General features: G+C 60.4%; 42 protein-coding genes (2 of these 42 cut by a window edge). 19 read left to right on the forward strand and 23 right to left on the reverse strand.

Annotated elements, in window-relative coordinates; genetic code table 11:
• The 5 genes in view from ACR0NJ_RS12080 to ACR0NJ_RS12100 are tightly spaced (at most 39 nt apart) and all read right to left on the reverse strand, a layout consistent with a single transcriptional unit that may run on beyond the window.
• Positions 1 to 1789, reverse strand: partial view of a caspase family protein gene (locus ACR0NJ_RS12080; RefSeq protein WP_480817383.1) — the 5' portion only. The gene continues 353 nt to the left of window position 1, outside the view; only the first 1789 of its 2142 coding nucleotides appear in the window; the start codon lies at positions 1787 to 1789; its stop codon lies beyond the left edge, outside the window.
• A complete protein-coding gene (locus ACR0NJ_RS12085) occupies positions 1753 to 2319 on the reverse strand; it encodes a hypothetical protein (RefSeq protein ID WP_480817384.1) in 567 nt (188 codons plus the stop codon). Before ACR0NJ_RS12085 ends, ACR0NJ_RS12080 begins: the two co-directional genes overlap by 37 nt.
• Positions 2312 to 3727: a sensor histidine kinase gene (locus tag ACR0NJ_RS12090; protein WP_480817385.1), complete on the reverse strand. Its 1416-nt coding sequence runs from the start codon at positions 3725 to 3727 to the stop codon at positions 2312 to 2314. Before ACR0NJ_RS12090 ends, ACR0NJ_RS12085 begins: the two co-directional genes overlap by 8 nt.
• Complete coding sequence (locus ACR0NJ_RS12095; RefSeq protein WP_480817386.1) at positions 3724 to 4794, reverse strand: response regulator transcription factor; 1071 nt, start codon at positions 4792 to 4794, stop codon at positions 3724 to 3726. The genes ACR0NJ_RS12090 and ACR0NJ_RS12095 overlap by 4 nt, the downstream gene beginning before the upstream one ends.
• Before the next feature lie 39 nt (positions 4795 to 4833).
• The gene (locus tag ACR0NJ_RS12100) at positions 4834 to 5898 is read right to left on the reverse strand and encodes a patatin-like phospholipase family protein (RefSeq protein ID WP_480817387.1); all 1065 of its coding nucleotides are present in this window, start codon (positions 5896 to 5898) and stop codon (positions 4834 to 4836) included.
• A gap of 224 nt (positions 5899 to 6122) precedes the next feature.
• Between ACR0NJ_RS12100 and ACR0NJ_RS12105 the strand changes: the two genes are divergently transcribed.
• Genes ACR0NJ_RS12105 through ACR0NJ_RS12145 form a run of 9 tightly spaced genes read left to right on the forward strand, consistent with a single transcriptional unit; the run spans position 6123 to position 20714 of the window.
• On the forward strand, positions 6123 to 6782 hold the full coding sequence (locus ACR0NJ_RS12105) for a hypothetical protein (protein WP_480817388.1): 660 nt from the start codon (positions 6123 to 6125) through the stop codon (positions 6780 to 6782).
• On the forward strand, positions 6782 to 8602 hold the full coding sequence (locus ACR0NJ_RS12110) for a S1C family serine protease (RefSeq protein ID WP_480817389.1): 1821 nt from the start codon (positions 6782 to 6784) through the stop codon (positions 8600 to 8602). The genes ACR0NJ_RS12105 and ACR0NJ_RS12110 overlap by 1 nt, the downstream gene beginning before the upstream one ends.
• 9 nt (positions 8603 to 8611) lie before the next feature.
• Positions 8612 to 9898, forward strand: a complete 1287-nt coding sequence (locus ACR0NJ_RS12115) for a hypothetical protein (protein ID WP_480817390.1) — start codon at positions 8612 to 8614, stop codon at positions 9896 to 9898.
• A complete protein-coding gene (locus ACR0NJ_RS12120; protein WP_480817391.1) occupies positions 9898 to 13035 on the forward strand; it encodes a virulence factor SrfB in 3138 nt (1045 codons plus the stop codon). The genes ACR0NJ_RS12115 and ACR0NJ_RS12120 overlap by 1 nt, the downstream gene beginning before the upstream one ends.
• 26 nt (positions 13036 to 13061) lie before the next feature.
• Positions 13062 to 15782: a virulence factor SrfC family protein gene (locus tag ACR0NJ_RS12125; protein WP_480817392.1), complete on the forward strand. Its 2721-nt coding sequence runs from the start codon at positions 13062 to 13064 to the stop codon at positions 15780 to 15782.
• Positions 15779 to 16807, forward strand: coding sequence for a hypothetical protein (locus ACR0NJ_RS12130; RefSeq protein ID WP_480817393.1), 1029 nt, complete (start codon positions 15779 to 15781; stop codon positions 16805 to 16807). The genes ACR0NJ_RS12125 and ACR0NJ_RS12130 overlap by 4 nt, the downstream gene beginning before the upstream one ends.
• Before the next feature lie 20 nt (positions 16808 to 16827).
• Complete coding sequence (locus ACR0NJ_RS12135; RefSeq protein ID WP_480817394.1) at positions 16828 to 18759, forward strand: vWA domain-containing protein; 1932 nt, start codon at positions 16828 to 16830, stop codon at positions 18757 to 18759.
• 3 nt (positions 18760 to 18762) lie between these two features.
• Positions 18763 to 19515: an ABC transporter ATP-binding protein gene (locus ACR0NJ_RS12140; protein WP_480817395.1), complete on the forward strand. Its 753-nt coding sequence runs from the start codon at positions 18763 to 18765 to the stop codon at positions 19513 to 19515.
• On the forward strand, positions 19512 to 20714 hold the full coding sequence (locus ACR0NJ_RS12145) for an ABC transporter permease (protein ID WP_480817396.1): 1203 nt from the start codon (positions 19512 to 19514) through the stop codon (positions 20712 to 20714). The genes ACR0NJ_RS12140 and ACR0NJ_RS12145 overlap by 4 nt, the downstream gene beginning before the upstream one ends.
• Position 20715: 1 nt before the next feature.
• On the opposite strand, the gene ACR0NJ_RS12150 is transcribed toward ACR0NJ_RS12145, so the two are convergent.
• Positions 20716 to 21624: a hypothetical protein gene (locus ACR0NJ_RS12150; RefSeq protein ID WP_480817397.1), complete on the reverse strand. Its 909-nt coding sequence runs from the start codon at positions 21622 to 21624 to the stop codon at positions 20716 to 20718.
• Positions 21625 to 21779: 155 nt separating this feature from the next.
• Between ACR0NJ_RS12150 and ACR0NJ_RS12155 the strand changes: the two genes are divergently transcribed.
• From ACR0NJ_RS12155 to ACR0NJ_RS12165, 3 genes are all read left to right on the forward strand, one after another.
• Complete coding sequence (locus ACR0NJ_RS12155) at positions 21780 to 22439, forward strand: hypothetical protein (RefSeq protein WP_480817398.1); 660 nt, start codon at positions 21780 to 21782, stop codon at positions 22437 to 22439.
• Positions 22440 to 22608: 169 nt separating this feature from the next.
• Positions 22609 to 24093, forward strand: coding sequence for a hypothetical protein (locus ACR0NJ_RS12160; RefSeq protein WP_480817399.1), 1485 nt, complete (start codon positions 22609 to 22611; stop codon positions 24091 to 24093).
• Positions 24094 to 24172: 79 nt separating this feature from the next.
• Positions 24173 to 25726 (forward strand): acetolactate synthase large subunit, encoded by a 1554-nt coding sequence (locus ACR0NJ_RS12165; RefSeq protein WP_480817400.1) that lies wholly within the window; start codon positions 24173 to 24175, stop codon positions 25724 to 25726.
• An 8-nt stretch (positions 25727 to 25734) separates the two neighbouring features.
• Here the strand turns inward: ACR0NJ_RS12165 and ACR0NJ_RS12170 are convergent, their stop codons facing one another.
• From ACR0NJ_RS12170 to ACR0NJ_RS12200, 7 genes are all read right to left on the reverse strand, one after another.
• Entirely contained in the window at positions 25735 to 30384 is a 4650-nt protein-coding gene (locus ACR0NJ_RS12170; RefSeq protein WP_480817401.1) for a hypothetical protein, read from the reverse strand.
• A 153-nt stretch (positions 30385 to 30537) separates the two neighbouring features.
• Positions 30538 to 32130 (reverse strand): GMC family oxidoreductase, encoded by a 1593-nt coding sequence (locus ACR0NJ_RS12175; RefSeq protein ID WP_480817402.1) that lies wholly within the window; start codon positions 32128 to 32130, stop codon positions 30538 to 30540.
• Positions 32131 to 32171: 41 nt separating this feature from the next.
• On the reverse strand, positions 32172 to 33284 hold the full coding sequence (locus tag ACR0NJ_RS12180; protein ID WP_480817403.1) for an ABC transporter ATP-binding protein: 1113 nt from the start codon (positions 33282 to 33284) through the stop codon (positions 32172 to 32174).
• Between the two features lie 6 nt (positions 33285 to 33290).
• A complete protein-coding gene (locus ACR0NJ_RS12185) occupies positions 33291 to 34172 on the reverse strand; it encodes a carbohydrate ABC transporter permease (RefSeq protein WP_480817404.1) in 882 nt (293 codons plus the stop codon).
• A complete protein-coding gene (locus ACR0NJ_RS12190; protein ID WP_480817405.1) occupies positions 34172 to 35065 on the reverse strand; it encodes a carbohydrate ABC transporter permease in 894 nt (297 codons plus the stop codon). The genes ACR0NJ_RS12185 and ACR0NJ_RS12190 overlap by 1 nt, the downstream gene beginning before the upstream one ends.
• Positions 35066 to 35167: 102 nt before the next feature.
• The gene (locus ACR0NJ_RS12195) at positions 35168 to 36418 is read right to left on the reverse strand and encodes an ABC transporter substrate-binding protein (RefSeq protein ID WP_480817406.1); all 1251 of its coding nucleotides are present in this window, start codon (positions 36416 to 36418) and stop codon (positions 35168 to 35170) included.
• A gap of 550 nt (positions 36419 to 36968) precedes the next feature.
• The gene (locus ACR0NJ_RS12200; protein WP_480817407.1) at positions 36969 to 37937 is read right to left on the reverse strand and encodes a homocysteine S-methyltransferase family protein; all 969 of its coding nucleotides are present in this window, start codon (positions 37935 to 37937) and stop codon (positions 36969 to 36971) included.
• 150 nt (positions 37938 to 38087) lie between these two features.
• Between ACR0NJ_RS12200 and ACR0NJ_RS12205 the strand changes: the two genes are divergently transcribed.
• Positions 38088 to 39650 (forward strand): winged helix-turn-helix domain-containing tetratricopeptide repeat protein, encoded by a 1563-nt coding sequence (locus ACR0NJ_RS12205; RefSeq protein WP_480817408.1) that lies wholly within the window; start codon positions 38088 to 38090, stop codon positions 39648 to 39650.
• 71 nt (positions 39651 to 39721) lie between these two features.
• Here the strand turns inward: ACR0NJ_RS12205 and ACR0NJ_RS12210 are convergent, their stop codons facing one another.
• The 3 genes from ACR0NJ_RS12210 to ACR0NJ_RS12220 form a co-directional block, all read right to left on the reverse strand.
• Complete coding sequence (locus ACR0NJ_RS12210; RefSeq protein WP_480817409.1) at positions 39722 to 41941, reverse strand: CHASE2 domain-containing protein; 2220 nt, start codon at positions 41939 to 41941, stop codon at positions 39722 to 39724.
• A gap of 74 nt (positions 41942 to 42015) precedes the next feature.
• Positions 42016 to 42909, reverse strand: a complete 894-nt coding sequence (locus ACR0NJ_RS12215) for a FecR family protein (RefSeq protein ID WP_480817537.1) — start codon at positions 42907 to 42909, stop codon at positions 42016 to 42018.
• Positions 42910 to 43329: 420 nt separating this feature from the next.
• Positions 43330 to 44016 (reverse strand): Crp/Fnr family transcriptional regulator, encoded by a 687-nt coding sequence (locus ACR0NJ_RS12220; protein ID WP_480817410.1) that lies wholly within the window; start codon positions 44014 to 44016, stop codon positions 43330 to 43332.
• A gap of 179 nt (positions 44017 to 44195) precedes the next feature.
• On the opposite strand from ACR0NJ_RS12220, the gene hemA reads away from it, so the two are divergent.
• Positions 44196 to 45419 carry a 5-aminolevulinate synthase gene (gene hemA / locus ACR0NJ_RS12225; protein ID WP_480817411.1) on the forward strand — a complete coding sequence of 408 codons (1224 nt, stop codon included), beginning with the start codon at positions 44196 to 44198 and terminating at the stop codon, positions 45417 to 45419.
• Positions 45420 to 45478: 59 nt separating this feature from the next.
• On the opposite strand, the gene ACR0NJ_RS12230 is transcribed toward hemA, so the two are convergent.
• The 7 genes from ACR0NJ_RS12230 to ACR0NJ_RS12260 form a co-directional block, all read right to left on the reverse strand.
• Entirely contained in the window at positions 45479 to 45766 is a 288-nt protein-coding gene (locus ACR0NJ_RS12230; protein ID WP_480817412.1) for a cytochrome C oxidase subunit IV family protein, read from the reverse strand.
• A gap of 5 nt (positions 45767 to 45771) precedes the next feature.
• Positions 45772 to 46320 carry a cytochrome c oxidase subunit 3 gene (locus tag ACR0NJ_RS12235; RefSeq protein ID WP_480817413.1) on the reverse strand — a complete coding sequence of 183 codons (549 nt, stop codon included), beginning with the start codon at positions 46318 to 46320 and terminating at the stop codon, positions 45772 to 45774.
• The gene (locus tag ACR0NJ_RS12240) at positions 46317 to 48239 is read right to left on the reverse strand and encodes a nitric oxide reductase activation protein NorD (RefSeq protein ID WP_480817414.1); all 1923 of its coding nucleotides are present in this window, start codon (positions 48237 to 48239) and stop codon (positions 46317 to 46319) included. Before ACR0NJ_RS12240 ends, ACR0NJ_RS12235 begins: the two co-directional genes overlap by 4 nt.
• Before the next feature lie 9 nt (positions 48240 to 48248).
• Complete coding sequence (locus tag ACR0NJ_RS12245; protein WP_480817415.1) at positions 48249 to 49058, reverse strand: AAA family ATPase; 810 nt, start codon at positions 49056 to 49058, stop codon at positions 48249 to 48251.
• Between the two features lie 5 nt (positions 49059 to 49063).
• Positions 49064 to 50431 carry a cbb3-type cytochrome c oxidase subunit I gene (locus ACR0NJ_RS12250; protein ID WP_480817416.1) on the reverse strand — a complete coding sequence of 456 codons (1368 nt, stop codon included), beginning with the start codon at positions 50429 to 50431 and terminating at the stop codon, positions 49064 to 49066.
• A gap of 16 nt (positions 50432 to 50447) precedes the next feature.
• Complete coding sequence (locus ACR0NJ_RS12255) at positions 50448 to 50897, reverse strand: c-type cytochrome (protein ID WP_480817417.1); 450 nt, start codon at positions 50895 to 50897, stop codon at positions 50448 to 50450.
• 99 nt (positions 50898 to 50996) lie between these two features.
• Positions 50997 to 52178 carry an NnrS family protein gene (locus ACR0NJ_RS12260; protein ID WP_480817418.1) on the reverse strand — a complete coding sequence of 394 codons (1182 nt, stop codon included), beginning with the start codon at positions 52176 to 52178 and terminating at the stop codon, positions 50997 to 50999.
• 223 nt (positions 52179 to 52401) lie between these two features.
• On the opposite strand from ACR0NJ_RS12260, the gene ACR0NJ_RS12265 reads away from it, so the two are divergent.
• The 5 genes from ACR0NJ_RS12265 to ACR0NJ_RS12285 form a co-directional block, all read left to right on the forward strand.
• Entirely contained in the window at positions 52402 to 54078 is a 1677-nt protein-coding gene (locus ACR0NJ_RS12265; RefSeq protein ID WP_480817419.1) for a cytochrome D1 domain-containing protein, read from the forward strand.
• A 124-nt stretch (positions 54079 to 54202) separates the two neighbouring features.
• Positions 54203 to 55987, forward strand: a complete 1785-nt coding sequence (locus ACR0NJ_RS12270; RefSeq protein WP_480817420.1) for a NapC/NirT family cytochrome c — start codon at positions 54203 to 54205, stop codon at positions 55985 to 55987.
• A 50-nt stretch (positions 55988 to 56037) separates the two neighbouring features.
• On the forward strand, positions 56038 to 56445 hold the full coding sequence (locus ACR0NJ_RS12275; protein WP_480817421.1) for a cupredoxin domain-containing protein: 408 nt from the start codon (positions 56038 to 56040) through the stop codon (positions 56443 to 56445).
• 188 nt (positions 56446 to 56633) lie between these two features.
• Positions 56634 to 57395 (forward strand): uroporphyrinogen-III C-methyltransferase, encoded by a 762-nt coding sequence (cobA, locus tag ACR0NJ_RS12280; protein WP_480817422.1) that lies wholly within the window; start codon positions 56634 to 56636, stop codon positions 57393 to 57395.
• Positions 57388 to 57671: the 5' portion of a c-type cytochrome gene (locus ACR0NJ_RS12285; protein ID WP_480817423.1), read on the forward strand. The gene runs 85 nt beyond the window's last position; the window shows 284 of its 369 coding nt (coding positions 1-284); it begins with the start codon at positions 57388 to 57390; the stop codon falls past the right edge of the window. Before cobA ends, ACR0NJ_RS12285 begins: the two co-directional genes overlap by 8 nt.

A 57671-nucleotide genomic window follows, 5' to 3' on the forward strand; every position in this document is an offset into this window, starting at 1 on the left:
CAGCATCACGGTATCCGGACAGGAAATACACCTGGTTGTCGGGCGCAACATAAAGCGGTGTCAGATCGACCGGCCATGGGTTGCGGTTTTGAACGGTGACGGAAACCGAGTCGCAATGGGAAATATGCAGGATACCTTGGGACGGGGCCTGCGAAGCGGTGGGTGTGGTCGTGCATCCCCCGCCCTCACCCGCCTGCCCGGCGCGCAGATGCAGGCTGACAATCAGGTTTTGGGCAAGCTCCGTTGTCTGCAGAGACCGCGCTACCGAAACCAATGATCGCGATTTCGCATAGTGTTGCAGCATGTTCTGCAACCGCGGCAATTGCATCGGATCAACCGGAACTGTCAGCGCCTGCCGCGCTCCGGGAGCAGCTGGTTGCAGGGCAAGTAGATCATCTTTGGCGACGATACGCAGGTCTGCACGCTCCTGCTCCAGACGCAGGCGGGGGGCCAAATCCGCGACCATCCGCGCGATGTCCTCTGACATCTCGGCATCGACGCCGGACAACGAAAGCGCCACCGCGTACGACAAATCCGCTGGCCGCGACTTTACTTCAGCCGCAAGTACAGGCGCGCGGTCTTGCAACCAGCGCAGGCGAAAACGGGTCGGATCCAACCCTTCGGATGACAGTTTGTCGTCCAGTTCCGGCAGCGCCCCGGCGGGAACCGAACCGGTGCTGTGCGTCAGGGACACATCGTTGACTGTCACCTCGAACAAGGGCGTTTCCGTCTGGTCTAGTACGGAAATTACTGTGCCAGGGACTACGCCATCAATTCGGCCAGCCGCGACGATGATCATTTGGTCAATGGAAACAGCAAAACGGGCCGTACTTTCAGCCGGTTCCGCAAATGCTTGCGCAGCGCCCATAGCCCCTTCGAATTGCGGATCGGCCCACCCATTTCCAATCGTCCAGATGGTGGACGTCATATGCCGTGCAAGGTCCGAGAAGGTGGTGGCCCGCCCCTCTCGGATCGCTTTGGCCAGTGCCCATGTCAGCAGCCCGTGAGGCGTTTCGGACCCTGCGATCTTAGCCTCATAGGCCAGCGCCCCCGCAGCCGCTCCATAGAACCCTATGAATTGCCCCGTGCTCTGCGCGCCGTGTGGCGAAATGTCGGCCAGCGTCTCCTCCCTGGCCACGGGCGTCGTGTCCGGCGTCAGGTTGACGAACCTTGCCACCAGATCAGTCCCGGCGTCGCGCCGAAAACTGCCCGAATGGCAGGTATCGGCAATCAGCCAGACATGCGCCCCGGCCGCGATCATCTGGTCGATCTTGCCCCCGATTTCATCATCCAGAATAACGTTCACTGGCACACCATCCGCGCCAAGGCTGAAATCCGCAGGCAGGAACACCTCGTCAAAGCCATCGATTTCACCAGACGCCGCGCCTGCGGGTATCTGCGCCCCGTGCCCTGCCAGATAGACGGTAATCCGATCACCGGGCTTCGCGCCTTCAGCAAGCCGGTTCAGCGCGGCAAGTATGTTGGCGCGATCCGGAAGACCTGGCGTGATCCCATCGGCGGTAAGGAACTCGGGCGCGTCGGTCAGAACGGTGATCTGTTCCGCCTCCACCCCCATATCGACAAAAACCTGCGTCATCAGGGCCACGTCCGGTCCCGGTCCACCCAGCGTGCCGAAATCCCGCGTCTGATCGCCGGCATAGTTCATGACGCCGATCATCAACGCCTTATGCTCTGCATGGACAGCCTGCGCGAAAACGCAAGCCAAGGCGGTGAAAAAAAGCGCCAGCCTCCTCATTGCGCTGCTGGGTGGGTCTGGATCACAACCCATGTTTCTGAGGGGATCGTCACCTGTCCCTGCACGAGCGGCGGATCACACAGCCACACAAAGCCATCGCGGTGGCAGGCAACCCCCTGATCCAGTGACCCGCCAGACTGCGAGGCGAAAGCGGAAATCCCTTGCGCGTCAGGCACCTCGAATTTGCTGCCATCCAAAATCCATATCATGCCCTGTTGCGACGGAGCCGGTCTTTCGCCTGCTATCTTATCGTAGCGGGCGATCAGAGCCGGATCGCCAAGGGCGAGAAACCGGGCCTCGGCCTGATACTGCTCCAGCAGTCCCTCCGCAGCCTTGCCTTGCGGAGCATAGGCCGAGATCATTTCCAACGCTGATATCAGCAGAGGCGCGTTTTCATCCTCTACCGCAGTTTCCGCCAGAACCAGACCCGCCGCGACGCGGGCGACAGGGTGATCGGGAACCAGACCCGCCGCGACGCGGGCGACAGGGTGATCGGATTGCGCGAAAGCTGCTGTGCAGAGGAAGAGGCCAAGGACGGTCGAAACGATGTGCTTGCTAGTCATCACCGTCCTCCGCAGGTTGGGGCAGCGCCGCGCCGTGCACATATGCGGTGACGCGGGTTCCGTCTTCGCCTGCGGCCAATTCTGCCTTAAACCCATGCTTTTGCGCAATAGCCTTAACCAGCCCAAGGCCTAGCCCATAGCCCGGATTTTCGGCGCTTTGGGCGTAGCGGTCGAATGCGTTTTCGGTGAACCCCTCCGGTAACGAACCGTCATTGGATATCCTCAACTCGAATTGTTTGGCCCGCCGTTGCAGATCTACAGAGATACCCGAATTGGCGGGCGCGTATTTCACAGCGTTGGACAGGAGGTTGGCCAGCAGCAACTCCAGCAGATGCGTATTGCCGGTCACGCGCAGCGATTTGTCGATCTGCACAGTCAGATCGCGGCCCTGCGAGGACAGGTCTTCCTCGAAGTCATAAACCAGGTCTTCGAGGATATCACCCAAGGCGACCTCTGGCTCGAACTGGATATCCGCATCCGCCTGCAAGCGAAACAGTTGCATGATCGACTGCAGGCGTGCGTCGGCGGCGTCGATGCCCATGTCGATACGCTGGGCCTGAGCGCGTCTTTCCTCATTGGTTTCCGCACGCACGATCTTGCGCAGGCCACTGCGGATATTCTGCAACGGGGTTCGCATTTCATGCGCCAGATGCGCCGACAAGGCGCGCAGATCGGCAAAAAGCTCATCGATCTTGGGCAGCGCCGTGTTCAATTGCCGCGCCAGTTCGCGCAGCTCAGGCGCGGGGTTTTCATCTTCGAACCGAATGCGGGTCTCGCCCGAGGAATAGCGATCGAGCAAAGTGTTGATGCGCTGCAGGTTGCGGCGATAGCGTTGCCAGTGCGCGACCTGCAGCAGAACCATCAGCCCGCAGACAAACAGCGAGATAAAGCCGGTGGCCAAGGCAAGCCGCCGGGCGCGTTTGGCCTCGGCACTGGGGGCCTCGATGCCGAACACCAGCGCGACATCCCCCATGGGCAAGGCCCAGTCACTGGACGCCGCAGCCACATCGACCGAGCGCAGGTCCAGATTGATCCCGTCAACCGTGGCCTGCATCGCTTCTTGATCAAGTTTCGCCGCTGCCCCGGGCGTGGTTTCAAGCAACACGCGCCGCCTGCCGCCCCCAATCTGCCAGAGCGCCAGTTCCAACCGGTCCGTTCCCGGCAGAACGATGTTGCGCGACCGGTCAAATGCGGTGGCCAGCCCGCTGACCCCGGTGTCTTCGAGGATACGCAACATCTGCGCCTCGACGCTTTGCAGCGCCCTCTGATCCGCCCTGTCGGCGGCCGTAAACACCGAAACGCAGAAGACCGCAGCCAACATCAGGTACACACCAAGCGCGGCGTAAAACAGGCCCTGCCCTGTCACCATGCGCAAGGGCTGCGGAAAAGCTGCGGCCCGTTTGTTCACGGTCCCGATCCTATGGCCGGAGGAATGCGCAACAGTTCTTCGGACAGAAACACATAGGCGTCGCCATCGGTTGCCAGAAACTCTGGATAATCTTCGCCGCGCTCACCAAGTGCTGACTTGAAATCGCGCACCAACCGGTGCCGCGCGGCTGTCACCGGGTTCGAGCCCACATCCATGAACGTCTTCTGCCAGACATCCAGATAGATCATCCGCTTGGGGATCGGTAGGCCTTCGCGTTCGGCCAGATAGATCAGCATCTCGCATTCTTTTGGCCGAAGCTCGACCCGCGTGCCGCGCCAGCGCACTATTCTGTCCTTACGATTGATCTCGAGCGGGCCGAAAACCATCGTTTCCTCAGAGATCAAAGGGCGCAGCAAAACCTGAACACGGGCGCGCAATTCGCCCTCGTGCACCGGTTTGCAGATGTAGTCGTCTGCACGGGCCGTTTCGAGACCGCGGATTCTGTCCTCGATGGAATCCAGCGCAGTGAACAACAGCGCCGGAATGCGGATACCGAGGTCGCGCAACCGGCTGATGAAGGTCAAACCGTCCCCATCCGGCAGGCCACGATCAACGATCAGGGCATCGACCGGCCCGGCCTCGAACCGATCCTGCGCCTCTTTCAGGGTGCGGACGCGGGTTGCGTCCATTCCGGCGTCGCGCAGCACGTCGATGGCCCAGTCGCCGATTTCCTCCTCATCCTCGACGATCAGAATGCGCGGAGACTGGGCCTGCAGTTTCAGCGCCTGAACACGGGTCAGAAACTCTTCATCCGTTCCGTCGGCGGACATGACGTCGCTTGCGCCAAAGGCAAGCAGCGTGTCGCGCCGGTTGCGGAAGCTGATTCCGTGCGACAAGGAGAATAAAACCAACACCCGAGAAGCGGTTTTCGATACCTCTGCAAGCCGGGCATCCACCTCTTCATCCGACAGCGTTTCGGCATCCAGAACAGTCACAGTCCCTTTGCCGTCATTGGCGACAGACAGCTTCTGCGCGTTCAGTATTTCGACACGCGCGGATTTCTTTTCAGGAATGCCACCCAGATATGAGACATCAATTGTGTTCATGCTTAAATTCCCAACTGCCCAAATGGTGCGGAAATGGAATTATCTGTCAACCGTTTCAGGGGCTAACGCGCCGCCGGTCAGCGGCAGTGGCTGTGAAATCAGCCGTTCAGCCAAAAGGCCAGCGGCTTCGAACAGCCGCTCTTTGCCCGCGAAATCCGCGAATTTCCGCATGTCGCTCAATTCACCGGGTTTCAGGGAAAAGGACAGCGCGTCGAACGTGTCGCGGGTTAGGCTCATGTCATAAGGATCGTGCTGCAAGGACGGGCCGAACATCCGCGCCATGTCGCGCATCAGTTCCTGCGACAGAGCCTCGGCATCCTTGATCAGGCCGAACAGACCGCGAAAGGCGCGCAGGACCGAGACCCGGTCCACAAGGTCTTTACCCGAATAGGTCGGCCGCGAACTGCCGGTCCCGAGCGAGATCAGAGCCGCCCGGCGCGCACCCGCTTCGCGGGTCAGTCGGGTCAGCAGATAGGACGGGTCGTTGAACAGGCTGAAACCGCCATCCACCAGCCGGGTCTTACCCAAGCCCCGCAGGTCCAGCGTGATCGGAGAAAACAGCCCCGGCGCGGCAGTGCTGGCACGCAAAAGATCAGACAGGGGCTGCATTTCACGGCGAATTTCTGCGGACAAGATCGCATCGGCATCGCTGTCAACTGTCGTAAAAACAACGGCTTTTCCGCGTTGAAGGTCTTTGGTCAGTACTGTCAGATCGCATTCCAGTTGGTTGCGGTCCAACAGACGTCCCTGGGTGCGTTGTTCAAAGAAACTGTGCAGCAATTCGCTGTCAAAAACGTCGTGCAACAGGGGAACGGCACGCTTGCGCCGCTTGAACCCACGGGGCACGTCGCGCAGGTAAAAGTCGGCGATATCCTGGGCAGACAGGCCAAGGGCGACCCCGGCGGCAATGACCGCCCCGGTCGATGTGCCTGCGACGGAATCGAAGCTGTCGCACAGCCGGTAGGCAGGGCCGTAGGCGTGTTTTCCAAGCGCCTCGAACCGCATCAGCATGGCGGCTGGGATAACCCCAAGCAGGCCGCCTCCGGAAACCGACAAAAGCGTCTTTTGAGTTTCGTTTCTTTCTGCTGTTTCAAAGTCGAACATGACCCAAATCCCTTACGAGTTTACCAATTGATAATTTCGTAGCGGGTACGGTTAGCCGTTTGAAATGACAGCTTTTGTAATCGGGTGGGCATGACATTTTTTGTAACTGATCGCAGTCGCAAAATTGCGTTGACCAATAGGGATGAGTCACGTTTACTGACTTTCGATTTGTAGGGGGTGTTTTCGTTTTGCTCCGAATTGTATCGGTCTTTTTTGGTACTGCATTGCTAGTCGCAATTGTCGCCTGGTCCGCCGCCGCGCTGGTACCGGCATGTGGTGCCGGGGATCGCGTTGCAGCCACATGGTTCGACTGGTGCCCCGTGAACAAGGCAGAACAGACCGAAGCGCGCTTGGCCGTTCTGGAAGGTCAAAACAAGATTTTGCTTGATCGTATTCTGCAGCGCGAACGTGAGCTGGCCCTAATACAATGCCAGCCCGAGGAGCCGCAACAGGCGGCCCTACCGGAACCGGCCCCGCTGCCCGAGAAGATTGATCGTGGGGATTGGGAAGGTCGGCGTATCGGGTTGCTTGAAGGGTGTTGGGAACTGGATTCCAGTTTCGTAACAACCAACCGCACCACCGGCGTTGAAACGACATACAACCAATGGATCATGTGTTTCGACGCAAACGGTGTTGGCCGTGAAGAGATGCGCGCCGCCAACGGCAATAGCTGCGAGGGCCCTGTTACGGGCGCATTTGACGGCAGCGGTGCGCTGATCATTGAAGAACCCGGCGATCTGGCCTGCAGCGATGGCGGCTATATCTACCGCCTGCGCAGCAGTTGCGAGTTGAACGAGGCCGGCACGGCAAACTGTGTCGTGACACAACCCGAGGTCGGAAGTTCCGCAACCGTAGAATTCCGCCGATCCACAAGAGGCAACTGATGGCCGAACATTTTTTGACCAAAACACAGATTGAACTGAAACAATGCCTCGAGGTTGATGGCGAACTGGCGATTGAGGCATTCCCGGCCCTGCAGGACGCCCTGAAAGCTAACGGCGGGGATGAGGCCGCCCAGCTTTTTGCCGAGCCTTTGCTGAGCCGCGGCAACGATCAGGTTGCGCCGTCTGTTTCGTGGTACACAAACGTTCAGGGCAACGCGACGCCATTCGGGCGGCTGGATGATGCCTCGCAAAAGGCACTTTCGGCAGAACTGACGCGCAGACTGGAACCGCTTCGGTCCGCTTTGGGAGATGAAAACAGCGGCCTGCTGGGCAGTGCGTTGCATATTTCCGATCTGAACGATGTGTGGTCCGTGGATGGCACGCCGGTTATTATCAACTGGGGCATGATGCCCGCGGGCTCCAAGCACGATGCGGAGACGCGCAAGGCGCATTATGCCCAGACCCTCGGGCGTTTTCTGCCGCTGGCGGCCCCCGTGGCTGCGGCGGCGAGTGAACCGCCTGAGGTGGCCGCGTCGTCTCAACCTTCGCAGGCCCCCAGCCCTGCCTCGGCGGCACCGCCGGTTGGCGCAACGGGAAGCGCTGCCCCTCCACCACCGCCCCAGACACCGCAGCCCGTGGCCGCAGCACCGCAGAGGGTGCCTTTGTGGGCCTGGCTGCCGCTGTTGCTTCTGGTCCTGATTGCGGGTGTCGTGTTGATCTGGCTGCTGATCCCCGGCAACCGCATCTTTCCCGAACAGGCAGGCGACAAGGCCATCACCGATGAGGCCGCGCTGGCCGCCGTGGCAAGCGCCAACAAGTCGCTGGAAGAACGGCTGGCCACGTTGCAAACCGCCATCGACGGTGCGGTGTGCGAGGCGGACGGCACGCTGGTGATGCCCAACGGGCGCACAATCGAAGGGTTGCTGCCCCCGAACCCCAATGATCGCACCGACATCCCCGGCGCGGTCCGGCCCGCCGAGCGGACAGCCATTCTGCCCCCCGATCCCGAACGCGTGCAGGTTCCGGACTCGGACGGCCCGAAAGACACCAAATCGCTGCTGGCCTATATCGAGGAACGCACCGCAATTGTGCTGGCCCCGTCCCCGGCGGGTCTGGGCAGCGGCTCTGGGTTCTTTGTCGGCCCCGATCTGCTGGTCACAAATTACCATGTCATCGCGGCCCCTGGCTCGACGATCTATGTCACCAACAATGCGCTGGGGTCTCTGCGCGAGGCGCAGGTTCTGAAAACACTGGGCCCGCTGGAAGCGACCGGAGGGGATTTTGCCCTGTTACGGGTCGAAGGGGCGCAGCAGCCATCCTTCAACGTACTGGATTCAAACGAATCCCTACGCCTGCAATCTGTCATCGCAGCCGGGTATCCCGGTGATCTGCTGCAAAGCGACGCGCGGTTTCAGCAATTACGGGCGGGCGACCGGACAGCGGTTCCGGAACTGGCCGTCACCGACGGAACGGTTTCCACCGAACAGCAGATCAACCCGCAGTACAAGGTCGTGGTTCACTCTGCGCCGATCTCGCGGGGCAACTCGGGCGGGCCGCTTGTCGACATGTGCGGCCGTCTTGTCGGTGTGAATACGTTTGTCAAAGTCGGACCGATGCGCAGCCTGAACTTTGCGCTGTCCACCCCCGACCTGATGCGATTTCTGACCGATACCGGCGCGCTGCCGACAGTTGTGACCCAGAACTGTGCGCCACAGATTCAGCGCCCGCTGCCGCCGGACAGCGCGCAGGCTTCGGGAACGCCGGAAGGCACCGCCGAGCCTCTGCCCAAACTTCCAGCGCTGACGCCGCAAAGCGAGTGAGTTGGCGTAATGTTTGAAGCTTTCCTCGCAAACACATCGACGCAAGGCCTGTCGCCGCTTGGAACCGCACCGCAACGGTCGTTCGAGCTGATCACCGGCACCGTGCGCGACAAGCTGGGCGAGCGGCACGCTGCCCTGTTCGCCGAACCGGTGGCGACACAATATGGCGACCGGTTCGACTGGTACGCGACCACCGCTGGTGCACCGCGCCAGTTGGACAGTTTCGACGAAGATGCACGCGCCGAAATAGAAACCGATTTTCAAACGCTCCTGTCCGATATCACCGAATACGGCCAGTCGCTGCTGGACAGCAAGGACCCAGACCAGCAGCGTCTGGGTGAGGCTTTGTGCAACGCCGTGCAGCATCCCGGACCGGACTGCGTTTATGTGCTGGAGGACGGCGACGCCAAACAGCCGGTCATGCTGAACTGGGCCTGGGTGTCCGACAATCAGGCCGCCGTGACCGGTGACCTGAGCGGGGCCGAAGGGGCTGCGCGGGCGCAGAAGAAAGCGGCGGCGCAAGCCGCGGCGACGGCCGCCTCAGCCGCCCAGCCAACCGGTCAGGATACCGCACCTGCAGCCGTTGCTACCGCTGACCGAGGTCCCCTCAACCTGTGGTGGCTGATGTGGTTTGGCTGGCTGCTGTTGCTGCCAATGATCGCCGCGATATGGTATCTGATGGTTGAAACCTGCGCCCTGCACCTTCCGGGTGTTGAAAACTATTGCCCGCCTCCGGCTGCGGAGGCTTCGGAAGAGGAGCGCCGAACCCTTTGGCTGCGCGACCGGATCGCCAGTCTGGAACGGCAAATCGGCATTGCCGACCGGGCCTGCCAACCTGAAAAGGTGCTGGCCCCGATCCCGGACCCGAAAGACCGGACCGAGGCCACCCCCGATGTCGATAGCAACAGGCTGACCGAACGCGGCGCGCGCGAGGGGAAGCTGACGATTTCGCTGCTTTGGGACTCGATTGCCGATCTGCACATGGACGTGCGATGCCCAAGCAGCCAGATCATCAATTACGACAACCGGTCTGCCTGCGGCGGAACGCTCGATATCGGCGGCAACCACGATATTACCACTGCTCTGCCCAACGCAATCGAAAGCATGTATTTCGACGCGCCAGCGGACGGGACCTATTTCATATCAATCTCTCTTTACAATCCACATGGCCAAAGCACGACGCAACCGTTTCGCCTGCGGGTCAAAGAGGGCAGCAAGATCAAAACATTCACAGGCTCGGTGTCGCAGAACCAACCGGCCTGGACCGCGATATACGAAGTCGGAAAGGGTAACTGATGCTCAGAGATCGCAAGCCACAAATTCGTAAACTCGCGAATTTGCGCGATGAAATCACTCTGATCCCATTCTCGGGCACGCAGATGCTGGATTTCGGCTTTGACATTGCCAAGCTGGAAATGCGCCCGCTGCGGTATATCGAACGTGTGACCGGCGAGCAGGATGGTGAGAAGATCCTGACCCTGTTCCCTCTGTCCGGCGACGATACCCGCGATGCCGAAGTGCTGGATGCGCGGCAGGACGATGATGATGAGTATTCCGTCCGCGTCACCGCTGCGCTTGATCCGTTTCTGGACAAGTGGGTGCCCATTCCCTTCCTGCGGCAGAAAAGCCAGCGCGGCCATGCGGGTGAGTTGCAATTTGATCCCGGCCCGACAAGCTGGGCGCGTATGCGCACGGTTGAACTGGCTGAACCCGACCCGGAAACCGGGCATACTCACCGGATTCAGATTGCGCTGGACACCGCTTTGGTCGATCTGCAGCAGGATGTGAACTATGTCGCGCCCGAAAAATCGGACGCCGAAAAGGCCCGCGATTTCCGGCTGGTCTCTGAACCCAACGACATGCGCTGGTTCCTTCGCCGCCCGGAGACGGATGAAAACGGCAACATGCTGGATCATCAGCGCTGGGTCTCGGACTGGCTGAAAGAGCTGTTTCTGGATTTCAAACGGGCCGAACGCCCCGGTCGCCGGTTCGCCGAGGAAGACCTGCCCCACCGGTTCGAACACTGGGCGCGCTACCTGGCTTATCTGCATGTGGTGCAAAAGGCCGCGAAACCGCCCACAGTGCGCTTTGCCAATACCGTCAGCCCGCGCGATGCGGTGACGCCAGTCAATGTCGATCTGGTGCTCGACGTGGGCAACAGCCGCACCTGCGGTATCCTGATCGAACAGTTTCCGGGCGAAACGCGGGTCGATCTGGCGCGGTCCTTCCCGCTGGAAATCCGCGACCTGAGCCGCCCCGAGTTCCACTATAGCGGCCTGTTCCCCAGCCGGGTCGAGTTTTCGGACGTTCGGTTCGGCGATGATCGCTATGCCAGCCGGTCGGGTCGGCGCAACGCATTTCTGTGGCCCAGCTTCGTCCGCATCGGCCCCGAGGCCGTGAGGTTGGTACAAGGCGAAGAGGGCACGGAAACGCTGTCGGGCCTGTCCTCGCCCAAACGCTATCTCTGGGACAGCGCCGCCGTGCAGCAGGACTGGCGGTTCCACAACCATATGGACCCCAACAACCTGCCCAAGGCGGTGCGATCTGCCATGCGCCACCTGAACGAGGCGGGCGATGTGATGAAGCAGGTCCGGTATGAGGAAGAACAGCGCCTGCGTCGTCGCGGAGAAACCCCGACGACACCCGCGATACGCCCGCGTTTCTCGCGCAGTTCGCTGTTTGGCTTTATGATGGGCGAGATCATCGCGCATGCTCTGATCCAGATAAACGATCCTGCGGGCCGGTCTCGCCGGGCGCAATCGGACCTGCCCCGACGCCTGAACCGCATCATTCTCAGCCTGCCGACCGCGACGCCGATCAAGGAACAAGCGATCATCCGATCGCGCACCCAAGGCGCGCTGAGCCTGATCTGGCACCAATTGGGTCTGGACAACGCACAGAAACCCTATTCGACCAAGCCCGAGGTCAAGGTCGATTGGGACGAGGCCTCGTGCACGCAACTGGTCTACCTTTACAGTGAGTTGACGCAGAAGTTCGACGGGCGACTGGACACGTTCATCGACCTCAAAGGCAAGCCAAGAATGGCTCCGTCGGGGGCCGATGAACCCTCGCTGCGGCTGGCCAGCATTGACGTGGGCGGCGGCACGACCGACCTGATGATCACCACATACCGGAATGAGGCCAACCGCGTACTGCACCCCGAACAGACCTTCCGCGAGGGGTTTCGGGTTGCAGGCGATGATTTGGTCCACCGGGTGGTCAGTGCCATTGTCATTCCGCGCATTCAGGAATCCATCGAAGCCGCTGGCGGCGTCTATGTCGCCGAGAAACTGCGCGAGTTGTTCGGCGGCGATATTGGCGGACAGGACCAGCAGGCTGTTCAGCGACGACGGCAATTTTCGCTCAGGGTGCTTGTGCCATTGGCCGAGGCCACGCTGGCCCATTGCGAAACCTCGGAAGAGTTCGAACGTTTCGACCTGCCGGTCGCCCGCATTCTGGGAATGCCGGAACCAGTCGAGCCTGAAGAACAGACGGACGAGGAGGAAACCGCCCCCGACGCCGCGCCCGAGGTCGACAGCAGCGGCGAGGTGGGATCGGAAATCCTGTCCTATGTCGAGGACGCCGCCGCTGCCTTGGGTGCGCGGGACTGGAAACTTGCGGATCTGATCCTGACCTCCTCGCGCGAGGATGTGGATGCGATCAGCCGCGAGGTGTTCCAGCGTGTCTTAGGCAATATGTGCGAGGTGATCGACCATTTGGGTGTCGATGTGGTTTTGCTGACCGGGCGGCCCTCGCGCCTGCCCGCCATCCGCTCGATTGTTGAGGAAATGCTGGTGGTTCCGCCGCATCGTCTGATCTCGATGCATCAATACAAGACCGGCCGCTGGTATCCGTTCCGCGACCCGGTTTCGCAGAAGATCGGCGACCCGAAATCGACGGTGGCTGTGGGGGGCATGCTTATTGCGTTGTCGGAAAACCGCATCCCCAACTTCAAGGTCACGACAGGCGCGTTCCAGATGCAATCCACTGCGCGCTATGTCGGGGAAATGGACATCAACGGTCAAATCCCCGATGCGCGCATTCTGTTCAGCGATGTCGATCTGGATTCCGATGGGTCCAGCAACGACACGGCGATGGTGAACCTGTACTCTCCGGTCTATATAGGCTCACGCCAACTCCCGCTGGACCGCTGGACCACGACGCCGCTGTTCCGGCTGGACTTTGCGGACACCGGCAACCAGACGCGACCCCTGCCGATCAAGGTCGAGCTGCGCAAGACCGATTTCGACGACGGCGATGGTGAGACCAGCGAAGACAAGCTGCGGCGCGAATCCATGCGCGAGGCGTTTGAGATTGATCAGGTCGAGGATGGCGAAGGCGGCGCGATGAAATCCAGCGAGGTTATCCTGCGCCTGCACACCCTTGGTTTTGAAGATGAATACTGGATCGACACTGGCGTGTTCCAGGTCTGACCCGCAAGAACAGATGAGACGATGATATGAGCCAACAAGACGCCCTGTCCACCCGCTGCACCGACGTTGCCCGCCTGTCGCGTGCCGCGCTGGAATGGATCAACGATCCCGAAAACGAGAAAACCGTCGAAGGCCGGGTCGCCCATCTGCCCAAAGTTCTGCGCAAAAGCGCCCGGCGTGCAGAACGGCTGAGCCGCGCGGCGCAAACCAAGATGAGCGTCAGTGTTTTTGGCCCATCGCAAGCCGGTAAGTCTTTTCTGGTCTCGGTTCTGGCGCGTCCAAACGAAGGGCGACTGGTGGCGGATTTCAACGGACCGGGCGGAAAGCTGGACTACATCAGTCAGGTGAACCCGGCGGGCGATGGCGAATCCACCGGTCTCGTGACTCGCTTTACGATGACCAAGGCCCCGACCCCGGATGGCTTTCCAATCCAGTTGAACCTGCTGACCGAGGCGGACATTGCCCGCACCCTGATCAACAGTTTTTACGAAGACGGCGACCTGAGCGAGGAACCCCCGACGCCCGAAGCGCTTGAGGCGCATTTCAAAGCGCATTCCGGCAAGGCGCAGGGCGCGCCCACCGGCGGGCTGGACTATGAAGAAGTCTATGAGATCGCCGATTATGTGCAGAAATGGGTCAGCAAGTCGTCTTATGCCTTTAACCTCGGCGGGTTCTGGGACGAGGCGGCGGAACTCGCCCCCCGGCTGTCACCCGAGGATCGCGGTCAGTTTCTTGCGATCCTTTGGGGCGGCTATGAACCTCTGACCAACCTCTACATCAAACTGTCCAAAGCGCTGGCGAGCATCAACCATGCCGAGGTGATCTACGCCTCGCTCGACTCGCTGCAACCGCGCGAGACTTCGATTATCGACGTGAACACCCTGTCGGGCCTGTTCGGCCCTGAAAACGAGGACATGCTGTCGATCCAGACCGCTGCCGGTCAGAACGGTCAGTTGAACCGGGCAGTAACAACGGCGCTGGCGGCTGAACTGGTCTTTCCGATGGACGAACAGCCCTCGCCCCTGTTTGCCGAAACCGATCTGCTGGACTTCCCCGGTGCCCGTAACCGGTTCGAAGCGCCATTGTCGGTGACCCTTCGCAACCCCGAGGAAGCCGTTACCAATATGCTTCTGCGCGGCAAGGTGGCCTATCTGTTCGACCGATATGTGTCGAACCAGGAAATCACCTCGATGCTGCTTTGTGTGCCGGACAGCAACATGGAAACGCTCAGCCTGCCGGGGCTGGTGGAACAGTGGATCGAACTGACCCATGGCGCGACCCCGGATGAGCGGGCCAAGAACGACTGTATCCTGTTCTTCGTGATGACCAAGTTCGACAAACACCTTATCGACAGCGCCTCGGGCGCGGAAGATTATGAGCGGTTCGAACGGCGCATGGATGCCTCGCTGCTCAAGGGGTTTGGCAAGGTACCGACGTCGTGGGTACATAAATGGGCCGGGTCGGAACCCTTTACGAACTGCTACTGGCTGCGAAACCCCTATTATCCCATTGAGGCGTTGATCCGATATGAGGACGACCGCGAGGTCGAAATCATCCCCGAAAAGGTGGAACGGGTCTCGCAGCTCAAGGCCGGATGTCTGCAGGCAGAGCCGGTGCAGAAGCACTTCAAGGACCCCGACCGCGCGTGGGAGGCCGCCCTGGGTCTGAACGATGGCGGCGTCAGCTATCTGATTGATGAACTGACCAAGGTCTGCAAACCGGAAAGCAAGCTGCGCCAGATCAGCACTCAGGTGGAGGCGGTCGCTGCATCGTTGCATCAGGAACTGGCCCAGTTCTACGTCTCGGACGACGTCGAACAGCGGATTGAAGAGAAACGGGTGGCGGCTGCGGGGATCATCGACAGCCTGGAACTGACCCTATCGAACCACCGGTTCGGAGCTTTCCTCAAGGCACTTTCGGTGGATCAGGACGCGGTGCAGGATCGGATTTCGCGAGTGCCATCCTCAATCCGTATCACCAACGCGGTAGCGAACGAGGCCCCGAAGCCCGCTGCGGCAGCGGCCCCGGCCGCCACCACCGCGCGCCCTACCCGCCCCGGTGCACCGCTGCGCCCCGGCGCGCCAGCCCGTCCGGCTGCGCCTGCGGCAGAGGCACCGGCAGCACAACAGGCCCCCGCCGAGGAAGAAGTCGCCAAGCCAAAGGCAAACACGATCCGGACCATGACACCGGAGTCCTTTCAGGCATCGACGGCGGTTTCCGTTTGGATTGAAGAGCTTAACAGGTTCAAGGAAGACGAAGAACGCCTTGCCGTCTACCAGTTGAATCAGGAAAAAGCGGGCGATCTGGTCAACGAAATGATCCATGGGCTGTCGCGCACCAATGTTCAGGACGACATCATGGGGATGCTGCGCGCGATCTCCTACGGGCTAACGGTGGACAAGCAGGCACCCTCGGCGGCGATCGTCTGCTCGGAACGCATCAACAGTTTCGTCACCACTCTTGGCGCGCGGGATGTGCAGGATGGCAAGGGGCTGGACATTGATCTGGGCGATGGAAACAGCCGAAAGGCCTTTGCGCCGCGCATCGGGGCCGACAGTGCGGAAAGCCTGCCCGAGACGCCTCGCGCGGCAGCAACCGACACCTGGACCGACTGGGTCTTTGCGCTGGACTCGCTGTTCGTTGAGAATGCCAAAGACAGCGACGCGGGCACGGTGAATATCGAACAGAACATCAAACTTGGCAGCGTCCTGACCGAGCTGTCATCAGGAACGGAGCAGCCCTCGTGATCGAGATCAGGCCAGATCCCAAGCATCCGCATGGCGGCTTTGCCGAACTCACCATCTCTGGCGCTGTGGCCGAGGGTGACCCGGTGACGGTTGCGGTGTTCAACAGCTACCAGCAAAAGTGGCTCAGCCCCGAGGGGTGGCAGGCGAACAAGGCCGTCATTCCCGCCCGGTCTGCCACGCAAGACGGCGATGTGCTGCGGCTGATTGTCGGCCCCGAGATCGTCAATCAGATCGAAGAGGACACGCCCATAAGGGTCGAGGTCGGCGCGGGCAGTTGGGATACGTATTGGCCGGATGACATCAACGCCGGACCGGATGAGGCCATCATTGGCGGCATTGGTGGCACTGGCGCAACCCCGGAGGCCAAAGCGCCCACGGTGATGGTCGCCACGCCCGAGGCGGAGAGTTCGGAGTCCGAGCTTTCAGCAATGGAGACGCTTGACGAGGATCTGGAAGCCGAGGCGGAAGAAAAAAGCGCGACCGAGGAAGGCAGTGATGACGGTAAATCTCGCTCATTCGGCCTTTTTGCGGGCCTTGCGGCGCTGGTTTTGCTGCTCGTCGGCGGCGCATATTTCTTCCTAAGCGCATCAGACAACGCAGAGCCCGAGACCGCCGTCGTTGAGCCTGAACAGAATGCCCCCACAAATAACCCGTGCGAACAATCGCAGTTTGCGGAACTGTCGTCGCAGGGCTTCACCGCACTGGCGGGAAAGATACGCGAGTGCGGCAGCGCAATATCCCCTGACAACGCACTTGGCTTTGTCGAAAAAGCCGCCAATTCCGGCGATGCGGATGCGCTTGCGCTGTTCGGAACGCTCTACGACGCCACCGTGACCGACGACGTGATCGAGGGGCAGATCGGCCTGACCTTCCCCGATGAACCCTCGCGCGCGGCGGAGTATTATAGCCGAGCCGCCAGCGCAGGCTCGGAACAGGCGGCGACAAACCTGAATGCGGTCTGCAACCGGCTTCGGCTGAAATCCGACACCCTGTCCCAAAGCGCGCTTGAGGATTATTGCCAGTGAACCTGAGGAGCCCAAATATCATGCAACTCGCTTTGACATTCCGGCTTGCCTGCCTGACGGCGCTTCTCTGGGCCTTTGTTCCGGCGGATGCAGTGGCGCAGCAGCGTAAACCGCTGCTGCTGGAGGGCACTCAGACCATCTATCAACGCGTCCTGACCCGCCCCGGAACCACCGGGCATACGGCGGTGAACGGGCCCGTGCAGGTCACCTACCCCGCGTTCCAGCCGCTCTATGTGTTTGCGCGCGAAGGTGATTGGCTGGAGGTCGGACCAAGCCCCAACGCCGCGCCGGAAGGCTGGGTACAGGAAAATGGAACCGTCCCGTGGAAACAGAACATCGTCGGGGCGTTTACCAATTCAGCCGGGCGCAGCCGCCAGTTGCTGTTTGATACGCAGGGCGATCTGGACTGGCTGATGAATCACGAGGCACTGCGGGACATTCAGGAACGTCTGGTCGCCGAAGCCTCGGCCGGGGTCATCAACGGGGAAAACGGTGTGGTTTCGGTCGAACCGCAGGAATTCGTCAACATCAAGGATGAGCTGTATCTGATGCCGATCCTCGATTTCACCGAGGCGCTGCACCCGCTGACCTATGACGAAATCCTGATGATGCAGGTCGCGTCGGTCCCGAAACAGAAAGATACCTCGGGTGCGCAGGAACTGCAGGGCGGAACCTCGGCCTTCGACGTTGGCATCGTCTTTGTTCTGGACACCACGCAGTCGATGGAACCCTATATCGCCGCCACGCAGCGCGTGCTGCAAAACACCGTGCGCCAGATCGAAGGTACGGAAATCGGCGAGTTGGTAAATTTCGGCGTGATCGGCTTTCGCGACAACACCGAAGCGGTACCGGAACTGGAATACCGCACCAAAACCCTGATGGATGTCGACCGCCGCAGCGATCAAACGCCGATTCTCGCTGCAATCGGTCAGGCGACCAATGTGGCGCGGGCCAACTCTCCGGGCTTTAACGAGGACAGTCTGGCGGGGGTTGAGGACGCAATCGACAAGATCGACTGGGATCTGACCAAGGCGGATGGCGACAAGATTGATGCCCGCTACGTGATCCTTGTCACCGATGCCGGGCCGAAAGACCCGCGTGATCCGAACGCGCGGTCGGAAATCGGCACCGTTGAGCTGCAGAAAGACGCCGAGGGCCGGAACATCGTCATCATGACGCTGCATCTGAAAACCCCGAACGGGTCGGGCAACCACGCCTATGCCGCCGGAAAGTACCGCGAGTTGTCGCGCTTTGCCGGACGGGAATATTATTTCCCGATTGAGGGCGGTTCCGAAGAAGCCTTCGAAGGCGTGGTCAGCCGCGTTGTCACCGCCCTGACCGACCATGTGCGACTGGTGCGCGGCGAGAAAACCGTTCTGAACCCCGAAGAGGCCGGAGAAGGTCTGGTCGAACTGGGTCGCGCCATGCAGCTTGCTTGGCTGGGCGAGCAGAAGGGAACGCAAGCCCCCAGCGTGATCAAAGGCTGGCTGTCGAACCGCGCGGTCGAGGCCCCGGACCGTCTGGCCATCGAACCCCGCCTGCTTGTGACCAAGAACGAGATGGCTAGCATGGCAGAGTTTCTGGATAACCTTGTGCGCTTTGGCGAGACCGCGCAAAGCTCGGAACAATCGCTGGATTTCTTCTCGCAGGTGCGCGGACTGATCGCGGATATGGCGCAAAACCCCGACCTGCTGGTCAACGCTGATGCCGATACGCTGGGCGGCGCGATGGAATTCCTCGACCGCTTGCCCTATCAAAGCCAGGTTCTGGGCATGAGCGAGCAACGCTGGGCCGAAAGCGCCATGTTCCGCCGCAGCGTCATCGACGGCATGCGCCAGAAGCTGGCGCAGTACCGCAAATGGCTGTTCGACAGTTCGGTCTGGACACCGCTCTATGACGGAGCTCCGGATGGTGAACATGTCTTTGCCATGCCCTTCGATGTGCTGCCCTAGCTGATGGCTAAGACGCTGTTTCTGAGGGACGTTTCGGTCAGTCTGGCCGATCAGGACCGACGCTTTACGCTAAGCGTGCCTGCTTTTGATCTGACCTCGGGCGAGGCGGTCGGGCTGACCGGTCCAAGCGGTACTGGGAAGACTCTGCTACTGGAAACACTTGGGCTGCTGCGCAGACCGCTAGCCGTGGATCGGTTTCAGATCGCGTCACAGGAAGGTACGATTGATCTGGCCGGGGTCTGGGCCTCGGCGCAGATGCCCCCTGCCCTTGTGCGCGGAACGCAGTTTGGATTTGTGCCGCAAAGTGGCGGGCTGCTGCCCTTCCTGACCGTGACTGAAAATGTCGCTCTGTCCCAGAAAATTGCTGGAAAACCCGACCCGGAATGGTGTGGCACCCTATTGGATCGCCTTGGCATCGGCGACATTTCCGGGCTCTACCCCGGCGCGCTGTCCATCGGACAACGCCAGCGCGTCGCGATCTGCCGAGCGCTGGCGCATCGCCCCTCTTTCGTGATCGCGGATGAACCCACTGCGGCGCTGGACCCGGATGCCGCCGCGTCCGCTATGGGGCTGCTTATTGATATGGCCGCGTCGGACGGGGCTGGCGTGATCATCTCGTCCCATGATCTTGGCTTGCTGGACCAGTTCGACCTGCGGCGCGTGACATTGAATCTGATCAGCGAGCCCGGAGCCTCGACCGTTGTCAGCCAGTTGCAGGGCGAGACCCACGCCCTGCAAACACGAGACGCGTCATGAAGCTGATGTTCGACCTGGCCCTGCGCGACCTGCTGCGCCAGCGCACGCATCTGATCTGCAATGTCGCCATTTTGGCGGGCGTGCTGGTGCCGCTGATGGTGATTTTCGGGGCCAAGAACGGGATCTACGATGCCCTGATCGGCAGGCTTCTGAACGACCCAGCGACTCTGCGTATCGAAACCACTGGTAACAGCGCGTTTGTCGACAGCGACGTGGCCGAGGTCGCGGGCTGGGACCAAACCGCCTTTGCCACCGCCAAAACACGGTCGGTTTTCGATTTCGTCAACGTCCGCAAGCAGGGCGAGATTGCCAAGCGCGACGCAGTGCTTGTTCCGTCGGGAACCGGCGATCCGACCCTGCCGAAGGGCATGGAACTGGCGGCTGATCAGGCCGTCCTCAGCGCCAGCCTTGCACGCCAGTTGGATTTCACAGTGGGCGACACCGTGCAAATTTTCACGCAAGCCAGCGAGCGGAAACGGCAATTGATGCTGCCCCTGAACCTCGTGGCCATTCTGCCGGATTCCGCCCTGTCTGGCCGAACCATTCTGGCCGACATCGCCGTGCTCGATCTGGTCGAGGCGTTTTATGACGAATACGCCCTGCCCGATCACGGCATCACCGAAGGGCGGGATCTGAGCCTGCGTGTCCCGGAATTCGAAGGCATGCGTGTCTTCGCCCGCGACATCACCGAACTGGCCGAGCTTCAGTCAAAGATCGAGCAACGCTTCGGCGTCCAGACCGAGGCGCGCACGGCCGAGGTCAGCGGCGTCCTCAGCCTTGGGCGCAACCTGAATCTGGCGCTGATCCTGATCGCGGTTGTGGCCAGCCTCGGGCTGGCGGCGGCGCTGGTGTTCGGTTTTTGGGGCGAGGTCGCGCGTAAACGTCAAACTCTTGCGGCGCTGGCGCTGCTGGGCATCAGCCCGCGCCGCCTTTGGCTTTTCCCTGTCATTCAGGCGCTAGTCAGCGGCCTGCTAGGACTTGTTGTCAGCTTTGCCTTGTATCGGATCGCTGGGGCCGTTGCGGAAACACTGTTTGATAACGGGTTGACCGGGGAAAGCGGCCTGGTCGTTCTCAGCTTCGCGCAGACCGTCGCAATCATCGGGCTGACCTTGCTGTTTGTCGGCACATCCGCCTTTTTCGCCGCCCGCAGCGCCGCCCGGGTGGACCCGGCGGAGGTTCTGCGCGAAGGCGCGACCTGAATCAGCCCCCGCTTTTATGGGTGGGAAGGTTGTCGAAAATCTCTTCTTCGCTGTCGATCGGAATGCGGTTGTCACCCGGGAAATAGCTGGCCGAAATATAAGGCCGCTTGCGCCCGCCACCCGGTTTGTCCGCCGTTTCGACAAGCGAATACAGCACCACCTGCTGGCCGGTAAAATCTTGAAACGTCCCGACCGGAGCCTCGCCTTGATTTGGAACCGACTCCCAATGCCTCAGCAGATCAATCGCCTTAATGGATTCCCGACCGCCGATCAGGGTCACCCCGATGAAATCGCCGTCGGTTGAGGGGTTCGTCGTCCCACGGAACTGCGCACCAGGCAGCAGCGCGGAGAGGGCGGCATTTGCGTTAACCTGCCAAATGTCATGATCCGTCCCGATCAGAATGCCTCCGCCTCGCTGCGCCATGGCCGTTAATTGGTTGACAAGGATCGCCGCGCTCGACCCATTGCGGCCCGGAAAATTGGTCGTGGGATTGTGGCTGAAACTGCGAATTGCGAATGAGCCGTCCAGCATCAGGGTGCGATTTCCGGCCTGATAGAATTGTTGCAGGGCCTGCAGATCAGCCGAATTCATGCGTTTGCGCCGGTTCGCCACGTCGAGGATCACAATATCATACTGCCCGCCGCGCATGGCGGCTGCCAGACCACCCCCCGAAAGGTTCCTTGTATAGGTGACAGCGAAGACCTTGCCATCCCCGTACTGCCCCAGATAATCGGCCATTTTCTGACGGTGCCGGGAAGTGAAATCCCGGCCAATATCCGGCATTCCGCTGAACCACAGCACACGGGTGGTCTGGTTCGGGCTCTGGTGCTGGGCAAAGGCCGCCGCTCCCAAGGCAAAAAACAGAAGGACGGCAAACAGGGACCTGAAGGATTGGCTGAACCGCGACACGAACGTACTCCACACTCAATATCCGGTCACTATAGCGCAATTGAAGGCCCCGCAAAGTGACGAAAACTATCACCCCGAACGGATTGACCAGCGCCTGATAATCCGCAACTCTGACAGGATGTATTGCAGGTATCTGGCGGTTATTGTGAGCGTTTATGTCTTTTAAATCCGTAATTTCCGTCGCTCTGGCCAGTGCCGGTCTGATCGGGCTGGCCGGTGTGGGAACGGCCCTTATCCTGCAGGCCTGCGCGTTGGACATTCCGCTGCTGCGGCACCTGTCCCAGTGCCCCAAGCCCGAGGAATTGGCGACGGTCGAACGCCTTGCCACCTCGGGCGCGTATAACGAGGAACTGCACCGCCGGATATTTCAGTTGGAACGCGAATTGGCCGCCCTGCAATGCGTCAAGGCCCCGCCGGATGCGACTGGACCGTTGAATGACGAAGGCTGGGACAACGCTGATCTCACGATGCTCTACGGCTGCTGGGCGCTGGATACGACCTATCGCACCCGCGATGTCGATACCGGAGACATCCGCACCTATCGCGACTGGCAAATGTGTTTCGATACAGAAGGCAACGGCAAACAGATCATGCGGTCCGACGATGGGATCACCTGCGAAGGGCCCGTGCAGGCGCAGTTTTCCGAGGGTCGGCTTGACCTGCTGGAGCCGGGAAATCTGCCGTGTCAGGACAACGGGTATATTCACCAGCGCCAAATCTCGTGCGTCCCCGCACCCGGCGGCAAAGCCACCTGTGACGCGGTGCAGCCGGAAACCCGTGGTGAGGCCACGGTCGGGTTTCAGCGCGCGCTTTAGGTCCGAAGGCCCACTCCAAGCGGCGCTTTGCCGGATTGGTCATATGGCATAGAATTGCATCACGTATTTGGGTGGCGAAAGGCCTTTGAGCCTGCCCTGGCGTCTCTCTGCAGGTGGGTGCGGCACGTGTCCCCATGCAACGCCGCCAACGGACGTGACCGGAGCTGACATGGTTAACGCATACAACTTCAGCGGATTTCTAGCTTTCGTGTTTTTGCTTGCGGTTCCGGTGGCTGCAATCCTGGGGGTGATTGTCAAAGCGCGTTATCGAAAGGCGATCAAACGAGAGATGATGGCCCGATCAGGCGCGCCGGAATCTGCGTTCGACGTCCCACAAGCGATACGCCCGAACAGGTCGACTCTTGAGTTCGACGTCTCTCCAGCGGTTCAGCGCCTGCCTTTCAGGTTTGGGCTTGCGTGTCGCTATCTGGTGTCCGGCGTGGTGTTTGCCATCGTGATGGTAGTGATCCTTTTCGTCCTCGACGGGATCGCGTTTCTTCCGTTCCGCTTTACCGTAGTAGTCGTGTCATTTTCGTTTCCGGTGTTGATCATGGCGCTCTACGTGGCTGGCCTGCGGTGGTACTGGGTCTTCCTGTTCGGCGTGTTCTGGATGTTTGTGCTCAACCTAATCGCTCCCCAGAGCACAGGTTTGATAGGCATGTTTGTCGGACCAGCCGTTATCATGTCGCTGATTGTTGGCAATCCGCACCTAAGAACAACAGCAATTCCACTTTTTGTGGTCGCCGTTTTTCTTGTTGTACCATTCGTTTTTTCACTGAATGTACTTTACGTCCTGATGATCAGCGGAGTTTTGGATTTTCTGCTTTTATTCGTTCCAGTACAACTCGTAACCGTTTTCTACGGCCTCATCGCTTTGGGAGTTTCACTTGCCGTTGGAATCGGATGCGCGTTGATAGCCGTGCGATTTGTTGCCCGGGCATCAGTTGGATCAAGCGAATTGACCATGCAACTTGATCTTCTTTGGTTGTTCCAGACAATCTGGATGATCGGGCTGGCGTGGAATACAAGCGGTCTATTGGCTCTTTCCTTTATCCTCGCCTTCGTGGCTTACCGGGTAACGCTGCGCCTTCTACGCCCAACCTCCGGTGCAACAGATGTAAACTTGCTCCTCCGTGTTTTCGGACAACGGCGGCTGCAAACCTCGCTCGCCCGTGGGCTGCTTCTGGATTGGCGTAGGACGGGCCCGATACTGTTGGTCGGCTCCGCCGATCTCGCTACTGAAACGCTCGACGCACCCGAGCTTTCGGCGTTTCTGCGGCGTCGCCTGCGGGACATCTTTATCGAAACACCCGAAGACCTGAAACAGACCGAGGCCGAAGGCAATACCCGGCTCAGCGATGGGTTGTTTCCGATGCGGGATTTCTATTGCCGGGACAACAGTTGGCGGCCCACAGTCCTTACTCTGATGAGCCACGCGCAGCGCGTACTGATCGACATGCGCGGGTTCGAGCAGTCCAACACAGGCATTCAGTTCGAAATCATGGCACTGGCCCAGCGCGTTCCGGCCGACAGGATTATCGTGCTGGTCGACAAGAAAGCACTGCAGGATGTCCAGGCCCTGTTCGCGGATATCTGGTCCAAGTCGGGTAACCCTCAGGGCGCGGATACGCTGCGGTGCATGGTTCAGAACTAGTCATGCCTCCAAAGTTTTAAGTGACACCCGGATCGTTCGTCCCCTAATGTCCCGGGATGGCTGAGCAAACGGAGGTCACATGAACGGCGCGGAAACTCTGGTCAAAACCTTTCTGCAAAGCGACGTGGATACGGTTTTCGCAAATCCCGGCACGTCCGAGATGCATTTTGTCGCCGCGCTGGACGATCACCCTCAGATGAACTGCGTACTGTGCCTGTTCGAAGGCGGCACGACCGGGGCCGCCGATGGATATTATCGCATGAAGCGCGATGTTGCAGGCACGCTGCTGCATCTGGCGCCGGGCTTTGGCAATGCTTTTGCCAACTTGCACAATGCCCGCAAGGCGAGTTCAGGCATTGTGAATGTGGTAGGGGATCACGCGACGCGCCACTTGCGCCACGAAAGCCCCTTGAAAGGCGATATCGTTGGTATCAGCCAGTCAATCAGCCATTGGACCCGCGTGTCGGATCACGCCACAAGTGTTGCTGAGGACGGAGCTGCCGCAATCCGCGCAGCACGATCTCGAAATGGGCAAATCGCCACGCTGATCCTGCCCGCCGACACTGCCTGGGACCCTGCCACCGGCCCGGCGACGGCCAGTGCCCTGCCGCAGCTACATCGCCCATCCATTGAAGAGGTTGAGGCCACCGCCGCGCGCCTAACGACCCCGGGTGCTGTGTTAATGATCGGTGGGCCCGCGCTGTTTGGACCTCTGCGCGTGCTGGCGGGTCAAATTTCCGCCGCGACCGGGTGCCGCCTGCTGGCCGATACGCTGATCCCGCGCATATCGAAGGGGGCAGGAACGGCCCGTCTGGACCAGCTTGTGTATCCGATCACGCCCAAGATCGCGCAACTGGAACAGACCGAGTCGATTACCCTGCTGGGCACCGACAGGCCGGTCGCCTTCTTTGCCTATCCGGAAAAGCCCAGTACGCCCGAGCCCGCCGGTTCTTCGATAACCAGCCTGTGCAGCCCTACGGACGACATCGAATGGACGATTCAGGCGCTGGCGGATGCGGTCGGCGTGTCGGACAAAACCCAGCCGGAAACCTTTGCGCTGAACCTGCCCGACATTCCGACCGGAGATCTGACCCTTCCAAAGGTCGGTCAGGCGCTGGCAGCTCTGATCCCCGAAAACGCGGTTATCTGCAATGAATCCGTCACGTCGGGGTTTCATGTCATGCCGCCAACCGCCACGGCGCGCCCGCATGAGGTACTTTCCGGCACCGGTGGTGCGATCGGGCTGTGCCTGCCCTGCGCGACCGGGGCGGCGATTGCCTGCCCCGACAGAAAGGTGATTGCGCTGACCGGTGACGGGTCGGCGATGTATACGCTGCAATCCTTGTGGACGATGGCGCGGGAGAACCTTGATGTCACCGTGGTTGTGTTCGCGAACCGGGGTTATCAGATCCTGCGCGATGAGCTTGCGAATGTCGGGGTCGAAAGCTATGGCCGCAACGCGCAGGCGATGTTCGATGTGGAAAATCCGTCCTTGGACTGGGTTGCCCTCGCCAAAGGCCACGGCGTTCCGGGGGTGCGGGCAGAAGACATGGACAGCTTCGTCAAAGCCTTATCCGCCGGGCTTTCCAGCGACGGCCCCTCGCTGATTGAGGTCGTGTGCCCTCCGGCCTGACAACCGGATCACCCTGCGATGACATTCGTGACGGACACCGTCTGTGACACCGACGACGCGAACTCGTCATTGCCGTCGAAATAGGCCGTTGCAAAGGCGGTCTCGTTCGGCCCAACTACCCCTTCGATCACGTGCTCAAACGTCGATCCGGGCCCCAGCGGGCGGCGAATCCAGACCGGGTCTGCGCCGGGCAGGACGACGTGGAAGTCCAGATCCTCTCCACCTATGTCGGGCGTCACCGCGCCGAACAGCCGAATGCCCATACCGGGGGCGAGGTTGATCGAGAGGTCGATCTTTGTGCCGCGTTTCGGCTGGTACACGATCTTGGTCGCCCCCCAGCGATCCCAATAGTGGTCCCGTTGCATCCACGCGTCGATGATCACCGGGAAATCGCCGCCGCATTTGGCATCGAGCATGGCATCGTCAAGCTCTGCCCGAACGCTGAACACACCGCGCGACTTGCCCGGAATGCGCATCTGGGTCGGGCGGATCGTCAGCCGCGCACCGGGCACCATGTTGCGGGGCGCGATGAAGACGTCCTCGGCATAAGGCCCGTCATTCGTGACCGAGACCAGCCGGTCCAGCGGCGGCAGCGGGCTGTTTTGCACGACCTCTTCCCGAAAGACATTCTGCTGCGTCCAGTCATTGTCCGGGTTTCCGTCATTCGAGGCCCCCGATACGGGATCGAGATCCGCGATCTCGGCCCTGAGGCACATATGCGCGTCCTCGACATTTTCGACGAACATGGGAAACGCGATCACGACCTCGGCGTCCGGGCCGATACTGTCGATCACCTGCGGGGCGAACGGCATGTCATTGTCGAACGGGTCATTGGTCCAGTCGCCATTGCCATAGGGGATGCGGGCACGCAGATGGACCTCGACATTGCGGGCCTCGGCATCGCCGAAATTGTGGACCCGGACCAGAACCTGATGTTCCAGCGGGTCATCGCCTGCGCCGGGAATGCGGAAATATTCGATCCCCTGCGGGTCCTGCTGATCGGGGAAATCGCCGATCTCGCCCGAGGTGAAATCGCCCGGCAATAGGACCGCGATATCGGGGCTCTGCCACTCGGGCACCTGACTGTCGAACCCCACATCAACCGCTGGCCCACGCTCCCACTCGACCCGGACCTTGGCCATCCAGATGGTGCGGGCGGCAAGGCCCACCTGAACCAGATGGACAAGCGTGTATTGCAGCCCCACTTCGGCGAGCGCATCATGCGTGCCCACATCATAGGTCGTTCCCGGCCCGGACCCGCCGGTGATCTGTGGATTGCGCACGCTGTCGTCGATCAGGTGCAACTGTCGGCGATAGCGGGTCAGCACGCTATGGCCGGTCTCGCCTTCATCCTCTGGCGTGTCTGGATCGTCCACGCCAACCCCGTAGCGGGTGCTGTCGCGCGGATCGATGGCGTTGAGCATCACCACCCGGGGCGGCGAAAGCTCTTGCGAGAACTGATCGCCCGGTCCACGCAATTCAAGCAGGTTGAATTGCGTGCTGTCCTCACCCAACCGCAACAGCGCGGCGGGTCCCATGCGGAACTCGTCCTGGACGTCCAGAAAATCCCGCGCCATCTGCGCCAGATTGTCCCTTTCCAGCGGGTCCCAGCCTTCGATATTGACCAGCACGATGTCTTCGTCGATCTCGTCGCCATCGCGGGGTCGGGTGAAATCTATGATCGAGCCAACGCCCAGCCACCCCGCGATCAGCTTGTGATAGCTTGAGAAATGCGGCAGCGCGAGGCTGGACGACGCCATTGGGTCATAGGCCCCTGCATAGTCCAGATCATCGCGGTCCTGGCTTTGTTGATACTGATCGGAAAAGGCCAGAAGCGAATGCCCGATTTCATGCGCCAGCGTCGCCGCGTCCGACAGGTGCCGGTCGGGGTTCGACAGATCGCTGAACCTCAATCGCGTCACCATCATCCCGCGCGTGTTCGGAATCTGCATCGCCTTCAACGTGCGGGTCGGGTCCTTGTCGCTGTATTCTTCGGGCATGTCATCCATGGCAAGAATCGGGGCCGAGGCCCGCAAACGGCGTTTATCAGTACCGTTGTCGTCAATGTCGGGATCAAATGCCGGGCCGACAAGACCGCCATAGCGCCTGTAGACCGGCATGATCATATAAACATTGATCAACTCGAACAGGTTGCATTCGATGGCGCTAAGCCCGTCACAGTTGAACAGCGTGTTGGCCCGGTCGATCCGGGTTTGCAGGTTGCCACCACCGTCGCGGATGATGGCGTCGATCATCCGCGTATAGGTCAGATCAAACAGGATATGGGCCTTGTCCAGCGTTGGCCCGCCCGAACTGCTCCGCTTGGTTTCCTCGCCGATGAAAGGCGTGGCGCTGTCCATTCCGATCTTCGACAGGCCCTGTTGCGAGGCGACCTCGATCCGCGACTGGTCGGTGTCGTTGTTGCTTTCCTTGTTCCGCGAATAGGCATAGTCCTGCGACAAGCGTATATCGACGGTCATCTGGTTGCCCGCAACGCTGACTTGCGGGGCCTGAAAGCGGCCAAGGTCGAATTGCCCGGTCGATGAGTTGTAGATGCCCCCTTGCGAGGCCATCGCATGGGCCAGCGCGATTGAGATATAGCTGGCGAAATCCGAGACATCGCCAGTGACGGACATATCGAATTCCCCGTCAATCGCGACGAGGGTGCCCAATTCGCCCATGACGAACAGGTTCGCAAAATCCACTAGATCGACCTGAGGCGACCCGCCGCTACCTGCAAAAAAGAACGTCACGCTCAGACTGCCCCAGCCTTCGCCGTCATCGTGCCAGACCACCTCTGGCCGCTCAAAAGGCTGGTCTGTGGCGGCGCTCATCATCTCTTCCAGAATATCGGCAATCTGGTCGAGCACGCCGGGGATCGCCTCGACATTCGGGATCACGACGGTTTGCGATCCGCTGAGTGCCGAGTTGTTTGCGTTGGTATTGAACGCGCCTCCGCTCCGGTCGGTGCCGGATAGCGAAAAGCTTCGGCCCGGAGCGCCCCCGCCGCTGAATTCAAGGGAATAGCCGGTTGTGCTTTCGGGTATCTGGACCTTGATGCAGGCCGCCGGGAATTCGATATCGAACTGCGTGTTCACGGTCGGGATTGCCGTGAAGGTTTCCAGTGTCAGGCGTTCATCGCCGTCAAAGCGCAACATTCCGTTCGCGGGCAAAGTCGCTTCGGCGATGATCCCGCCCGGAATGTAGCCGGTGTTCCAGAAGTCCCTGAACGGGCGGTCCAGCACAACCGGTGGGCCAGAATAGGCCGTCGGCGTGTCCCGGCCAAAGACCCGGAAACTGACATCAACGTCATTTGCCTCGCGGTCGTCGGAATAGGACACTTCGGCGTAGTATGAGCGGACAAGCTCCAACGCCTCGTCGAAATCGGGATGATCGAAATACTCGGTGATCGTGCCCCGGAAATCGCCCTGCCCGGGTTCCAGAACCGGGATGATCAGCACGCGAACAGGCCCGGTCTGAACGCCGCCGCGCGACCAGATCACCGGCGATTCCTGCCCCATATAGACACGCCCGCCCGAATTGCTTTGCAGTTCGAGGTCAAGGCTGGGTAGCACGGGCGTTGGGTCCACCTCCTCTAGCCCGCCATCGGGGGCCAGCAGCAGAATGGTGTCGCTTTCGCGCGCAAAAAGCGGCGTCGTGCCGCGTGACAGGTTGAGCGTGGACAGCGGCTTCAGGGTTTCCGCCGCAAGCAGGGTAAGCTGGCGGCCATCATCCGACAGCGCGGCCATGGACCGGCCCGCCTTGCGCACGGCGGCAATGCCAAAGCCCAGGTCCTGAGCGCACGGCCCCTGTCCCGGATCGCAGATATTCTGCACGATGATCGACGACCCGGCCTGCACATAGACAAAGCACCCGTCCGAGTCGCCATCGTCGCCCGGTATACATGTCTCAGGCGGTTCATCGGGACGTCGCGGCGGCACGCGGCCCCCGCCGTCGTCTTTCGGCGGCTCCCGGTCGTCGGACGTGCAGCAGCAGGGCTTTTTGGGCGGACGGTGATCTGGGTCCGGGGTCGGATCACGGTCAGGCCGCGTAGGATCATCGGAAGGGTCGCAGGCGGTCTCCCTGCGGTTCACATCGACCCGGCGCAAGGTGCCCGAGCCCGGCTCCATCACCAGAACCTCATCCCGTTTCCCGCGCAACAGCCGAGGTGGACGCCGGACGCTTTCGCGAGAGACAATCCGCCCACTGTCACGGCCAAATACGGCAAGTCCCGGCGGCTCCAGCCCCGAGGCGGCGGTCGCAAGGACCAGCCTGTGCCGGGTGGCCACGAAATCGCGGACCGGCAGGGAAATTTCGAGAACACACTGCGCCTTGTCCCCACGCGCCCGGTGAATGGACCAATCCCCGCACGGGGTCTTACACAGGGCAAAGATCGCCCCATCCGGCGCGATGGACAAAGCGCGCGCCCGCGATGGCAGATCAATGCAGACCGGATCGCATCCTGATGCCTCGGCGCTTAAATCCAGAATGGCGATGCCCGTCCGGGTCGCTGCGACCAGCGTTTTTGCATCGTCTGACAAAGCAGCAAGGCCTCCGGCAGCCGCCAGAATGTCCTTCGGCGTGTTCAGGTTCCGGCGTTTGCAGGACGTCCGTTTTGCAGGTTTTCGTTGTGCGGTATGTTTAAAATGATCTTGCAACGTGGAGCCCCCCGCTGCTGAAAAATGGGAAAATAGTGCCTCCTGCATAGCACATTTCGACGGTTTCCGGGCCCGTAACTGCCCCAAACCCGCGCAATCGGCACAAATCCACCCATGGTTGAGCAGAAATTGACGGCGGTGTGACAGGGCGGGTTACGAGGTAGATCCGTGATCCTGCTTGATCATATCGGCGGCTTTCTCGCCGATCATGATCGACGGCGCGTTGGTGTTCGAGGAATTGACCCTCGGCATGACAGATGCGTCCGCAATCCGCAGCCCCTCGATCCCGTTGAACCGCAACCGGGGGTCCAGCACCGCCTGCGCATCACCGCCCATCCGGCAGGTGCCGGCGCAATGATGCGAGGTTTTGGAATGGGTGCAGATGAAATCGAAATACTCCTGATCGGTGCGCACATCGGGGCCCGGCAGGCGTTCGGCAAGGATAAAAGGCTTCAGGGCGTCCTGCGCCAGAATGGTCTGCACCAGTTTCAGACCCCGAATGGACATCTCGCGGTCGTAAGGGTCGGCCAGATAGTTGGGGTCGATCAATGGCATTGTCTCACGATCTGCGCTTTGCAACCGCACGGTGCCGCGCGACCGTGGCCGCAGGAAACACGCGTTCAGCGTGACCCCGCCGTTTGGCATCGCCTGAACCCCCGCCTCGATGCCGGTGCCCAGCCCCAGATGCATCTGAATGTCCGGCGAGCGCGCCTCGGGATCCGCGTACCAGAACCCGCCCGTTTCAAACAGGCTGGAGGCCACGGGACCCTTGCGGGTGAATAGGTACTGCAATCCGGCAAGGGCCGAGAATGGCAGCCTGGCAAAGCGGTCATAGGTGTGCGGACCGGTCACCTCGCAGATCGCATAGAGGTCCAAATGGTCCTGCAGGTTTTCGCCGACCTGCGGCTGATCGTAGACAGTCTTGATCCCAAGGCTTTCCAGATGCTCCGTCGGGCCGATCCCGGACAGTTGCAACAAACGTGGAGAGCCGATGGCCCCCGTGGACAGCACAACCTCTTTCGACGCGCTGATCCTCTCACCGCTCAGCATCTCGACCCCGCGCGCCCTGCCCTTGTCCACAACGATGCGGCGGACCTGAGCGCCCGTTCGCACCATCAGGTTCGGACGGCTACGGTTTGGCGCGAGGAACGCCATCGCAGCAGAAGACCGCCGCGCATTGCGCTGGGTCAGTTGGTAGTACCCCGCACCGTCCTGCTTCGCGCCATTCACATCGCGTGTTTCGGGGATGCCGACCTGCCCGGCGGCTTTGATGTAGGCGTCGCAAATTGGTAAGGGCGCGGCTGGCATCGAAACGCCCAATGGCCCGCCTTTGTCGTGGAACGCGTTGTCATAGGTGTCGTTGTCTTCGGACTTTTTGAAATAGGGAAGGACATCGGCATAGCTCCAACCTTCGCACCCCATCTGCCGCCACTCGTCATAATCCTGCGCGGCGCCACGGGTGTAAATCTGGGCGTTTATGGCAGACCCACCGCCGATCACCTTGGCCTGCGTGTAGTTGAAAACCTTGTTCTGCATGTGCTTCTGCGGAACCGTTGACCAGCCCCAGCTACCAATGCCCTTGGTCATCTTGGCAAACCCGGCAGGCAGGTGAAAAAACGGATGGCGGTCGGTCGAACCGGCCTCGAGCAGCAGCACCGAGGCCGAAGGTTCTTCGGACAGACGCGCGGCGATGACCGAGCCTGCCGAGCCGCCGCCGATCACGATGAAATCGTATCCCTCAGGCATCCCGCTTGCCCTCAGAGTATCCTAGCCGCACGCGGCCCGTGTCATGGGATGATCCGCATCTCTGTCTCGGGGTCGAAGGCCACCGCCTTTTCCATGTTCACTGCAAAGGGGAAGTCCTGCCCCGGCGCGACCTCGGCATCCGAGCGCATGCGGGCGATCACGTCCTGCCCCCCCAGCATCATGGACACAAACGTATCCGAGCCCGCGGGTTCGGTAACCACGATGCGGTTGGTCATTGAGGCGATGTTCGACGATTTCCGATCCGCTCCATCCATATCCGTGATGGTTTCGGGGCGGATACCCAGCAAAATCTCGCGCCCGTCCCAAGCGGTCAGGTTGTCCTGACTGAACGGCAGTTGCGCCATCGACCCGTCGTGCAGCGCGACCTCGGCATGTGGTCGACCATTCAGAACCGCCACGCGGGCGGACACGACATTCATCGCGGGCGAGCCCATGAAGGTTGCGACGAAGATATTGGCGGGCGTGTCATAGATTTCCTGCGGTGTGCCCAGTTGCTGCACATAGCCACCGTTCATCACCGCGATGCGGCTGGACAGGGTCATCGCCTCGATCTGGTCATGGGTCACGTAGACGATGGTGGTCCCAAGGTTCTGGTGGAGTTTCTTAATCTCGGTCCGCATATCGACGCGCAGCTTGGCGTCGAGGTTGGACAGAGGTTCGTCGAACAGGAACACATCCGGATTGCGCACCAGCGCCCGGCCCATCGCTACACGCTGACGCTGACCGCCCGAAAGCTGCCCCGGTTTGCGGTCCAGGAGCTGTTCGATCTGCAGCAGCTTGGCGACCTCGGCCATCGCCTTGTCGCGGTCCGCCTTGGGTACGCCGTGCATCTCAAGCCCGAAGGTGATGTTCTGCCCAACGGTCATATTGGGGTAAAGAGCATAGCTCTGGAAAACCATCGCAATGTTTCGGTTCGACGGGTGGACCCCGTTCATAACCTGATCCTTGATGCGGATCTCGCCGCTGGTGATTTCCTCCAGCCCGGCGATCATGTTCAGCAAGGTGGATTTGCCGCAGCCCGACGGACCGACCAGCACCAGAAACTCGCCCTCCTGCACCGATATATCGACCTTGTGCAGAACCTCGACCGCCCCATAGGATTTGGTCGCGTTGTCTATGTCCAGAAAACCCATCAGGTCTTATCCTTTCACCGAACCCGCCATCAGGCCGCGGACGAAGTATCGACCGGCCACGATGTAGACGAGCAGAGTTGGCATGGCCGCCAGTATGGCGCCTGCGAAATGAACGTTGTATTCCTTAACACCGGTTGACGACTGCACCAGATTGTTCAGCGCCACCGTCATCGGCTGGCTATTGGCATCGGCGAACGAGGCCCCGAACAGGAAGTCGTTCCAGATGTTGGTGAACTGCCAGATGATCGACACCACCGCGATTGGCCCGGAACTGGGCAGCAGGATACGCCAGAAAATCTGGAAGAACCCCGCCCCGTCGATTTGCGCGGCCCGGATCAGCTCGGTCGGGAACACGGCGTAGTAGTTGCGGAAATACAGCGTGGTAAAACCAACCCCATAGACCACATGCACCAGCGCCAGACCCCAGGTCGAACCGGCCAGACCGATAATGCCCAGCATCCGCGCCATCGGGATCAGCACGATTTGGAACGGAATGAAGCAGGCAAACAGCATCAGACCGAACAGGATGGTGTCGTACTTGAAGCGCCACTTGGTCAGCACATAACCGTTCAGCGCGCCTAAAATGGTCGACACGATCACCGCCGGAACCACCATCTTGATCGAGTTCCAGAAGTAAGGTTTCAACCCGGTCGGATCGACACCGATCTGGGCCGAGTTCCATGCCTTGAACCATGGCTCAAGTGTGAAGACCTGCGGCAGGTTCATCATGCCGCCGCCGGTGATTTCCTCCAGCGGTTTGACCGAGTTCACCAGCATCACGTAAAGCGGCAGCAGGTAGAACAAGGCGAACAGCAGCAGCACCAGATAGATCAGCGTACGCGTGACGCGTCCGGTGCGGATTGCGGTATCTTGCGAGGCTTGTGACATCAGCGTTTCTCCCGCAGTTCTGCGTACAGGTACGGGATCATGATCGCCGCGATGGTCATCAGCATAATCGTGGCCGAGGCCGCACCGATCCCCATCTGGTTTCGCGTGAACGTGTAGGAGTACATAAAGGTCGCGGGCAATTCGGTTGCCCGGCCCGGCCCCCCTCCGGTCAGGGCGATCACCAGGTCAAACGTCTTGATCGCAAGGTGGCTGAGGATCACAAAGGCCGACAGGAACGCTGGCCGAAGCTGAGGGATGATGATCCGCCGATAAAGGTTCCAGTTCGACGCCCCATCCATCTGCGCCGCGCGCAGGATTTCGTTGTCGATTCCGCGTAATCCGGCCAGAAACATCGCCATGACAAACCCGCTGGTCTGCCAGACGGCTGCCATAACCACCGTATAGATCGCGTAGTCGCGGTTCTTGATCCAGTCGAATTCGAAACCGGTCCAGCCCCATGTGTGCATCACGTTCTCAAGACCGATGCCGGGGTCCAGAAACCACTTCCACGCGGTGCCGGTCACGATGAAGCTCAGCGCCATAGGATAGAGGTAAATCGGGCGCAGCAGCCCTTCACCACGGATTTTCTGATCGAGGAATATCGCCAGACCCAAACCAATGCCGGTGCAGATCACGATATAGAGCCCCGCGAAGATGCCCATGTTGATCAGCGAGGTTTCCCAGTGACTTAGCCGCCAAAGCTTATCGTAGTTTTCCCAGCCGACCCAGCCAAACGAGGGCAGAATCCGGCTGTCGGTAAAGGACAGGTAGACCGAAAACAGAATGAAGCCGTAAACAAAGACCAGCATCATCGCCAGCGACGGTGACAGGACCAGTTTGGGAATCCAGTTCTGAAGGCGTGTCTTGAAATCCGCGTCGGCTGAAACAGCCATGGCGCGCCCTCCTCGTTCCAGAGTTGTTGTTTTCGGGGCTTATCCTGCCCCTGTGGGACAGGGCGGCCAAGCAGCTACCCTGTCGATAGGATCACATCAGGATCACTTGGCGATCGAAACGGCGTCCACCAGTTCGGTCACGGCAGTTTCGCTGTCATACTCACCGTTAAAGTGAGCCGTAACAACGTCATAGACCGCGTTCTTCACCGAAGCCGGGGCCGCGTGGCCATGCGCCATCGAGCCGAACAGGTTGCCCGAGGATGCGGCTGCAGCCAGATCCTTCATGCCCTGCTGACCACATGCGTCCAGATCGCTGCCATCAACATCGGTACGTGCCGGGACCGAGCCCTTCACCTTGTTGAACGCAATCTGGAATGTCGGCGACAGGATCGCGCTGGCCAGTGCGGCCTGTTCAGCCGAAACCGAACCGCCCTGATCGAACATCATGAACTGGTCAGCGTTAAATGTGACCTGATCCTGCGTGCCGGGGAAGCGGAAGCAAAGGAAGTCCTCGCCGGGCACTTTACCAGCACCCAGGAATTCACCTTTGGCCCAGTCGCCCATCATCTGGAAACCGGCCTCGCCATTGATCACCATTGCGGTTGCAAGGTTCCAGTCGCGGCCCGAGAAGTTCTCATCAACGTTGTCGCGGATGAAGGCCATACGATCGAAGGCTTCTTTCATCGCGTCACCGCCAAGGGCTCCTTCGTCCAGATCAATGAACGCCGCCTTGTAGCCGTCCGGCCCCAGCGTTGACATCGCAACCGCGTCGAAAATCGTCGCGTCCTGCCACGCCTGACCGCCATGCGCGATCGGGGTGATACCAGCCGCCTTCAGCGCCTCGACCGCTGCGACGAATTCGTCCCAGTTGGTCGGCTGCGCGATACCATTTGCATCCAGAACGGCCTTGTTGGCCCAGACCCAGTTGGTCGAATGCACATTCACCGGTGCCGCAACCCACTTGCCATCGCTCTTGGCAAAGGCTTTCAGCGCATCCGGAACAACATCATCCCAGCCTTCTTTGGCCGCAACCTCGTTCAGGTCAGCCAATGCGCCCTGATCTGCCCAGTCCAGAATGTCGAAACCCAGCGCCTGAACAGCCGTCGGCGCGTTCCCGGCAGTGACACGTGCACGCAGCACGGTCATCGCCTGTTCGCCGCCACCGCCCGCGACGGGCATGTCGGTCCAGCCGATACCCTGACCGGACAGGTCATCCTTCAAAACGTTCAGCGCCGCCGCTTCACCGCCCGAGGTCCACCAGTGCAGAACCTCGACCTCTTCGGCTTGCGCCATGCTTGTCGTGCACAGAAGCCCTGCCACAATCAGCGATTTCGTCTTGATTAGATTGCGCATTCTTGTTTCCTCCCTAAATGCGTATTTTGTTTATCGGCCCCTTTTTATGAGGGTACCTTTTCTTGACGTGCGGCCAGCATGGCATTCGGTCGATACCGTGTCCATACTAATGGATTAATGTCGAAGCCCCCCTCAGCCCCATGTCGCCAAATCTCCAGCCGCGAACTGACGGCTTGTCTCCTCAGATGGCAATTGGGGGGTATTCATCCGGTCGGGTGTTTGATCACACCACTCCCGCTTTTGCGTACCGGGCAAAGTCAAGGCAGGCATACGGTTTCACACTCCAGACCGCTAATGGGGCACTGTTAGCGCTACCATGCCTCTATGTAAAGGCCTATTTTACTGTTCCCGCCAAAACACCCGGCAAATCCACGTCAAATGCCATGACTTGTGTAGTTGGGGCGTCGCGGGCGGCCGTGGCTGACTGAATCAGCCACCCGACCATTCAAGGGTCGGGGCACGGCGCGAATAACAAAGTCCACTTTATAGGATTCGTCTTGAAGCAATGCGATCCGGGCGTGGGCCCGGATCGACCTGGAAGTCACGGCTATTACTGCGCGGCAACAGGATGTGCGTGCGTACACGCCCGCCCCATGGCATCTACATGGCGATGATCGGTGCCGCAGCACCCGCCCATAACCCGCAGGTTGGGAAGAAGGCCCATCAGCTTGCGATAATCCTCGCCCAGTTCGGTCGGGTTGCCGTCGTCCAGCACCTCGCTTTCATCCAACTCGGCATGAGACATGCGCGAGGCGTTTGCCCGAACCCCGCCGATACGTCCAATCCAGTCGCTGCCATCCTGCAGCACATGCGCAAAGTGGTCGGGGTGCGCGCAGTTGACCATGAAATAGATCGGATAGCCGCCGGTGGCCGCGTCGACCTCGCGAATGGCATCTGCCAGCGTTTGACCGGTGGCAAGCTTGCCATCCGTTTCGACGGTAAAGGCTATGACCACGGGCACGCCTTGCGCCTTGGCGGCCAGCGCAATTCCTGTGGCCTCGGGCGTGTTGTTCATCGTGATCGCCGTGACCATATCCGCCCCGGCCTTGGCCATGACCGCGATCTGGGGCGCGTGATAGGTCTGCGCCTGGGTTGCGCTCATCAGCTCGCCCGGCACATACCCGTCGCCCCGGGGTCCGACGCATCCACTGATGACCAGCGGCGAGACGGTGTCTTCGTGGCGGTTGCGCAGCGTGCGCATCAGATAGATCGCCTCGGCGTTGATCTTGTCCAGATCGGCGTCGCTGTAGCCCAGCTTTCGCGCCCAGTCGCGGCTGGACCGCCATGTCGGGCTTTCCAGAATGAACCCAAGCTGGTGCGCGCGCGCGACAGCGATGTGGCGCTCGAAATACTCGGTCAGCGCCCGCCGTCCGTCCTCGGTTTCCAGCAACACGAAGGACGCAAACAGCGGCAGATCAATGCCGTCATGAAAGATCAGTGTGGTTTCAATTCCGCCATCGGTCAAAAAGTAACCCTCAGTGGCCAGCGGCAGGACCGGGGTCGTAACAGAATCTGACATAATCTATCTCCATTGAAATGTGTCGATCCGTCAGCCCTAGGTCGATTTCCGCTGCGCTGCTGGGAGACAGCGGGGAGAAAACCGGGATATTGCAGGGTTTTTCAATCCCGGTATGCTTGAACGACGGATTTCAAGAAGCGAACGGTCGTTGTGAAATATGCGTTCGAACCTTTTCTGCTGGACGATGCACGCCGGGAGTTGTGGTGCGCCGGGCAGCCGGTTCACCTGCAGCCGCAGGTCTTTGATCTTCTGTCCCTTTTGGTGGAAAACGCCCATCGGGTGATCAGCCGGGATGAGATTGTCGAGAAAGTCTGGAAAGGGCGCATCGTCTCGGATGATGCGATTTCCAGCCGCATTCGTGACCTCCGGCGTGTACTGGCGGGTGCCGGTCAGGACGCAGGTCTGGTGCGTACAGTGCGCGGCCACGGGTTCCGGTTCGCTGGCGACGTCACCCTGCGCGCAGCACCTGCGGAGGCAACTCCCGCCACGAAGGCGACCGCCGACCAGCCAACAATGACCGGCAATCGTGCGCCACCCTCAATCGCCGTCCTGCCCTTTCAAAGAAACGGCGATCAGGACAGGTTCGAGGCCATAGAAGAGGCGATCCCGCGCGAGTTGATCATGACGCTGGCGAGCCTGCGATGGATCAAGGTGGTGTCCCACGGCTCCGCCTTTAAGTTCCGCGGCACGCAGGTCGATCTGGCGCAGGTCAATCAAATCCTGCACGCGCGCTATTGCCTGACGGGCGTCATTGATCTGACCGGCAACCGGATCACCATCGACACCGAATTGTCCGACACCCGCAGTTCCGAGGTCATCTGGGCCCTACGCAAAAGTGCCGATATCGACGACATTCACGCCCTGCGCGCGGAAATCGCCGCCAATGTCATCATGGTGGCCGAGTTGGAGATCCCGCAGCACGAGGCCGCGACCCTGACGCAGACCGAGGCGGAAAATCTGGATGCCTGGTCCGCCATGCATCTGGGGTTTCGCTACATGAGCCAGTTCAGCCGCAGCGGCAATGAAATGGCCAAAACGATGTTAAGCCGCGCGCTGGAGCTGGACCCTCAACTGGCGCGCGCCAGCGCGGGAATGGCCTTTGTTCACTTCCAGAACGCGTTCATGCGCTATTCGCCGGATACGATATCCGAGGCGGAACGCGCCCGGCGCTTCGCGGAAACCAGCCTGTCGCTGCAGCCCCGCGACCCGTTTGCCAACTTCATGATGGGGCGCTGCCACTGGCTGGACCACGACCCCGAGGGCAGCAAACAGTGGTTCTCGCAATCCATCGCCTCGTGCCCGAACTACACCTGGGGGCATTATGGGGCCAGTTGGGCGAGTGTGTTCACCGGTGATTTCGACACCGCGATGGAAAACGCCAACCGGGCAATTGACCTGAGCCCGATTGACCCGTTCCGGCCCGGCATGACGGGCAACAAGATGTGGGTGTATATCGCGCAGGGCGATCTGGAAAAGGCGGCGAAATGGGCAGAAATAGCTGCCCGCACACCCTGGTCCCATGCCGGAATGGCCTTTTTCGCGGCGATGAGCAACTGGCTGAACGGCAACACCGAAAGAGCGCAGCGGTGGGTGAACGAGGCGCGCCGCCGGAACCCCGACTTGCGGCAGGAGCACATTCTGGCGCTTGTTCCGGCCTCGAGCACGCGGTTCCGCGAAATATTGGTGGATGCGGCATCTGGTTTGGGCGTTTGAAACCGCCACCAATCAAACGCAGCATCAGATCACCCGAAAGTGGGCAAAACCAGTACCTGATCCCGTTCCCCTTACGCTCTGCCATGTCGGGCGAACTCGAACGCGACGGACGGCATGTCTGACCGAAAATCCGCCGCGCGTCCCGGCATGGCGCGATAGAACCGGAGCAACCCGGGGTCGATCGCCTGGGCGAGGCTTTCGCAATGCAGGCACAGCTTCTCGATCGTGGCCTGAGGCGCGCGCGCTCTGACCGCTGCGATCAAAGCCCCATGCGCAGCCAAAAGGCTCTGGAAGCCGTCAGTTTGCTGCAGATCCTGATTGCCCACCAGAATATAGACGGGCTCTGGCTTGGCCTTGCCTTTCAGATCGACATAGCCAGCTTCGAGCATGGCCAGCTTTCCCCGGGCGGCCTCGTACACACCGCTGGAGACAACAATGTCGTATTCAACTGTCCGGCAGCACTGTTCGATCCGAGCCGACACGTTAACCACATCGCCGATGACCGTATAGTTGAACCGTTTCTGAGACCCGATATTGCCGACACAGGCCAAACCCGTGGCGCATCCCGTCGCCAGCGCGATGGGATGCCGGTTTCGCATGATGGCAGAGGCATTGAACTCGACCAACGCGCCGCGCATTTCCAGCGCGGCCAACGCCGCCCGGCAGGGGTGATCTTCAACGGGCAACGGGGCATTCCAGAACGCCATCACGGCGTCGCCAATGAACTTGTCGATCGTGCCCCGCTGCTTCAGGATCTGATCCCCGATGTTGGAAAAAAGCGCATTCAGCAGCGAAACAAGCTCGGTCGCGGAGGCGGTTTCCGACAAAGAGGTAAATCCGCGAATGTCTGAAAACATAACGGTGATTTCCTGCGTCTCCCCTCCTAACTGCAGCCGGTGGCCGGTTGACTCCATTTCATCCAGAATTTCCGGGGCCACATAGTGGGAAAAGACCTTTCGTATTTCACGCTTCTCGCGTTCCGTCGAAACAAAAAGATACCCTGCCAGCAGACCGAAATTCGCCATCCCCCCGATAAGGGGAAAGGTGGCGTCAAACAGGATCAGCTGATTTTGGTAGGTCAGCCAGCTGATTAAAAGAACAACCGCTGCAGCGACGCCACCGGCAACAAAAGACGCAACCGCCCCAAAACTGGACATGACCGCAATAACGACCAGCCCCAGTATGACGAAAGCAACCAGTTCCAGCGCGGCCGTGACATCGGACCGACTGAGCATCCTGTTCGTCAAGACCTGCTCTAGAATTTGCGCGTGAATGGAAACGCCGGGAACGGTTTCGCCAAGTGCGGTCTGATGCATGTCGAACAGACCGGCGGCAGAAGTGCCGACCAGAATGATCCGCCCCTCGATCTGATCCTGCAAGGCGGGGTCATCGGACCCGTTCATGACATCGTCGGCTGAGATATAAAGGTCCGGAAAATCCCGCCTGTACTTCACCCAAAGCTCGCCATTTTCAGTTGTTGGTAAACGGTATCCGCCGATCTCGACCGCCAGCATTATGCCTTCTTCATTTTGCGATCCTTCGGCAAAGATCACAGGCTCGCCCAGCGCAACCCTCAGCGCTTCGATCCCGAGACTGGGGATCACGCCTTCTGGCCCACCCCATAACACAGGGACGCGCCGCACCACCCCTGTGCCCCCGAGCGGCGAGACATTGACGCCACCTATCCCCGACGCATCCCGGTTCAAAGGCGCGGCTGGCGGGGTCCAATACGGAACCGAGACCAAACCCGCAGCCGGGTTTTCGCCAATTTCGACAACTCCAGCCTTGGTCGACAGCTTTCGGTCGTCCCCCTGCAAACGAGCTGCGACGCCCAATACGACCGGCCAGTCAGCAATTGCGGCTCCAAAGAGAGCGTCATTGTCCAGATTTTCGGCATCTGGCTCAACGGCGACACGTCCGATCAGAGTCGGATCGTTCAGCAGCCGGGACGGCGAATATCGGTCAGGTTCGACAAACAACATATCGAATGCAATGGATGCGGCACCGTATTCGCCCAGGTTTTCCACCAATTGCGCAAGCAATGTCCGAGGCCACGGCCACTGGCCCCATTTTCCCAAAGAGGCTTCGTCTATATCCACAACGCGCACCGGCAATTCGGGGTTGAACTCTGTCGGGGACAGTCTTTGCAAAATGTCAAAATAGATCAGACGCGTCATACGGACCGGAAAAGGATCCAGAACCCTGACAAAACAACCCAAAAGGATAAGACATACCCCCACAAGACGGAAAGCCCATCTGGCATTGCTGGTTTTCCGCGTCTTTTCGACCACTTCATCCTCCTGGGAAAAGGGCGGGATTATCTTGGATTCTGGCGACCTCCGGCCTGTTCCAGTACGGCCTCGGGTTACTCTTCTTCCGGTTCAGGTTCACCGGGTTCGGGTTCCTCGGGTTCAGGTTCTTCCCGCTCGGGCTCATCTCTTTCCGGTTCGTCATCATCGGGTTCAGGTTCGTCGGGCGGCGATGGTTCTGAAGGGGGATCTGAACGAGTTGGTGTCGGAGCTGCGGCCTGCTGCGCAGGTGCTTCTCTGCGCGTCTCTTGCCTGTCAGGCTCAACGCGTCGAATGGGCGCTGACTCCCGTGCGCACCCTTCGACATTCACCTGCAAAGGCGGCAGTAATCCGTCCTGCGACTGAATAAAGGGAAAGCCGCCCTTTAGCGCCTTGTCATATTGCGCCTGATCGGCCGGTCGCCCTACGCGCCCTCTTCCGGTTGTGGCATACAAGCTGCATTGGCGACCCGTTGACCGGCAGGACCCGCGCACGCTGCACATCTGCACTGTGCCTTCAAGAACCAGCATTGCGCTTTGGTCGTTCGACACAATCCACATGTCGAAAGTCGTTCCACGAACCGCCATCGTGGCCGACGGCGTTTTGACCGAATAGGCCCGCTTTCGGCTTTTGCCTGAGATAAAGCGAAAGCTGCCGCCCAATGCCTGCACAGCAAAGCTCTTGGCCTTGCGGTTGCTGCGCAGCATTGTCACGTCCAGAACCATTTGCGAATTGGGTCCAATGGCGATCTTGGTTTCGTCCACGAAAACAAGTTGAACCAGGCCATTGCGGTCTGTTGAAATCGCGTCGCCCGAAGCGATTTCCATTCCTGTGCGCACAGTCTGAGATTTGCCCCCACGCGTAATCTTCGCACCTTGCTTTGCGCTAATCACTTTTCCAATATTGGCTGAGGTCTGCGACGGTAAGATCACAAATACACAAAGAACCAACACAACTTTTAACCAGGTCACACCCAAGCCCCTTCCCCCAAAAGGTTCCTGATGAGCGCTAAACGCTCTGAGCCCGAACTTAACCTCGTTAAACCGCTTATTTGTTTTCTTAAAAATTCATAAATTTGTGCAAATATGCCTTAAAGCTTATATTTTTGGCAAGGTCTTTGTCGGAACGGGTATTGGTGTTTGCTCAACCGGCATCCCAAGTATCAACTGCCAGCTTGCCATTTCCCACATATCGCCGCCCTACGAACGCCCTGCCTGCCGCCGCGACGGTTACCCGCATGGCTGATCAGAGACAGCCCCTCTCATCCAAGGCTAAGCCTTTTTTCGAGGCCCGTAATTCACGAAACGTGACGAACAGCAGAACAACGCCCAGTACGACGGCGGATCGCGCGAAAACCGTTGCTGCCAATCCGGCAGGTCGCAATGCCGGTTCTACGTGGACTCACTCTCGGCGTAGCTGCGCAGTTCGGTGACGTCAGAGATTTCCGCATGATTGCGGTTTATCTTCACGCCAATCGATTTTAATCGTGAAAAGGCACGGCTGAGGCTTTCGGGTTTCATCCCAAGACGGCCCGCAATCAGCATCTTGTCATAGGGCAATTCCACGTCGCAGCTGCCCTCCTCGATCTCGCACAGGTTCAGAAGGAATTCAGCCACCCGTTGTGCGCCGGTCTGCGCCTTGAGCTGTTCCAACTGCGCCACCAGCGAATGAAGATGCGTGAAGGTCGAGGCCAATATGGATATGCCGATCTCGGGGTCTTCCTTCATCAACGACAATAGCACAGGGCTGGGAATATGCATGATCTCGCAGGCGGACACCGCCTCGGCCGAAACCGGGTAAGGTACGTTGCGTAAGGCGACCGCTTCGCCAAAGCTTTCACCGCGGGTGAAGACACTGACGACGGCCTCGGCACCGGTCGGTGTGACGCGGAAAAGCTTCACCCAGCCAGCCAGCACCACGTGCACAGCGTTGGCTTCTTCCTCCTGCAGGAAAATCGTCTCACCCCGGTCATAGGATCGCCAGATCGCGCGGCTCAGCAAGTGATCCAGATACTGTTCCGGCAAACTCTTGAGCAGAAGCGATTGTCGCGCGATCGCCTTTTGTCGTTCATGCGCCACGAAGGGTCCTCTCTTCCCTGGCCAATGTTTCAGCCAGCCCATCCCTAAGCTACAGCCTAAGCTAAGTTGGTTCTCAATCGCCAGCCAAATTCGGCTGCGTAACTTGACAATTGTCATGTTCCGCCATGCGAGCCGCGCCTATTCTTTGCCAAACACCAGCAAGCCGGGGAGCCAGTTTCATGGACTACGAGCGATTTTTTACCCAGAGCCTGGATGCCCTGAGGGACGAAGGCAACTACCGTGTCTTCATCGACCTGCAACGGCGCTGCGGAGCGTTTCCGAACGCGCGCCAGACCGATGGGGCGGTCGAGCGTGACGTGCGTATCTGGTGTTCGAACGACTATCTGGGCATGGGCCAGCACCCCGCAGTGATCAGCGCCATGCATGACGCTCTGGACCGCTGCGGCGCGGGTGCGGGCGGGACGCGCAATATCTCGGGGACGACTCATGATCACGTTCTGCTGGAACGCGAACTAGCGGATCTGCACGGCAAGGAAGACGCGCTGCTGTTTACCTCGGGCTACGTGTCGAACTGGGCGGCGCTGGGAACCCTTGCGTCGAAAATCCCCGGCCTGGTCGTATTCTCGGATGCGCTGAACCATGCCTCGATGATCGAAGGCATCCGCCATTCGCGGGCGCAGAAGGTGATCTGGAAACACAACGATCTGGAAGACCTTGAGGCAAAACTGGCCGCAGCCGACCCGGACGCACCCAAGATGGTCGCGTTTGAATCGGTCTATTCGATGGACGGTGACATCGCACCCATCAAGGAAATCTGTGATCTGGCCGACAAATACGGCGCGATGACCTATCTGGATGAGGTCCACGCCGTTGGCCTGTATGGCCCGCGCGGTGGCGGTATCGCCGAGCGCGAAGGTCTGATGGATCGCCTGACGGTGATCGAAGGCACGCTGGGCAAGGCGTTCGGTGTGGTGGGCGGCTATATCGCTGCCTCGGCCGCGCTGTGCGATTTCGTGCGCAGCTTTGCCAGCGGGTTCATCTTCACCACCGCTCTGCCGCCGTCGATTGCCGCCGGGGCCGCCGCATCGATCCGGCATCTGAAGCAATCGAATGCCGAACGCGATCTGCAAAAGGCCCGCGTAGCCGAGGTGCGCGCGCGGCTGGACGCGGAAGGTATCCCGCATCTGCCCAACCCCAGCCATATCATCCCGGTGATGGTGGGCGATCCGGTGAAATGCAAATTCATCTCGGACACGCTGCTGGAAGAGTTCGGTATCTATATCCAGCCGATCAACTATCCCACCGTGCCCAAAGGCACCGAACGGCTGCGGATCACGCCCTCGCCGGTGCATACGGATGAAGATATCGACCATCTGGTCGGCGCATTGTCGGCGCTGTGGCAGCGTTGCCAGATCGCGCGGATGCCGATGGCGGCTCAATAACCAAAGCTCCCCCTCGCTTGGAAAAGCGCCGTCCTTTCGGGGGCGGCGTTTTTCTTTGGTCAGATCAGGTAGAGGCCGAAGACGGTCAGCGCAAAACCCGTCAGCACCAGGGTGAAGCCGCGCAGCCAGGCGGGGCTGGTGGCAAGCTCGAGGTAACGCGCAAGGATGATGCGGGATTTGGCCAGCGCCAGGATCAGGATGCCTGCGCCGAGGATTTTTGATGGGAGTGGGGTCAATGTCAGGATTGCCGATGCGAGGCTGAGCACCAGAAGGGAGAGCCATGCGCGTGTGAGAGGGTTCGGAAGCCTCCGGCGGCCGTATTTGGAACGAGAAGAAGATGCGGACATCGCTTTTATCCCAGCAGGTAGATCACGGGGAAGAGCATGATCCAGACCAGATCGACCATGTGCCAGAACTGTGCGCCGGCCTCGATGTTTCGGGGATCGTCGCGCCACACGACCAGCAGCAGGATGCCGACCCCGGCCAGAACATGCGCGGCGTGGAACCCGGTGAGCAGGTAGTAGAACAGGAAAAACGGATGGGTCTCGTAGATGATGCCTTGCGCCGCTTTGCCTGCGTATTCCGCGCCTTTGATGATTAGGAACACAACGCCCAGCGCAGCCGCGCCGATCAGCGCCAGACGGGCGGCGGCGCGGCGGGCGGCTTTTCGCCAGTGCAGGGCCTGTGCGGCGAGGTAGCCGGACGTGATCAGGACGGCGGTGTTGAGTGCCGCGCCGGTGCGGTAGAGATGCGATTGCGCCTCGGCAAAGCCTGCGGGGTCGGTCAGGCGGACGCCCATGAACGCGATCAGCCCTGCGCCGAAGACCAGCAGTTCCGAGATGATCAGCACCCACATCAGCAACTCGCCCGGAAGCTCGTCGATCAGGGAGGTGTCGCTCATGCGCCGACCAGTTGGCGGTAAATCTGTGGCAGCGCCATGGTCAGGCGGTGCGGGTCGGGGATGACCGCAAAACCGCCTTGGCCGAACATGCGCGGGAACCAGCTTTTGCCGCTTTTGTCGATGGTGACGCCAAAGACCGATTGCCCGGCGCGGCGGGCCTCGCGCACGGCCATGCAGGTGTCTTCGATCCCGTGGCGGCCCTCGTAATGGTCCAGATCGTTGGGTTTACCGTCGGTGATGACCAGCAACAGGCGGCGTTTTCGGGATTGTTCTGCCAGATCGGCAGAGCAATGGCGGATCGCAGCGCCAAGCCTTGTGTAGTGGCCGGGGCGGAGGGACGCGATGCGTTGTTCGACGGTGCTGCCCATCGGTTCATTGAACCGTTTGCAGCGTTGCACATAGACGCGCTGGCGTTTCAGCGAGCTGAAGGCGTGGATGGCGAAATCGTCGCCGCAGGCGTTTAGGCCCCACGCCAAGGCGGCCAGCGCCTCGCGTTCGATGTCGATCACGGCGCGGCCCGTTACAGCGCTTTCGGTCGAGCGGCTGACATCCAGCAGGATCGAGACCGCCAGATCGCGCGCTTCGGGGCGGGATTGCATCCAGATGCGTTCATTGCCTTCGCCGCTGGCATGGCGGTCGGTTTCGGCGCGCACGGCGGCTTCGATATCCAGCTGATCACCGTCCAGATGGCCACGCGTCATGACGCGACCGGGGCGCAGAGCTTCGAACTGGCGTTTGACGGCGCGGATGCGGCGGGCGGTGGCGGGGTCTTTGCCGAATTCAGCCGCATCCTCACGGATATCGGCGTCGGACAGCAAGACGTTCACATGGTCCGGCAGGTACTGACCGGTGCGCACATCCCATTCGGGATAGAGGATGCGGCCAGAGAGACGTTCACGGTTCACGTCCTCGGGCGCGAGGTCCAAGTGCAGCTTCAGCTTGGTCGGCGGCGCTTTGGAGATCTGACCCAACCCAATCTCTTCCTGATCGTCGGCGGCTTTCTTGGCGTTGTCGGGGTCGTCATCGTCGATGCGACGGTTGATATTCAGGAACTCGGCCCAGCTGAGGATCGCTTCGAACTTATGCAGAATGAAACTGTCGCTGCGGTTGGCCTGATCCGACTTGCGGCGGCGGGCACGGTGGGTTTTCTCGCCGGATTCTTCGGGCTCGCCCTCGGTGTCAGGGTTTTCGACCTCGTTATGTTCAGAAAAGCCAACAGCGCGCAGTTCGGGCCACAGGGGCACCGGGCGTATCGGTTGGTAGCCACGCGGGGCGGTCAAGTCGTCGTCCAGCGCCAGTAGCTGTTCGGCCCGATCCGACAGCGGCGCGGGGTCGCCCAGCATATGGCGAACCAGTTCCTCAACCGCAGCCTCAACTGGCGGCAGGCCCGGAATCTCGCGCTGATGCAGGACACCTTTGCACAGCTCGGTATAAAGCGGTCGCAGGCCGGGGGCGTCATCGAGCGTCGCCACAACCATGTCCTGCGCTGCCATCAACGCGCGCAGGTCGGCGCGCAGTGGATCATCTTCGTCAATGCGGGTTCCGGCATGGGCGGCGGCGGCGGCCAGCCAGACATAAAGCGCGCCGTTTGCTTCACGCGCGGGGAATACGGCAAGCCGGTCGGGCAGACGCAGAACTTCGCCATCGAAGGACGCGCGCGGCATCAACTCGGCCTCGGTTGCCAGTTTGCGACGCCAGCTCAGGCGATGGCGTGAAATCTCGGGTGAGACCGGGCGCAATTCAACGCCCGGGCTACCCCCAAGTCCTCGGAAGAGGACGGCCAGCCGCCCCGCGACCTGCGAGAGGTCGACCGCGGCTCCAACATGCACCTCAGGTGCATCGAGGCGGCTGGCAAGGGTGTGCCACAGTTTCCCGATCGTTTCTTCGGGTTCCCATGGCTCAAAATCGATCCTGACCATCGGCCGGCCTCACCCAAAGACAGCCGTGACAAGATCGAGGAGCCCGCGTTTGATGTCCTCGTCATCCGTCAGAGGTTCAACCATAGCGGCAAGGATGGCGCGGTCGGTGGACATGCCCTGTGCGATCAGCGTCGCGGCATAAACGACCAGACGGGTGGAGACGCCTTCCTCAAGATCCTGACCCTTGAGCCCGCGCAACTTGTTCGCCAGCCGGATAAGCGGCTTGCAACGGTCCAGCGGCAGGCCGCTTTCTTGCGCGACAACCTCGGCCTCCATCTCGGGTGACGGGAAGTCGAATTCCAGCGAGATAAACCGCTGACGGGTCGAGGGTTTCAGGGTTTTCAGGATATTCTGGTATCCGGGGTTATAGGAGGCGACCAGCATGAAACCGGGTGCGGCCTCAAGCTCTTCGCCGGTACGATCGATCGGCAGGATGCGCCGGTCGTCGGTCAGTGGGTGCAGCACGACAGTCACGTCCTTGCGGGCCTCGACCACCTCATCAAGGTAGCAGATCGCGCCTTCGCGCACCGCGCGGGTCAGGGGGCCATCAACCCAGACGGTTTCGCCACCTTTCAGCAGGTAACGCCCGATCAGGTCGGCAGCGGCAAGGTCATCGTGACAGGCCACGGTGTAAAGCGGGCGGCCAAGCTTGGCGGCCATGTGGGCCACGAAACGGGTTTTGCCGCAGCCTGTCGGCCCCTTCAACAGAACCGGCAGGTCGTTGGTGTAGGCGGCGCAGAAGACGTCGCATTCATCGCCCTGGGCGAGGTAGAAGGGGGCGTCAGCCGCCCCCTCAGTCAGTTTCATGGAGCCGTCCATAGTCATCACTCCGCAGGGGTTTCGGCTGCGCCGGGTTCAATGATCTCTTTCCGGGGAACCCAAATCGAGTAGATGAACAGCAGCGCACCAAGGACCACGACGATGCCAGAGCCAAGGCGCATCCAGTAGAAGATGGCGACCTGATCCTGCACATCCATGAAGTAGTCTCCGACCACCCGTTGCATGTGCGTCTGAACGGTTCCGGCGAAGGTCAGCACGAAGGTCATGAAGACCATGCCGCTGGTCATCAGCCAGAACGAGCCCATGTTCAGAACCTGATTATAGGGATCGCGGTTCTTGAGGATCGGCATCGCATAGCTGAAAATCGCCAGATTGAGGCAGACATAGGCACCGTAGAACGCCAGGTGACCGTGGGCGGCGGTGATCTGCGTGCCGTGGGTGTAATAGTTCACACCGTGCAGCGTGTGCAGGAAGCCCCAGACGCCGGCGCCGAAGAAGGCCAGAGTGGCACAACCCAGCGACCACAGCAGAGCGGCCTTGTTGGGGTGGTCCCGGCGGCCCTTCCAGACCATGACGAAGGCAAAGGCCATCATCGCGAAGAACGGGATCACTTCGAGGCTTGAGAAGATCGACCCGATCCACTGCCAATAGCCGGGGGTACCGATCCAGTAATAGTGGTGGCCAGTGCCAAGGATGCCCGAGAACAGTGCCGCGGCGACAATGACATAGAGCCATTTCTCGACGATCTCACGGTCCACGCCCGTCAGCTTGAGCATCAGGTAGGCGAGGATCGAGGCCATGATCAGTTCCCACACGCCTTCAACCCACAGGTGGACAACGTACCACCAGTATTGCTTGTCCAAGGACAGGTTGCCGGGGTTGTAGAAGGCAAACAGGAACAGCAGCGCCAGACCCCACAGACCCAACAGAAGGATGTTGGTGATCGCGGTCTTCTTGCCCTTCAGAACGGTCATCGAAACGTTGTACAGGAAGATCAGCGCGGCCACGACGATGCCCGCCTTGACCCATTTGGGCTGTTCAAGGAACTCGCGCCCCTCTTTGCCCAGCAGCCAGTTGCCTTCGAACAGGTTGAAGACATAAGTCACAACCACGCCCAAAGTGCCGACCACAAGGATGATCAGCTGCAGATAGGCCAGCTTGGTCGAATGGATCTCACGCTCGGCCTCTTCCGGGATCAGGAAGTAGGCAGCCCCGAAGAAGCCAAGGATCAGCCAGACGATCAGAGAGTTTGTGTGCAGCATACGCACGATGTTGAACGGCAGAAGCTCGCTCAGGAAATTGGGGGATACATAGATCAGACCGGCCAGCAGGCCGCCGATCACCTGTATCGCGAACAGGCCCATGGCTACGGCAAAGTAGGCGTAGGCGATTTTCTGGGATTCGTATTTCATTGTCCTTGTCCCTTTCTCAGCCTGCCTCGTTGGGCGGCCAGCCCTGCGCGTCGATATTGTCCGTCCAGATCAGGAAATTGGTCAGATCACGCAGCTCGTCGTCGCTGAGGTTGAAATTGGGCATCTGCCGGCGACCGGGAATGCCGGTCGGCTGTGCTTCCATCCAGCCCTTGAGCGATTCAAAGGCCGATTCCGGGTCGTCCAGAACACCCCAACGGGTCATCACATTGCCGACCTCAGGGGCGTAGTAGGCCCCCTCGCCCAGAATCGTGTGACAGTTGATGCAAGCGTGCTTTTCCCAGACGTGCTTACCCCGGACGACACTTTCATCCAGGTTCGCAGCGTTCTCGGACCGCACGATATAAAGGTGGGAATGGGCCGATAGGGCCAGAAAGATAAGAATGAAGAACAGTGACCCGCCATAGAATATGTTGCGAGCCATGCTCTTTGTCATGACTTCTCGCATTGCGCTCTCCTTTGCGCAGATTAGCTAGTATCTCAACAATGGCGGTTGGGTCGTCGAGGTGCCTTAACGAAAGTCAAGACTTTCAGTCGGAATTGAAAATCATCCGTCCCGAGCGGCCCGAGGCCCCGTCAGCGCGGGCCACATCGCGATCAGGTACAGCGCAAAAGCCCCGACCCACAGACCGTCCGACAGCAGCATCGCCATCAGATAGCCGTTGTTCAGGTCGGTGCCGACCCAGCGCGACAGAGCCGCGGCAGCCATCAGCCCATAGGCCACAACCATCGGCCCCGGTGCCACCAGCGGACGACCGCTATGACCCAAAGCCGCGCGGCTCATGACCGCCAGCGTCATGCCGCCAACGCAGCCGATGCCGAGGATATGGACGGCGGCGACCTCATTACCGATGCCCAGACCTGCGAGCCCCCATAGGATCAGCCCCAGCGCCAGCATGGCCAGCCCCAGATGAAGCGCCAGCAGGATCGGCTGCTGAACCGCCCAGCGTGTGCGCCACCGCGCCATGCGCAGGATCTGCACCCCGCCCAGAATCAGCGCCACCGCGCCAGAGACCGGCCCTACGCCCAACGCCAGAACGCTGAGCGGCAGAACAAGCGCCAGCACCATCCCCACCTTGTCCAGAGCGGCGACCGAGACAGGCCAGTTGGCCTCGGGCACGTTTGCGCGTTTCATGGCGTTTCGGGTGAAAGCCGGTGTGATCCGACCGCCCAGAATCGCGATCATGGAACACAGCGTCAGCAGCCCCGCGCGCAGCCCGGTTTGTAGCGTGTCCTCCGTGACGCCCATCCATTCCAGATGGGTCAGCAAATCAGCCAGCCAGATGAAGGTCAGCAACAGCAGAAAGATCATGTTCTGCGGTTTCGGACGCCGGACCAACTGCGTTGTGATCTTGGCGGCCAGAATCGGCACAAAGGCCAGATCGACCGCAGCCACCAGAACAGGCGACAACATCCCCGAAAACCACATCGCCATCCGCCCGGCCAGCCACAGCCCTGCAGCGAGGGTAATGAATCGCGCGCGCGCGTCGGGCGCGCCGGTCCAGTTGGGCACTGCGGTCAGAAAGAACCCACCCAGCGCGGCGGTGGCATAGCCAAAAATCATCTCATGCGCGTGCCACATGGGCGGCGTCATACCGTAATCCGGTGCCATGTAGGGCACGGTCAGCCACAGCCCCCAGACCAGCCCGACGAACAGGCCGTAAAGTCCGGCGGACAGAAAGAAAACGCGAAACCCCTCCCCGAAAATACGGGTGATGATTGCGGGCATGACTGCTCTCCTGCTCGGTTTTGGAAACTCTAACAGGCCTCCCGCGCGCGCGGCTTAACCAAAGTCAAAACGACCCCAAAATATGACCTCAAGACTCAGATTTCAGGGCGGTTTTTTCGCGAAAATCGGCGCGCGATTGGCTCACCTGTTGACTTTCGTCAAGGATCGCGCCGCACCGATGTCTCACCCTTGGACCTGCCTCACCAGCAAATGGAGAGTGATCATGTCACTTGGAATCAGCTACAACAAAACTGGCCGCGCCTTTGGGGTCGGTTTGGCGATGTTGCTGGGCAGCGTCGCCGCGCCAGCCTTTGCAGACGAGCCAACCCTGAGCAAGGAAGCCTTTGAATCCTCGAAACAACTTTACTTTGAACGCTGCGCCGGTTGCCACGGTGTGCTGCGCAAAGGGGCAACGGGTAAAAGCCTTGAGCCGTTGGTTGAAACGAAAAACGCCGATGGCACCGTGACCGAGTCCGGCACCCTGAAACTGGGTCAGGACCGGCTGGAAAAGATCATCGCGTGGGGGACCGAAGGCGGTATGAACAACTTCTCGGACGTGATGTCCGAAGACGAAATCCGCGATATGGCGACCTATATCCAGATGGAGCCGCCTAAGCCGCCGGAAATGTCACTTGAGCAGATGATGGCGACCCGCAAGGTCTATGTCGAACCCGAAGATTACCCGACCGAACCGCTGCATGGCCGCAACTGGGAAAACTTCTTCGTGGTCATCGAACGTGACGTGGGCAAGGTGGCCGTGATCGACGGCGACACCAAGGAAGTGCTGGCGCATATCCCGACCGGTTATGCGGTGCACGTTCTGAAAGCGTCCGAGCACCACAAGCTGGAAGAGCCGGAAAACCCGGGCCGCTTCTGGTACACCATGGGCCGCGACGGCAAGATGACCAAGATCGACCTGTGGCAGAACCCCGAGAACATGCTCGTGGCCGAGGTTACCATTGGTTATGACGCCCGCGACGTAGCGGTATCGGGTGACGGTAAATACGTCATCGGTGGTGCCTATTGGCCTCCGCATTTCGCGATCGTCGATGCCGAAACCATGGAGCCGAAAAAGGTCGTTTCGACCCGAGGCTACAACGTGGACGGGGACTATGTGGAAGAAAGCCGTGTGGCTGCCATCTACACCACCCCGAACGAGCCCACGTGGATCGTGGCGGTGAAGGAACTCGGCCAGCTCTGGCAGGTCGATTACACCGACCTGGAAAACCTGCGGATCGACAAGATCGACAGCGCCAAGTTCCTGCATGACGGCTTCTTCGACCCGTCCGGTCGCTTCTTCCAGATCGCCGCAAACGCGTCGAACAAGATGGTTGTGGTCGATACCGAGACCCACAAGCTAGAAGCCATGATCGACACAGCACCGCTGCCGCACCCCGGCCCGGGCGCCAACTGGGATGACCCGAATTGCGGTCCTGTTGCCGGTACAACCCACCTGGGCGAAGGCACGGTCACCGTTTGGGGCAACGACCCCGAGGGTCACCCGGATCAGGCTTGGAAAACCTGCTACGAGGTGGAAACCGACGGTCCCGGTCTGTTCATCCGGACGCACCCGACATCGGACTACATCTGGGCCGACCAGACCAAGCACCCCGAGCCTGAGATTCAGCAATCGGTGCAGGTCATCGACAAGGCAACCGGCGAGATCGTGAAAACGATCCAGATCACCGAAGAGGAAGGCAACGTCGCCGTCCACTTCGAGTTCAACCAGGACGGGTCCGAGGTTTGGGTTTCCAAGTGGAATCGCTCGACCTCGAAAGAGCCCAACGGTGAGATCGTGATCTTCGACGCCAAGACGCTGGAAGAGATCGGCCGCGTGAAGGGTCTGTTTGCCCCGACCGGCAAGTTCAACGTCTACAACCGGTCGAACCACGTCACCTGACGGATTTCGGACTAACACCGGAAAGGGCGGGCCCCTCGCCCGCCCTTTCCCTGTTTGACCCATCAGCCAAACACGCCTGCCCGACAGACCGGGCCAGTCAAGACAGCCAAAACGGAGCCCGGATATGACCTCGGAACCGGAAAAGAAAAAACCGATCTGGCGCCGGTATTTCCTGTGGGGAATGCCCGTGGCCGGCATCGCCGCGGCCTTTGCCGCCGGCATCATCTTCTGGGGCGGGTTCAACACCGCCATGGAAGCGACCAACACCAAGGAATTCTGCGTCTCGTGCCACGAGATGCGCGATTTCGTCTACGAAGAATACACCGGCACAATCCATGACGTGAACCGCTCGGGCGTGGGCGCGGTCTGTTCCGACTGCCACGTACCCAAGGACTGGACGCATAAGATCATCCGCAAGATCAAGGCCAGCAAAGAACTGTATGGCAAGATGGTCGGCACCATCAACACGCGTGAGAAATTCGAAGCCAAGCGCGTGCATCTGGCCATGAACGAATGGGAGCGGATGAAATCCACCGACTCGCGCGAATGCCGCAACTGCCACGATTTCGAATCGATGATGCCCGAGTTCCAGAAACCCCGCGCCCGTCAACAGCACCTGAACGCGATGACCGTTGGTCAGACCTGCATCGACTGCCACAAGGGGATTGCGCACTCGGATGCCCGCGACCGGGCGGATGAGGAGTATCTGGAAGAACTCGAAGCGCCAAACCCCGCCTTCATCCGTGAGATCCCGGCTGAATATCTGGCCAGCCTTGAGCGGATCGAAGCCAAGGAAGCGGCAGAAGCCGAGGCTGAGAAAGCCGCCCGCGCAGCGCAGCAAGAGGCGGTGCAGGCGCAGATCGCAGCCGCTGTAGACGCTGCCGTGGCCGAAGAACGCGCCAAGGCCGCAGGCGATGAGGCGGCGGCACCTGCCGGTGGTGGCAGCGATGTGGGCACCAATATCGACTGGTCTGCCGTGGTCAGCACCGACATGAAACTGTTCTACCCCGGTCAGGCCTCGTTCGAATGGGTGCAGAACGGGCGGTCCCATGGCGGCGCGCGTCCGCTGACCAAAGGCGGCGACCAGTGCACGACCTGTCACGCCAAGGAACTGGATACGATCGGCAACAAGATCGTTGCAGGGGGTGAGCTGGAACCAACGCCGATCCCCGGCAAGCGTGGCGTGATCGATGCGACCGTGCAGGCGGCCCATGATGACGAGGCCCTGTATATTCGTCTGCAATGGCCGGATGCGGGCCACAACCCGGCACCGTTTGTCGATGGCGGCAAGATGGACCCCGACAACCAGATCAAGGTTGCCATGATGATCACCGGCAGCGGGATCGAGATGGGCGATCAGGTGGGGTGTTGGGCCTCGTGCCACGCGGACAACAGCTACATGCCCTTTGATCCGGGTGCCGACGCGATTGCCGCCAAAGGTGATTTCACCGGCCGCATGACCGCGCAGGACACCGTGACCAAGTACATCAGCGAAAGCCGGACCGAGGTCGAAATCAAAGGCCGTCGCGGCAAGGCGCTGGGCGGCTGGGACAAGCTGCAGGCGGCTGAACAGATCGAGCAGTATCTGGCCGACGGCACCTATCTGGACCTGATGCGTGTCTATGCCGATGGCAGCGCCACCAACGGCTATCTGCTGGAACAGCGCGTGGTCAATGACGGCGAGATCGCCGCCTCGGCCAGCCTCGATGGTGGCATCTGGACCGTGGTCTTCACCCGCCCGTTGAACTCGGGCGCGGTCGGTGACGTGCCGCTGGAACCCGGTCAGACCTATACGGTCGGCTTTGCCATCCACGATGACTTTGCCGCCGCGCGGTTCCACCACGTGACGCTGGATACCAGCCTGGCGCTGGACGACGACAGCGCCTTCATCAACGTCGTCAAACAGTAACGGATCGGGGCCGGGCAACCCGGCCCCCTCCCAACCCAAAGGAGAGGTCGATGAAACCCCAAAACCTTCTTCCTGCCCTGCTGCTTCTGGCATCCCCCGCACTGGCGGCGGATGACGACATCGCCGCCACCTGCGCTGAAGCCGAAGAGCGCTATGTCGAACTGTTCGGCCAGCCCTCAACGGCGGTCGAAGATGCCGAGGTGGTGCTGATGTACAAATACCTCTTTTGCCCGGTTGAACTGACGGTCAAGGCAGGGACCACCGTGCGCTGGGTGAATGTGGACAAACGCACCAGCCACTCGGTCCTGTTGAAGGATGGCAGCGAGCCCGAGAGCGACCGGTTGTTTCCCGAGGAATCGGTTGATCTGACTTTCCTGACCCCGGGGCCGCAAGACTATCTGTGCGGGCCGCATTGGGAGACGCAGAACATGATCGGAATGATCACCGTCGAACCCTGAGCCGAGGCACATACAGGCAAGATCACAGGAGCGCGGGCGCAAAACCCGCGCTCCTTAACTTTAGTCAAGGAGGTTTGTTTTCGATTCCGCCAACCTGCCCTCATGACACGCCCGGCTTTCCCAGCAACGTCACCAGATCGCGCAGGGCTGCGGGGCGCAGAGAACATTCAGACCAAGCGAGTTCACACATGAGCGGTAAGGTTTTTCTGATTGGCGCAGGTCCCGGCGACCCCGAATTGATGACCCTGCGCGCCCTGCGGATGCTGCAAGAGGCGGATGTGGTGGTTTATGACCGTCTGGTCTCGGACGATATCCTGAACCTGCACGCGGATGGCGCGCGGCTGATCCCGGTGGGCAAGGCTCCCAAATGCCATACGGTGCCGCAAAATCGCATCAATGACATCCTCGTCGAACAGGCCCGCGCCGGCCATACGGTTGCGCGGCTGAAAGGCGGCGATCCGATGATCTTTGGCCGCGGCTCGGAAGAGGCCGCGTATCTGATGGCAAACGGCATCCCGGTCGAATACGCGCCGGGGATTACGGCGGCGCAGGGTGCCTCGTGCTCGACCGGCGTACCGCTGACCCATCGCGGGTTGGCGACCTCGGTGCAATATGTCACCGGGCACCGGCAGGCCGACACCGTGCTGGATCTGGATTGGAAGCGTCTGGCCGACCCTGAATCCACGCTGGTCGTCTATATGGGAGTCGCCAATATCGGCCAGATCGCCATGGGACTGATGACCGAGAACCTGCCCGGTTCGACCCCCATTCTGGCCGTTGGCAAAGCCACCACGCCGGACGAGCGCCGCATGGTGTCCCGACTGGACCGTCTGGCGGCGGATGTGCGCGCGGCTGATCTGAAAGCGCCCACGCTGTTCATCATCGGCAAGGTGGTGTCGCTTTATGCGGAACAGCCTGTGGCTGAGTTATTGGAGCAGGCTCATGGCTAAGCTTGGCCGTAGAAAACCGGCACAGCGACCATCGGCGGGACACAAGGGTTGGACCGCGCGTGCCACCCTCTCGACGGCTGTACTTGTGGCCACAACAGCCTTTGCCGCCGACACGCTTGACCCCAACGCCCTGAAACGCCTTGTCCATCAGGATTGCGGCTCGTGCCACGGGCTGTCGCTGAAGGGCGGGCTTGGTCCTGATCTGCGGTCCCAAACCCTTGAACACTATGACGCCGAGGTTCTGACCGGCGTGATCCTCGATGGCATCCCCGATAC

This window comes from Ruegeria sp. F11 (assembly GCF_056533855.1).

Coding starts and splice junctions, on each gene's coding strand:
- ACR0NJ_RS12085 (WP_480817384.1), bottom strand. CDS start 2,319: ATGACTAGCAAGCACATCGTTTCGACCGTCCTTGGCCTCTTCCTCTGC.
- ACR0NJ_RS12095 (WP_480817386.1), bottom strand. CDS start 4,794: ATGAACACAATTGATGTCTCATATCTGGGTGGCATTCCTGAAAAGAAA.
- ACR0NJ_RS12100 (WP_480817387.1), bottom strand. CDS start 5,898: ATGTTCGACTTTGAAACAGCAGAAAGAAACGAAACTCAAAAGACGCTT.
- ACR0NJ_RS12110 (WP_480817389.1), top strand. CDS start 6,782: ATGGCCGAACATTTTTTGACCAAAACACAGATTGAACTGAAACAATGC.
- ACR0NJ_RS12115 (WP_480817390.1), top strand. CDS start 8,612: ATGTTTGAAGCTTTCCTCGCAAACACATCGACGCAAGGCCTGTCGCCG.
- ACR0NJ_RS12120 (WP_480817391.1), top strand. CDS start 9,898: ATGCTCAGAGATCGCAAGCCACAAATTCGTAAACTCGCGAATTTGCGC.
- ACR0NJ_RS12125 (WP_480817392.1), top strand. CDS start 13,062: ATGAGCCAACAAGACGCCCTGTCCACCCGCTGCACCGACGTTGCCCGC.
- ACR0NJ_RS12135 (WP_480817394.1), top strand. CDS start 16,828: ATGCAACTCGCTTTGACATTCCGGCTTGCCTGCCTGACGGCGCTTCTC.
- ACR0NJ_RS12140 (WP_480817395.1), top strand. CDS start 18,763: ATGGCTAAGACGCTGTTTCTGAGGGACGTTTCGGTCAGTCTGGCCGAT.
- ACR0NJ_RS12145 (WP_480817396.1), top strand. CDS start 19,512: ATGAAGCTGATGTTCGACCTGGCCCTGCGCGACCTGCTGCGCCAGCGC.
- ACR0NJ_RS12155 (WP_480817398.1), top strand. CDS start 21,780: ATGTCTTTTAAATCCGTAATTTCCGTCGCTCTGGCCAGTGCCGGTCTG.
- ACR0NJ_RS12160 (WP_480817399.1), top strand. CDS start 22,609: ATGGTTAACGCATACAACTTCAGCGGATTTCTAGCTTTCGTGTTTTTG.
- ACR0NJ_RS12165 (WP_480817400.1), top strand. CDS start 24,173: ATGAACGGCGCGGAAACTCTGGTCAAAACCTTTCTGCAAAGCGACGTG.
- ACR0NJ_RS12175 (WP_480817402.1), bottom strand. CDS start 32,130: ATGCCTGAGGGATACGATTTCATCGTGATCGGCGGCGGCTCGGCAGGC.
- ACR0NJ_RS12180 (WP_480817403.1), bottom strand. CDS start 33,284: ATGGGTTTTCTGGACATAGACAACGCGACCAAATCCTATGGGGCGGTC.
- ACR0NJ_RS12185 (WP_480817404.1), bottom strand. CDS start 34,172: ATGTCACAAGCCTCGCAAGATACCGCAATCCGCACCGGACGCGTCACG.
- ACR0NJ_RS12190 (WP_480817405.1), bottom strand. CDS start 35,065: ATGGCTGTTTCAGCCGACGCGGATTTCAAGACACGCCTTCAGAACTGG.
- ACR0NJ_RS12195 (WP_480817406.1), bottom strand. CDS start 36,418: ATGCGCAATCTAATCAAGACGAAATCGCTGATTGTGGCAGGGCTTCTG.
- ACR0NJ_RS12200 (WP_480817407.1), bottom strand. CDS start 37,937: ATGTCAGATTCTGTTACGACCCCGGTCCTGCCGCTGGCCACTGAGGGT.
- hemA (WP_480817411.1), top strand. CDS start 44,196: ATGGACTACGAGCGATTTTTTACCCAGAGCCTGGATGCCCTGAGGGAC.
- ACR0NJ_RS12230 (WP_480817412.1), bottom strand. CDS start 45,766: ATGTCCGCATCTTCTTCTCGTTCCAAATACGGCCGCCGGAGGCTTCCG.
- ACR0NJ_RS12235 (WP_480817413.1), bottom strand. CDS start 46,320: ATGAGCGACACCTCCCTGATCGACGAGCTTCCGGGCGAGTTGCTGATG.
- ACR0NJ_RS12240 (WP_480817414.1), bottom strand. CDS start 48,239: ATGGTCAGGATCGATTTTGAGCCATGGGAACCCGAAGAAACGATCGGG.
- ACR0NJ_RS12245 (WP_480817415.1), bottom strand. CDS start 49,058: ATGGACGGCTCCATGAAACTGACTGAGGGGGCGGCTGACGCCCCCTTC.
- ACR0NJ_RS12250 (WP_480817416.1), bottom strand. CDS start 50,431: ATGAAATACGAATCCCAGAAAATCGCCTACGCCTACTTTGCCGTAGCC.
- ACR0NJ_RS12255 (WP_480817417.1), bottom strand. CDS start 50,897: ATGCGAGAAGTCATGACAAAGAGCATGGCTCGCAACATATTCTATGGC.
- ACR0NJ_RS12260 (WP_480817418.1), bottom strand. CDS start 52,178: ATGCCCGCAATCATCACCCGTATTTTCGGGGAGGGGTTTCGCGTTTTC.
- ACR0NJ_RS12265 (WP_480817419.1), top strand. CDS start 52,402: ATGTCACTTGGAATCAGCTACAACAAAACTGGCCGCGCCTTTGGGGTC.
- ACR0NJ_RS12270 (WP_480817420.1), top strand. CDS start 54,203: ATGACCTCGGAACCGGAAAAGAAAAAACCGATCTGGCGCCGGTATTTC.
- ACR0NJ_RS12275 (WP_480817421.1), top strand. CDS start 56,038: ATGAAACCCCAAAACCTTCTTCCTGCCCTGCTGCTTCTGGCATCCCCC.
- cobA (WP_480817422.1), top strand. CDS start 56,634: ATGAGCGGTAAGGTTTTTCTGATTGGCGCAGGTCCCGGCGACCCCGAA.